The sequence below is a fragment of the Variovorax sp. OK605 genome (assembly GCF_900115445.1).
Classification (GTDB): Bacteria; Pseudomonadota; Gammaproteobacteria; order Burkholderiales; family Burkholderiaceae_C; genus Variovorax.
Map to the genome: position 1 here is coordinate 227522 of NZ_FOWL01000004.1, position 56278 is coordinate 283799.

At 69.0% G+C, this 56278-nt stretch carries 52 protein-coding genes (2 of these 52 cut by a window edge); 14 read left to right on the forward strand and 38 right to left on the reverse strand.

Annotation, left to right across the window (positions count from 1 at the left end; genetic code table 11):
* From glgX to BM013_RS12580, 4 genes are all read left to right on the forward strand, one after another.
* Positions 1 to 1246 carry the 3' portion of a glycogen debranching protein GlgX gene (gene glgX, locus BM013_RS12565; RefSeq protein ID WP_093127308.1) on the forward strand. 917 nt of this gene lie to the left of the window's left edge, so the window shows 1246 of its 2163 coding nt (coding positions 918-2163); its start codon lies beyond the left edge, outside the window; it ends in the stop codon at positions 1244 to 1246.
* A gap of 83 nt (positions 1247 to 1329) precedes the next feature.
* Positions 1330 to 2652 (forward strand): glucose-1-phosphate adenylyltransferase, encoded by a 1323-nt coding sequence (gene glgC, locus BM013_RS12570; protein WP_093127311.1) that lies wholly within the window; start codon positions 1330 to 1332, stop codon positions 2650 to 2652.
* A 2-nt stretch (positions 2653 to 2654) separates the two neighbouring features.
* Positions 2655 to 4151, forward strand: coding sequence for a glycogen synthase GlgA (glgA, locus tag BM013_RS12575; protein WP_093127314.1), 1497 nt, complete (start codon positions 2655 to 2657; stop codon positions 4149 to 4151).
* 90 nt (positions 4152 to 4241) lie between these two features.
* The gene (locus tag BM013_RS12580) at positions 4242 to 6725 is read left to right on the forward strand and encodes a glycogen/starch/alpha-glucan phosphorylase (protein WP_093127316.1); all 2484 of its coding nucleotides are present in this window, start codon (positions 4242 to 4244) and stop codon (positions 6723 to 6725) included.
* Positions 6726 to 6806: 81 nt separating this feature from the next.
* On the opposite strand, the gene BM013_RS12585 is transcribed toward BM013_RS12580, so the two are convergent.
* From BM013_RS12585 to BM013_RS12600, 4 genes are all read right to left on the reverse strand, one after another.
* Positions 6807 to 7274: an ExbD/TolR family protein gene (locus BM013_RS12585; RefSeq protein ID WP_093127319.1), complete on the reverse strand. Its 468-nt coding sequence runs from the start codon at positions 7272 to 7274 to the stop codon at positions 6807 to 6809.
* A 26-nt stretch (positions 7275 to 7300) separates the two neighbouring features.
* Positions 7301 to 7996 carry a MotA/TolQ/ExbB proton channel family protein gene (locus BM013_RS12590; RefSeq protein WP_093127321.1) on the reverse strand — a complete coding sequence of 232 codons (696 nt, stop codon included), beginning with the start codon at positions 7994 to 7996 and terminating at the stop codon, positions 7301 to 7303.
* Between the two features lie 15 nt (positions 7997 to 8011).
* Positions 8012 to 8854 carry a 4-hydroxy-tetrahydrodipicolinate reductase gene (dapB, locus tag BM013_RS12595; protein ID WP_093127324.1) on the reverse strand — a complete coding sequence of 281 codons (843 nt, stop codon included), beginning with the start codon at positions 8852 to 8854 and terminating at the stop codon, positions 8012 to 8014.
* A 100-nt stretch (positions 8855 to 8954) separates the two neighbouring features.
* Entirely contained in the window at positions 8955 to 9527 is a 573-nt protein-coding gene (locus BM013_RS12600) for an outer membrane protein assembly factor BamE (protein WP_093127326.1), read from the reverse strand.
* 89 nt (positions 9528 to 9616) lie between these two features.
* On the opposite strand from BM013_RS12600, the gene fur reads away from it, so the two are divergent.
* Positions 9617 to 10036, forward strand: a complete 420-nt coding sequence (fur, locus tag BM013_RS12605) for a ferric iron uptake transcriptional regulator (RefSeq protein WP_093127329.1) — start codon at positions 9617 to 9619, stop codon at positions 10034 to 10036.
* Between the two features lie 43 nt (positions 10037 to 10079).
* Here the strand turns inward: fur and hprK are convergent, their stop codons facing one another.
* The 4 genes from hprK to BM013_RS12625 form a co-directional block, all read right to left on the reverse strand.
* Positions 10080 to 11033, reverse strand: coding sequence for an HPr(Ser) kinase/phosphatase (gene hprK, locus BM013_RS12610; protein ID WP_093127331.1), 954 nt, complete (start codon positions 11031 to 11033; stop codon positions 10080 to 10082).
* 95 nt (positions 11034 to 11128) lie between these two features.
* Positions 11129 to 11596 carry a PTS sugar transporter subunit IIA gene (locus tag BM013_RS12615; RefSeq protein ID WP_093127334.1) on the reverse strand — a complete coding sequence of 156 codons (468 nt, stop codon included), beginning with the start codon at positions 11594 to 11596 and terminating at the stop codon, positions 11129 to 11131.
* Positions 11597 to 11782: 186 nt separating this feature from the next.
* Entirely contained in the window at positions 11783 to 12112 is a 330-nt protein-coding gene (gene hpf / locus BM013_RS12620) for a ribosome hibernation-promoting factor, HPF/YfiA family (protein WP_081270768.1), read from the reverse strand.
* Between the two features lie 345 nt (positions 12113 to 12457).
* Positions 12458 to 14602: an ATP-dependent helicase gene (locus BM013_RS12625; RefSeq protein ID WP_093127336.1), complete on the reverse strand. Its 2145-nt coding sequence runs from the start codon at positions 14600 to 14602 to the stop codon at positions 12458 to 12460.
* A gap of 239 nt (positions 14603 to 14841) precedes the next feature.
* On the opposite strand from BM013_RS12625, the gene corA reads away from it, so the two are divergent.
* Together corA and BM013_RS12635 are read left to right on the forward strand one after the other, a co-directional pair.
* Positions 14842 to 15828: a magnesium/cobalt transporter CorA gene (gene corA, locus BM013_RS12630; RefSeq protein ID WP_093127339.1), complete on the forward strand. Its 987-nt coding sequence runs from the start codon at positions 14842 to 14844 to the stop codon at positions 15826 to 15828.
* A 94-nt stretch (positions 15829 to 15922) separates the two neighbouring features.
* Positions 15923 to 16678: a YoaK family protein gene (locus BM013_RS12635; protein WP_093127343.1), complete on the forward strand. Its 756-nt coding sequence runs from the start codon at positions 15923 to 15925 to the stop codon at positions 16676 to 16678.
* Position 16679: 1 nt separating this feature from the next.
* On the opposite strand, the gene BM013_RS12640 is transcribed toward BM013_RS12635, so the two are convergent.
* From BM013_RS12640 to BM013_RS12685, 10 genes are all read right to left on the reverse strand, one after another.
* On the reverse strand, positions 16680 to 17453 hold the full coding sequence (locus tag BM013_RS12640) for a 5'-methylthioadenosine/adenosylhomocysteine nucleosidase (RefSeq protein WP_093127346.1): 774 nt from the start codon (positions 17451 to 17453) through the stop codon (positions 16680 to 16682).
* A 6-nt stretch (positions 17454 to 17459) separates the two neighbouring features.
* On the reverse strand, positions 17460 to 19091 hold the full coding sequence (locus BM013_RS12645; protein ID WP_093127349.1) for an ABC transporter substrate-binding protein: 1632 nt from the start codon (positions 19089 to 19091) through the stop codon (positions 17460 to 17462).
* Between the two features lie 46 nt (positions 19092 to 19137).
* Positions 19138 to 20184, reverse strand: a complete 1047-nt coding sequence (locus tag BM013_RS12650) for a dipeptide ABC transporter ATP-binding protein (protein ID WP_093127352.1) — start codon at positions 20182 to 20184, stop codon at positions 19138 to 19140.
* Positions 20181 to 21215 (reverse strand): ABC transporter ATP-binding protein, encoded by a 1035-nt coding sequence (locus BM013_RS12655; RefSeq protein ID WP_093127355.1) that lies wholly within the window; start codon positions 21213 to 21215, stop codon positions 20181 to 20183. Before BM013_RS12655 ends, BM013_RS12650 begins: the two co-directional genes overlap by 4 nt.
* 17 nt (positions 21216 to 21232) lie before the next feature.
* Positions 21233 to 22138 carry an ABC transporter permease subunit gene (locus tag BM013_RS12660; RefSeq protein ID WP_093127357.1) on the reverse strand — a complete coding sequence of 302 codons (906 nt, stop codon included), beginning with the start codon at positions 22136 to 22138 and terminating at the stop codon, positions 21233 to 21235.
* Between the two features lie 3 nt (positions 22139 to 22141).
* Complete coding sequence (locus BM013_RS12665; protein ID WP_093127360.1) at positions 22142 to 23146, reverse strand: ABC transporter permease subunit; 1005 nt, start codon at positions 23144 to 23146, stop codon at positions 22142 to 22144.
* A gap of 51 nt (positions 23147 to 23197) precedes the next feature.
* Positions 23198 to 24877 carry a long-chain-fatty-acid--CoA ligase gene (locus BM013_RS12670; protein WP_093127362.1) on the reverse strand — a complete coding sequence of 560 codons (1680 nt, stop codon included), beginning with the start codon at positions 24875 to 24877 and terminating at the stop codon, positions 23198 to 23200.
* 99 nt (positions 24878 to 24976) lie between these two features.
* Entirely contained in the window at positions 24977 to 26476 is a 1500-nt protein-coding gene (locus BM013_RS12675) for an NAD(P)(+) transhydrogenase (Re/Si-specific) subunit beta (RefSeq protein WP_093127365.1), read from the reverse strand.
* Positions 26473 to 26811: an NAD(P) transhydrogenase subunit alpha part 2 gene (locus tag BM013_RS12680; RefSeq protein WP_093127367.1), complete on the reverse strand. Its 339-nt coding sequence runs from the start codon at positions 26809 to 26811 to the stop codon at positions 26473 to 26475. Before BM013_RS12680 ends, BM013_RS12675 begins: the two co-directional genes overlap by 4 nt.
* Before the next feature lie 27 nt (positions 26812 to 26838).
* Positions 26839 to 27981 (reverse strand): Re/Si-specific NAD(P)(+) transhydrogenase subunit alpha, encoded by a 1143-nt coding sequence (locus BM013_RS12685; RefSeq protein WP_093127371.1) that lies wholly within the window; start codon positions 27979 to 27981, stop codon positions 26839 to 26841.
* Between the two features lie 432 nt (positions 27982 to 28413).
* Here BM013_RS12685 and BM013_RS12690 point away from each other — a divergent pair, with 432 nt between their 5' ends.
* The 3 genes from BM013_RS12690 (at position 28414) to BM013_RS12700 (ending at position 30215) form a co-directional block, all read left to right on the forward strand.
* Positions 28414 to 29139, forward strand: coding sequence for a response regulator transcription factor (locus BM013_RS12690; RefSeq protein ID WP_093127374.1), 726 nt, complete (start codon positions 28414 to 28416; stop codon positions 29137 to 29139).
* A gap of 132 nt (positions 29140 to 29271) precedes the next feature.
* Positions 29272 to 29706, forward strand: a complete 435-nt coding sequence (locus BM013_RS12695; protein WP_093127376.1) for a DUF4019 domain-containing protein — start codon at positions 29272 to 29274, stop codon at positions 29704 to 29706.
* An 11-nt stretch (positions 29707 to 29717) separates the two neighbouring features.
* On the forward strand, positions 29718 to 30215 hold the full coding sequence (locus tag BM013_RS12700; protein WP_093127379.1) for an NUDIX hydrolase: 498 nt from the start codon (positions 29718 to 29720) through the stop codon (positions 30213 to 30215).
* Between the two features lies 1 nt (position 30216).
* Here the strand turns inward: BM013_RS12700 and mnmA are convergent, their stop codons facing one another.
* Positions 30217 to 31320, reverse strand: a complete 1104-nt coding sequence (gene mnmA / locus BM013_RS12705) for a tRNA 2-thiouridine(34) synthase MnmA (protein ID WP_093127382.1) — start codon at positions 31318 to 31320, stop codon at positions 30217 to 30219.
* Between the two features lie 185 nt (positions 31321 to 31505).
* On the opposite strand from mnmA, the gene BM013_RS12710 reads away from it, so the two are divergent.
* The gene (locus tag BM013_RS12710; RefSeq protein ID WP_093127385.1) at positions 31506 to 33242 is read left to right on the forward strand and encodes a long-chain-fatty-acid--CoA ligase; all 1737 of its coding nucleotides are present in this window, start codon (positions 31506 to 31508) and stop codon (positions 33240 to 33242) included.
* Positions 33243 to 33285: 43 nt separating this feature from the next.
* On the opposite strand, the gene BM013_RS12715 is transcribed toward BM013_RS12710, so the two are convergent.
* The 5 genes from BM013_RS12715 to BM013_RS12735 are packed head-to-tail and all read right to left on the reverse strand — an operon-like array spanning position 33286 to position 39086.
* A complete protein-coding gene (locus BM013_RS12715) occupies positions 33286 to 34278 on the reverse strand; it encodes an LLM class flavin-dependent oxidoreductase (RefSeq protein WP_093127388.1) in 993 nt (330 codons plus the stop codon).
* 43 nt (positions 34279 to 34321) lie between these two features.
* Entirely contained in the window at positions 34322 to 36013 is a 1692-nt protein-coding gene (locus BM013_RS12720; RefSeq protein ID WP_093127390.1) for an FxLYD domain-containing protein, read from the reverse strand.
* A 10-nt stretch (positions 36014 to 36023) separates the two neighbouring features.
* Complete coding sequence (locus BM013_RS12725; RefSeq protein WP_093127392.1) at positions 36024 to 36629, reverse strand: hypothetical protein; 606 nt, start codon at positions 36627 to 36629, stop codon at positions 36024 to 36026.
* A gap of 13 nt (positions 36630 to 36642) precedes the next feature.
* Positions 36643 to 38484, reverse strand: a complete 1842-nt coding sequence (locus BM013_RS12730) for a VanW family protein (RefSeq protein WP_256221482.1) — start codon at positions 38482 to 38484, stop codon at positions 36643 to 36645.
* Entirely contained in the window at positions 38481 to 39086 is a 606-nt protein-coding gene (locus BM013_RS12735; protein WP_093127396.1) for a DUF6891 domain-containing protein, read from the reverse strand. The genes BM013_RS12730 and BM013_RS12735 overlap by 4 nt, the downstream gene beginning before the upstream one ends.
* Positions 39087 to 39329: 243 nt before the next feature.
* Here BM013_RS12735 and BM013_RS41770 point away from each other — a divergent pair, with 243 nt between their 5' ends.
* Positions 39330 to 40370: a hypothetical protein gene (locus tag BM013_RS41770; protein ID WP_256221483.1), complete on the forward strand. Its 1041-nt coding sequence runs from the start codon at positions 39330 to 39332 to the stop codon at positions 40368 to 40370.
* 7 nt (positions 40371 to 40377) lie between these two features.
* Here BM013_RS41770 and BM013_RS12745 read toward each other — a convergent pair whose 3' ends face one another.
* Positions 40378 to 41004 (reverse strand): isochorismatase family protein, encoded by a 627-nt coding sequence (locus BM013_RS12745; RefSeq protein ID WP_256221484.1) that lies wholly within the window; start codon positions 41002 to 41004, stop codon positions 40378 to 40380.
* A 144-nt stretch (positions 41005 to 41148) separates the two neighbouring features.
* The gene (locus BM013_RS12750; protein WP_093127401.1) at positions 41149 to 41529 is read right to left on the reverse strand and encodes a helicase SNF2; all 381 of its coding nucleotides are present in this window, start codon (positions 41527 to 41529) and stop codon (positions 41149 to 41151) included.
* Positions 41530 to 41864: 335 nt separating this feature from the next.
* On the opposite strand from BM013_RS12750, the gene BM013_RS12755 reads away from it, so the two are divergent.
* Complete coding sequence (locus tag BM013_RS12755) at positions 41865 to 42284, forward strand: DUF6314 family protein (protein WP_256221485.1); 420 nt, start codon at positions 41865 to 41867, stop codon at positions 42282 to 42284.
* 33 nt (positions 42285 to 42317) lie between these two features.
* On the opposite strand, the gene BM013_RS12760 is transcribed toward BM013_RS12755, so the two are convergent.
* From BM013_RS12760 to BM013_RS12790, 7 genes are all read right to left on the reverse strand, one after another.
* Positions 42318 to 42908, reverse strand: a complete 591-nt coding sequence (locus tag BM013_RS12760; protein WP_093127406.1) for a biotin transporter BioY — start codon at positions 42906 to 42908, stop codon at positions 42318 to 42320.
* A 30-nt stretch (positions 42909 to 42938) separates the two neighbouring features.
* Entirely contained in the window at positions 42939 to 43532 is a 594-nt protein-coding gene (locus BM013_RS12765) for an energy-coupling factor transporter transmembrane component T family protein (RefSeq protein ID WP_093127408.1), read from the reverse strand.
* The gene (locus BM013_RS12770; protein ID WP_093127411.1) at positions 43525 to 44271 is read right to left on the reverse strand and encodes an energy-coupling factor ABC transporter ATP-binding protein; all 747 of its coding nucleotides are present in this window, start codon (positions 44269 to 44271) and stop codon (positions 43525 to 43527) included. The genes BM013_RS12765 and BM013_RS12770 overlap by 8 nt, the downstream gene beginning before the upstream one ends.
* Before the next feature lie 61 nt (positions 44272 to 44332).
* Complete coding sequence (locus BM013_RS12775; protein ID WP_093127414.1) at positions 44333 to 45169, reverse strand: isocitrate lyase/PEP mutase family protein; 837 nt, start codon at positions 45167 to 45169, stop codon at positions 44333 to 44335.
* 103 nt (positions 45170 to 45272) lie between these two features.
* Positions 45273 to 46556 (reverse strand): MFS transporter, encoded by a 1284-nt coding sequence (locus BM013_RS12780; protein ID WP_093128092.1) that lies wholly within the window; start codon positions 46554 to 46556, stop codon positions 45273 to 45275.
* Positions 46557 to 46582: 26 nt separating this feature from the next.
* A complete protein-coding gene (locus BM013_RS12785) occupies positions 46583 to 48910 on the reverse strand; it encodes a LamG domain-containing protein (RefSeq protein ID WP_093127416.1) in 2328 nt (775 codons plus the stop codon).
* A gap of 14 nt (positions 48911 to 48924) precedes the next feature.
* Positions 48925 to 50334 (reverse strand): aminotransferase family protein, encoded by a 1410-nt coding sequence (locus tag BM013_RS12790; protein WP_093127419.1) that lies wholly within the window; start codon positions 50332 to 50334, stop codon positions 48925 to 48927.
* A gap of 100 nt (positions 50335 to 50434) precedes the next feature.
* Between BM013_RS12790 and BM013_RS12795 the strand changes: the two genes are divergently transcribed.
* Positions 50435 to 51352, forward strand: coding sequence for a LysR family transcriptional regulator (locus BM013_RS12795; protein ID WP_093127421.1), 918 nt, complete (start codon positions 50435 to 50437; stop codon positions 51350 to 51352).
* A 10-nt stretch (positions 51353 to 51362) separates the two neighbouring features.
* Here BM013_RS12795 and BM013_RS12800 read toward each other — a convergent pair whose 3' ends face one another.
* The 5 genes in view from BM013_RS12800 to BM013_RS12820 are tightly spaced (at most 13 nt apart) and all read right to left on the reverse strand, a layout consistent with a single transcriptional unit that may run on beyond the window.
* A complete protein-coding gene (locus BM013_RS12800; RefSeq protein WP_093127424.1) occupies positions 51363 to 53066 on the reverse strand; it encodes a M14 family zinc carboxypeptidase in 1704 nt (567 codons plus the stop codon).
* Positions 53067 to 53079: 13 nt separating this feature from the next.
* Positions 53080 to 53898 (reverse strand): ABC transporter ATP-binding protein, encoded by an 819-nt coding sequence (locus tag BM013_RS12805; protein ID WP_093127426.1) that lies wholly within the window; start codon positions 53896 to 53898, stop codon positions 53080 to 53082.
* Positions 53888 to 54736: an ABC transporter ATP-binding protein gene (locus tag BM013_RS12810; RefSeq protein ID WP_093127429.1), complete on the reverse strand. Its 849-nt coding sequence runs from the start codon at positions 54734 to 54736 to the stop codon at positions 53888 to 53890. Before BM013_RS12810 ends, BM013_RS12805 begins: the two co-directional genes overlap by 11 nt.
* Positions 54729 to 55625 carry a nickel transporter permease gene (gene nikC, locus BM013_RS12815; protein WP_218152697.1) on the reverse strand — a complete coding sequence of 299 codons (897 nt, stop codon included), beginning with the start codon at positions 55623 to 55625 and terminating at the stop codon, positions 54729 to 54731. Before nikC ends, BM013_RS12810 begins: the two co-directional genes overlap by 8 nt.
* Positions 55622 to 56278 carry the 3' portion of an ABC transporter permease gene (locus BM013_RS12820; RefSeq protein ID WP_093127431.1) on the reverse strand. 375 nt of this gene lie beyond the right edge of the window, so only the last 657 of its 1032 coding nucleotides appear in the window; the start codon falls outside the window, past its right edge; the stop codon is at positions 55622 to 55624. The genes nikC and BM013_RS12820 overlap by 4 nt, the downstream gene beginning before the upstream one ends.

Below are 56278 nucleotides of genomic sequence, written 5' to 3' on the forward strand. Positions count from 1 at the left end.
CTGGACCGGCACCGGCAACTGCCTGAACCTCGGCGAGCCGCGCGTGCTGCAACTGGTGATGGACAGCCTGCGCTTCTGGGCCTGCGAGATGGGCGTCGACGGCTTCCGCTTCGACCTGGCGCCGGTGCTCGCGCGCGACGCGCAACGCGGCTTCGACCCGCGCGCGCCCTTCTTCGCCGCCATCGCCCAAGACCCCGTGCTCTCGCGCACGCTCCTCATCGCCGAGCCCTGGGACATCGGCCCGGGCGGCTACCGGCTGGGCGACTTCCCGCCGGGCTGGCTCGAGTGGAACGACCGCTACCGCGACACGCAGCGCGGCTTCTGGCTGCGGCAGGCGCACGACGACAAGGCAGACATCGGCGACTTCGCGCACCGCTTCACCGCCTCCAGCACCCAGTTCGCCCACCGCGGCCGCGCGCCGACCGCCAGTGTCAACTTCGTCACCGCGCACGACGGCTTCACGCTGGGCGACCTCGTGAGCTACAACGAGCGCCACAACCTGGCCAACGGCGAGGACAACCGCGACGGCCACGGCCACAACATGAGCAACAACTGCGGCGTGGAAGGCCCGAGCGACGACCCCGCCGTGCGCGCCCTGCGCCACCGCCTGCAGCGTGCGCTGCTCGCCACGCTGCTGCTGTCCCAGGGCACGCCCATGCTGCTGGCCGGCGACGAACTCGGCCACACCCAGCAGGGCAACAACAACGCCTACTGCCAGGACAACGAAACCGCCTGGCTCGCCTGGGTCGGCGCCTCCGAGCCCGACAGCGACGCGGCGCAACTCAGCGCCTTCGTGGCCCGGCTCACCGCGCTGCGCCGCGAGGCGCCCGCCCTGCGCAGCAACCGCTGGTGGCCGGCCGACGCATCGCAGACGCAGGACCGCGCGGCCCCGGGCATCCGCTGGCTGCGCCCCGACGGCGAGCCCATGGCCCCCGCCGACTGGCACGCGGGCACGGCCCTTGCAATCCTGTTCACGGAAGCTGCAGCGACGACAACCGGCCACCACAACGGCAAGAACGATGGCAAGAACGACGGCAAGAACGATGGCAACGACAGCAACAGCGCAGGCGCCTGGCTGGTGATGGTGAACGCGGGCCCGCAGACCGTGTCCTTCAGGCTGCCCGCGGGCGCGTGGCGCAGTTGCCTCGCCAGCGACCCGGCGCTCGACGCGGCCGAGGGGGCGCAACCGCTTGGAAACGACCCGGTACAAGTGCCTTTCTCGAGCCTCAGGATTGCAAGAACGTAGCAGCCAGATGCACCGCGCGGTGCTAGTCTCGATGCAGAAACTCTGACGACGCATTCAAACGAACGAACGAACGGAGACACAGGATGGACACGCTCACACCCCAAGCGAAAGCGCAGCCGCAACCGGCGCACGAACTGCAGGCGCATCAACTGGTCCGCCGCACCATCGCCCTGGTGCTGGCCGGCGGGCGGGGCTCCCGCCTGAAGCAACTGACCGACCGGCGCGCCAAGCCGGCCGTGTACTTCGGCGGCAAGTTCCGCATCATCGATTTCGCGCTGTCGAACTGCCTGAACTCCGGCATCCGCCGCATGGCGGTGGTCACGCAGTACAAGTCGCACTCGCTCATGCGCCACCTGCAGCGCGGCTGGAGCTTCCTGCGCGCCGAGCTCAACGAGATGGTCGACGTGCTGCCCGCGCAGCAGCGCGTGGGCGACGAGCACTGGTACCGCGGCACCGCCGACGCGGTGTTCCAGAACCTGGACATCATCCAGACCCGCTCCACGCCGCACGACTACGTGGTGGTGCTGGCCGGCGACCACATCTACAAGATGGACTACTCGATCATGGTGAAGGACCATGCCGAGCGCGGCATGGGCTGCACCGTCGGCTGCATCGAGGTGCCGCGCATGGAGGCCACCGCCTTCGGCGTGATGCACGTGGCCGAGGACCGCACGGTCACGGCCTTCCTGGAAAAGCCCGCCGACCCGCCCGCGATGCCCGGCAAGCCCGACGTGGCGCTGGCCAGCATGGGCATCTACGTGTTCGACTCCGAATACCTGTACCGCCTGCTCGAGGAAGACAGCCTGGACCCGGACTCCGACCACGACTTCGGCAAGGACATCATCCCGCGCGCCGTGGCCGAGGGCCGCGCGCTGGCGCATCCGTTCGGCATGTCGTGCGTGACCCGCGCCACGCGCGGCGGCGACAGCCCGACCTACTGGCGCGACGTGGGCACGATTGATGCATTCTGGGCAGCCAACCTCGATCTGGCCTCGATCACCCCGGAGCTCGACATCTATGACACCAATTGGCCCATCTGGACCTACCAGCGCCAGCTGCCTCCGGCCAAGTTCGTGTTCGGGCGCGACGGCAAGCCCGGCCTCACGACCAACACCATCGTCTCGGGCGGTTGCATCGTGTCGGGGTCGTCGGTGACCGACTCGGTGCTGTTCTCGGGCGTGCGCATCCACTCGTTCTGCACGATCTCGCAGGCGGTGCTGCTGCCCGACGTCGAGGTGGGCCGCGGCTGCCGGCTGAGCAAGGTGGTCATCGACCGCGCCTGCGTCATTCCCGAGGACATGGTGATCGGCGAGGATGCCGAGGCCGATGCCGCGCGCTTCGAGCGCACCGAGACCGGCGTGGTGCTGGTCACACGCGAGATGCTGAAACGGCTGGCCGCCGCCTGACGATGCGGATCCTCCAGGTCAGCGCCGAACTCTTTCCCCTCCTCAAGACCGGCGGCCTGGCGGACATCGCGGGCGCCCTGCCGATCGCGCTCATGGCCGAAGGGCAGGACGCGCGCGTGCTCTTGCCGGGGTTCCCCGCCATCGTGGCGGGCGTGCGCGACCTGGCGCCGGTGGCCGAATTCGATGCGCCCTGGGGCGAGCGCTTCACGCTGCGCTTCGGCCACATCGCCATCGACGGCGCGCCGGCCATCCCGGCCTACGTGATCGACGCGCCGGCGCTCTACGACCGGCCCGGCAACCCCTACGAAGACACGTCGCGCCAGCCCTACGGCGACAACCACCGGCGCTTTGCCCTGCTCGGCTGGGCCGCGGCGCAGCTGGCGCAAGGGCTCGACCCGCTGTGGCAGCCCGAGGTGGTGCACGCGCACGACTGGCACGCGGCGCTGGCGCCGGCCTACCTGCACTTCGCGCGCGAGGCCGGCCAGCCGGGCGGCTCGCGCGGCGCGCGCGTGGGCAGCGTCTTCACGGTGCACAACCTGGCCTACCAGGGCCTCTTCGCGCCGTGGAACTTCACCGAGCTGGGCCTGCCCGGCCCGGCCTTCCAGATGAACGGGCTCGAGTACCACGGCCAGGTCTCGTTCATGAAGGGCGGCCTCTGCTATGCCGACCGGCTCACCACCGTGAGCCCGACCTACGCGCAGGAAATCCAGACGCCCGAGCAGGGCTGCGGGCTCGACGGCCTGCTGCGCCAGCGCAGCGGCGTGCTCGGCGGCATCCTCAACGCGGTCGACGACAAGGTCTGGAACCCGGCGGACGATGCGGCGCTGGTGCAGGGCTATCACACGCCCGAAGGCCGCCACATGGCCGGCAAGGCGCGCTGCAAGTCGGTGCTGCAGCAACAGCTGGGGCTGGCCGACCGGCCCGACGCGCCGTTGTTCATCCTGGTGAGCCGGCTCACCGAACAGAAAGGCCTGCACCTGGTGCTCGGCGGCCTCGACGCGCTGCTCGCCCAGGGCGGCCAGCTGGCGCTGCTCGGTGCCGGCGAGACCTGGCTCGAGGAAGCCTTTCGCCAGCGCGCGGCGGCCGCGCCGCAATCGGTCAGCGTCACCATCGGCTACAACGAGACACTGGCGCACCAGCTCTTCGGCGCCGGCGACGTCACGCTGGTGCCCTCGCTCTTCGAGCCCTGCGGCCTCACGCAGATGTACGGCCTGAAGTACGGCAGCCTGCCGCTGGTGCGCCGCGTCGGCGGGCTGGCCGACACGGTGGTCGACAGCTCGCTGGAAGACATGGCCAGCGGCGACGCCACCGGCTTCGTGTTCGAGCGCTTCGAGGTGGCCGACTACGAACGCGCGGTGCGCCGCGCCTTCGCCCTCTACCAGCGCGCGCCCGACTGGCGCCGTGTGCGCGGCCATGCCATGCGCCGCCCCGCCGACTGGGCCACCGCGGCGGCCCGGTACATCGCCGTGTACCGGCAGGCCCTTGAAACAAGCCTCTGACACAAGCTCCTGAAACAAGCCCTTGAAACAATCCGTCAGCGCGACGGCCTGAACGCCACGGCGCCCCTCCACCCTTCACGGACCCCACCCATGACGATCAAAGACTTCGCCTACGACCATCCCGACCGCGACGTCGCGGCCTTCAAGCGCGCGGTGGCCAACAAGCTGATCTACGCGGTCGGCAAGGACCCGGTCGCCGCCAGCCAGGACGACTGGCTCAACGCCACCTCGCAGGCGGTGCGCGACCAGCTGGTCGAGCGCTGGATGATGACCACGCGCGCCAACTACGCGCAGGACCTGAAGCGCGTCTACTACCTCTCGATGGAGTTCCTCATCGGGCGCACCTTCACCAACGCGCTGCTGGCGGTGGACCTGTTCGACACGGTGCGCGAGGCGCTCGCCGACTTCGGCGTCGACATGGACGCGCTGGCCGAGCGCGAACCCGACGCGGCGCTGGGCAACGGCGGCCTCGGCCGGCTCGCGGCCTGCTTCCTGGACTCGATGGCCACGCTCGGCGTGCCGGGCATGGGCTATGGCATCCGCTACGAGTACGGCATGTTCCGCCAGCGCATCGTCGACGGCCAGCAGGTCGAGACGCCCGACTACTGGCTCACGCGCGGCAACCCGTGGGAGTTCCAGCGGCCCGAGGTGAACTACCGCGTGCGCTTCGGCGGCCATGTGCAAAAGCGCGAGGGCGCCAACGCCCCCTACGGCGCGGCCGACTGGGTCGACACGCACGACGTGCGCGCCGTGGCCTACGACACCATCATTCCGGGCTACGGCACGCAGGCCACCAACACGCTGCGGCTGTGGTCGGCGCGCGCCACCGAGGAAATCGACCTCTCGGCCTTCAACCGCGGCAACTACATGCAGGCGGTGGAAAGCAAGAACCACTCGGAGAACGTGTCGCGCGTGCTCTACCCCGACGACTCCACGCCGTCGGGGCGCGAGCTGCGCCTGCACCAGGAGTACTTCTTCTGCAGCGCGAGCGTGCAGGACCTGCTGCGCCGCTACCTGCGCAACCACAAAACCTTCGAGCAGCTCTCGGAGAAGGTCAGCATCCACCTGAACGACACGCACCCGGTGCTGGCCGTGCCCGAGCTCATGCGCCTGCTGCTCGACGAGCACAACCTGTCGTGGGACGAGGCCTGGGCGCACACGCAGAAGGTGTTCAGCTACACCAACCACACGCTGATGCACGAGGCGCTGGAGACCTGGCCGGTCGAGATGCTCGGGCGCATCCTGCCGCGGCACCTGCAGATCATCTACGACATGAACGCCCGGTTCCTGGCCACCGTGGCGCAGAAGGCCGGCAACGACGTCGAGCTGATGCGCCGACTCTCGCTGGTCGACGAAGCCGGCGAGCGGCGCGTGCGCATGGCCTACGTGGCGGTGCTGGCGAGCCACTCGATCAACGGCGTGTCGGGGCTGCACTCGGAGCTGATGAAGCAGTCGATCTTCGCGGACTTCGACAAGATCTTTCCCGAGCGCTTCAACAACAAGACCAACGGCGTCACGCCGCGCCGCTGGCTGGCGCAGGCCAACCCGCCGCTGGCGGCGCTGCTCGACCAGCGCATCGGCAAGGGCTGGCGGCGCGACCTGTCGCAGCTCGAGGCGCTCAAGCCCATGGCCGTGCAACCGGCCTTCGTGCGCGCCTTTCGCCATGCCAAGCGCGAGAACAAGCTGCGGCTGGCCAACTGGATCGAGCAGCACCTGAAGACCGACATCGACACCGACGCGATGTTCGACGTGCAGGTCAAGCGCATCCACGAATACAAGCGCCAGTTGCTCAACGTGCTGCACGTGGTGACGCGCTACCACCGCATCCTGGACGCGCACGCCGCGGGCGGCACGGCCGACATCGTGCCGCGCGTGGTGGTGTTCGCGGGCAAGGCGGCCTCGGCGTACGTGATGGCCAAGCTGGTGATCCGGCTCATCAACGACGTGGCGAGCGTCATCAACGCCGACGAGCGCGTGGGCAAGCTGCTGAAGGTGGTGTTCCTGCCGAACTACAGCGTGAGCCTGGCGGAAATGATCATGCCGGCGGCGGACCTGTCGGAGCAGATCTCCACCGCGGGCACCGAGGCCTCGGGCACCGGCAACATGAAGTTCGCGCTCAACGGCGCGCTGACCATCGGCACGCTGGACGGCGCCAACGTGGAGATGCGCGAGAACGTGGGGCCGGAGAACATCTTCATCTTCGGCAACACCACGCCCGAGGTGGCCGACATCCGCGCGCGCGGCTACCAGCCGCGCGACATCTACGAAGGCAACGCCGAGCTCAAGCGCGTGCTCGACGCGATCCGCGAGGGCGCGTTCTCACCGGGCGAGCCGGCGCGCTACCAGGGCATCTACGACGCGCTGGTGAACTGGGGCGACCACTACCTGCTGCTGGCGGACTACGCGAGCTACGTGGCCAAGCAGGCCGAGGTCGATGCGCTGTACCGCGACTCGGACGCGTGGATGCGCATGGCGATCCTCAATGTGGCGGGCATGGGGGCGTTTTCGTCGGACCGCACGATTGCGCAGTACGCGCACGAGATCTGGCACACCAAGCCGGTGGTGCTGGGCTGAATAAAGTGCCGGCCTGACGCGCCGGCCCGAGACATCGGCCCGACGTGCAGAGCCCGAAGCGCCGGCTTCAGCGCGCAGGGTTCAACGCGCAGGCTTGGCCGGCTCGACCTCGGTCACGAAACCGATGCGGCTGAGCCCGGCCTTGTTCGCGATGCCCATCAGCGCCACCACCTTGCCGTAGGGCACGGTCTGGTCGGCGCGCAACTGCACCTCGGTGTCCTTGCTGTCGGCCGCGGCCTTCTCGAGGCGGGCCGCCAGCTCCTCGTCAGTCACGGCCTGGTCGTTGAAGAAAACCTTGCCCGCGGCATCGACCGACAGGCTCACGAACTTGGGCGCGTCGTTGGGCTGGCCCGCGTCGGTCTGCGGCAGGTCGAGCTTGATCGAGCTGGCCATCAGCGGCGCGGTGATGATGAAGATCACCAGCAGCACCAGCATCACGTCGACCAGCGGTGTCACGTTGATGTCGGACAGCGGACGTTGCGCGCCCGCGCCCATGGCGCGCCCGCCGCCTGCGGCGCTGCTGCCCAGTGAAGTGCGTCCGAAGGCCATGGTGAGGTACGCCTTGCCTTGCCTGCTCAGACCGGCATCGGCCGCGCGGGTGGCGGTGCGGCCGGTGCCGGCGGCGCGCCGAAGCTGCCGAGCAGGTCGTGCGCGAAGCCTTCGAGCTCGGCCTCGATGCGGCCGATGACGCGGCCGAACACGTTGTAGGCCAGCACGGCCGGAATGGCGACGGCCAGGCCGAAGGCCGTCATGACCAAGGCCTCGCCCACGGGGCCGGCCACCTTGTCGATGGTGAAGCCGCCGGTCTGGCCCGCGATGCCCGAGAGCGCGCCGTAGATGCCCCACACCGTGCCCAGCAGGCCGACGAAGGGTGCCGTGGCGCCGACCGTCGCCAGCAGGATCTGGCCGGCCTGCAGCCGGCGCAGCGCGCCGTGCAGCGCGTCACGCAGCACACGGGTCAGGCGCTGGTTGCGGTCGACCGAGGCACCCAGCGTGCCGTCGGGAGCGCCCGCGGCCGCATGCCGGATGGCCGACACGGCGGGCGACACGAGCGCCGCCTTGTCGAAGGCCTTGAGCTTCTGCTCGGCATCGGCCAGCGTGGCCGATTGCCAGAACGCCGCAATGCTGCGCAGCACGTCGCGCGTGCCGCCGCGCAGCAGCCAGGCCTTCCACAGGATGATGACCCAGCTCGCGATCGACATCGCCAGCAGCAGCGCCGCCACCGAACGGCTGACGCCGTCGCCATGGGTCAGCAGTTCGAGCACGCTCATCGGCGGTCCTTTGATTTAGCGCAGGCCGAGGACGTCGTTCATGTCGAACAGGCCGGCGCGCTGTCCGGCCAGGAAACGCACCGCGCGCAGGCTGCCCTGGGCGTAGGTGACGCGGCTCGACGACTTGTGGGTGATCTCGATGCGCTCGCCCGTGCCGGCGAACAGCACGGTGTGGTCGCCCACGATGTCGCCGCCGCGGATGGCCGAGAAGCCGATGGTGGACGGGTCGCGTTCGCCCGTGATGCCTTCGCGGGCGTACACGGCGCATTCCTTCAGGTCGCGGCCCAGCGCGTCGGCAATGACTTCGCCCATCTTGAGCGCGGTGCCCGAGGGCGCGTCGACCTTGTGGCGGTGGTGCGCCTCGATGATCTCGATGTCGTAGCCCGTCGACATGGCCTTGGCCGCCATCTCGAGCAGCTTGAGCGTCACGTTGACCCCCACGCTCATGTTGGGCGCCATCATGATCGCGATGTCCTTGGCGATCTCGGCGATCTCGGCCTTCTGCGCGTCGCTGAAGCCGGTGGTGCCGATGACGGCCTGCACGCCGAGTTCGCGGCACACCGCGAGGTGCGCGAGCGTGCCTTCGGGGCGGGTGAAGTCGATGAGCACCTGCGCGTCCTTCAGGCCCGCGCGCAGGTCGGACACGATGGACACGCCGCTGTCGAAACCGAGGAAGGCGCCGGCATCGGTACCGAGCGCCGGGCTGCCCGCGATGTCGAGCGCGCCGGCCAGGCGCAGGTCGGGCGCGTTGCGCACGGCCTCGATCAGCATGTGGCCCATGCGGCCCGAGGCGCCCGCGATGGCGATGCGGCGCGAATCGGAAGCAAAGGGGGAAGGAGCGGAAGTGGAGTCGGTCACGCGGATTCAGTCATGCAAGGAACACGGGGAACACGGGACGGGGCACTGCCTGGCTCGGCGGGCGCCGCCCGCTACGGCTGTCTGTCTGGCCGCTGTGCGATCAGCGCGCGGCTTCGAGCGGGGGGTACGCGGCCGGCAGCGGCGGGAGCGAGGCCTGCGCGTCGGAGGTACCGGCGGCGGTGTCGGCCTTTTTCTCGTCCTTGGAAGGCGCGTACTTCTTGAGATCGTCTTCCGACGCCTCGAGCGCGGGCACCTTGCCGGATTTCTTGCGGGTGTCGAGCGTGGCGACGAATTCTTCTTCGCTCGGCATCTCGTCGCCTTCGAAGCGGTCCATGAGTTCGCCGTTGAAGAACACCGTGAGGTGGCGTTCCTGCGGATCGACGCCCTGGCGGCGGATGGTGAACACGTAGTCCCAGCGGTTGGCGTGGAACACGTCGCTCAGCAGCGAGGTGCCGAGGATTTCACGCACCTGCTGGCGCGACATGCCGGGCTTGAGCGCCGCGACCTGTTCCTTCGACACGAAATTGCCCTGCACCACTTCGACCTTGTAGGGCGTGACCGCGGACAGCGCGCTGCGCGTGCGATCGCTGAAACCGCTGCAGGCACCGAGGCACAACGTGGCGGCCACGGCGGCGACCATCAGCCAGGGACGGCGTTGGAGAATGGCAGGCATGGGGGAAAAGGGGGTAGCGATATGATCGGCCATTGTAGCGGCTGGCCCTTTCCAGGGCCTTTGCCGCAGCCCAGGGCGCAGGAACCAACATGGCCAACATCGACGAACTCAAGAACACAGGCCTCAAGGCCACATTGCCACGCCTGAAGATCCTCGAGATCTTCCAGACCGGCAGCCAGCGGCACATGACGGCGGAAGACGTGTTCCGCGTGCTGCTCAACGAACACTCCGACATCGGCCTGGCCACCGTCTACCGCGTGCTGACCCAGTTCGAGCAGGCCGGCATCCTCGAGCGCAGCCACTTCGAAAGCGGCAAGGCGGTCTACGAGCTGAACGAAGGCACGCACCACGACCACCTGATCTGCACCTCGTGCGGCAAGGTCGAGGAGTTCTACGACGCCGAGATCGAGCGCCGCCAGCAACTGGTGGCCAAGGACAAGGGCTGGATCCTGCAGGACCACGCCATGTCGCTCTACGGTCTTTGCGGGGACTGCGCCAAGAAGCGCTGAGCCACGCCTTCCCGGCCCCTCGCGCAGCGGGCCGGGAAAACCTTCAATCCTGTCCGGTTTCCATCGCCTTGTGATGGCGCGCGACGAAGTCGGCGTACGTGTCGATGCCGCGCAGCTGCAGGATCGAATTGCGCACCGCCGCCTCCACCAGCACGGCGATGTTGCGCCCCGCCACCACCTGGATGATGACCTTGCGCACCGGAATGCCCAGCACGTCCTGCGTGAGCGGCGCCGAGGGCATGCGCTCGTAGTCGCGCTCGAAGCTGTCGCGGCGCACCAGGTGCACGATGAGCTTCAGGCGCATCTTCCGGCGAACCGCCGTCTCGCCGAAGATCGCGCGGATGTCCAGCAGGCCGATGCCGCGCACTTCCAGCAGGTTCAGCAGCAGGTCGGGGCAGCGCCCCTCGATGGTGTTCTGGTTGATGCGGTACAGGTCGACCGCGTCGTCGGCCACCAGGCCGTTGCCGCGCGAGATCAGCTCCAGGCCGAGCTCGCTCTTTCCCAGGCCCGACTCGCCCGTGATCATCACGCCCATACCCAGGATGTCCATGAACACGCCGTGCATCGAGGTGCGCTCGGCGAAGTGCTTGGACAGGTAGGCGCGCAGCAGGTCGATCACGAAGGCCGACGATTCGCGCGTGGCGAAGAGCGGCAGCTGCGCGCGCTCGCAGATCGACAGCAGCTCGTCGGGCGCGGCCTGGCCGTCGGCCAGCACCAGCATCGGCGGCTCCAGCGTGACGATGCGGGCGATGCGCCGGGCGCAGTCTTCCTGGCTGCCGCGCGTGAGGTAGGCCACCTCGCGGGCGCCCAGGATCTGCACGCGGTACGGGTGGATGTAGTTGAGATAGCCGACCAGGTCGGCCGCCGACTGCGCGCGGCTGATGACCTCGGGGTCGAACTGGCGCTCTGACGCGCCGAGCCCCGCGAGCCATTCCCAGCGGAGCGAGCCGCGGAACTCCTCGAACATGGCATCGGCGCTGATGACGGTCGGCTTCATGCGTTCAGGCGCCGGCGCACGGGCGTCGGCATTGCGTTGGAGTGACGGAAAGAGCCGCGCAGCTTATCAGCAGCCGCGCGTGCCGACGCATGCGCTCAGGCGACTTGCGTGGACTGCCAGCCGGCAATGAGGCCGTGCAGGGCGGCCGCGTCGGTGCTGGACTTGATCTGTTCGCGCAGGCTGGCGTCGCTCAGCAGCTCGGCGATTTCGGAGAGGATTTCGAGGTGCTTCTGCGTGGCCGCTTCGGGCACCAGCAGGAAGATCAGCAGCGCGACGGGTTGTTCGTCGGGTGCGTCGAAACCGATGGGGTTCGCCAGCTGGAACACGGCAGCCATCGGGGCCTTGAGGCCCTTGATGCGGCCGTGCGGAATGGCGACGCCATGGCCCAGCCCGGTCGAGCCGAGGCGTTCGCGAGCGAACAGGCTGTCGGTGATGAGGGCGCGGCCGAGGCCGTGAAGGCTTTCGAACAGCAGGCCGGCTTCTTCGAAAGCACGTTTCTTGCTGGTGGCGTCAACGCTCACGAGCACTTGAGCGGGCGGCAGGATGGACGCGAGGCGATTCATGGTGGGTGCAGAGCGGGGGCGATTATGCACCCGGTTGGTAAAAACCCCCAGTCCTCCTATTTACTTTTTGTCTACATGTTGCCCAGAGGCCTCGCGCGCCCCTCTGGAGAGCGGCCAAAGACCAAGCGTGGCAGTCGGAAAAACAAAAGGCCGCCCGAAGGCGGCCTTGGCATGCGCCGGGGCGCTTTACATCAAGCGTTTGGGCGCCGCGTGATGGTGATCCTGCAGGCGATCCTTGTGGCGCACCACCTGGCGGTCGAGCTTGTCGACCAGTTCATCGACCGCAGCGTAGAGATCAGCGTGGCTCGATTCCGCGAACATGTCATTGCCCTTCACGTGGATGTTGCACTCCGCCCTTTGGCGGCGTTCCTTTTCCTTTTGCTTTTCCACCGTGAGGATCACCTTGACATCGACCACCTGGTCGAAATGCCGCGTGATCCGGTCCAGCTTGCTCGTGACGTAGGTGCGCAAGGCAGGTGTGACGTCGAGGTGATGACCGCTGATCGTCAAATTCATGAATGACCTCCTGGAATTGACGGTTGGGGAAATGACCCCGCTCCGGAATGAAGCGTGGCCGGGGGAACTCTGGGGGTGGGCAGGGAGAGAGAGAAGAGAGGGGAGAAGAAAGAAGAATCGGGGGTCGGTCGATTCACTATGCCCAAGCTGTCACGGTATTGCAATACCAGGGATGCCCGCAGAGCGAGCACTTTCTGCGCAGCTTTTCACACGCTCATGAATCCATAGCAGGCCATGCGCGCCCGGCAGGCCGCGCAGCGTGTCGCGCACATGTGTTTCAGCAGGAAAAACCCGGTGACCCTGTCGCCCGAAGGGCCAGAGGAGGCGGAAGCCGCGCCGGAAAATTCAGCGCCAGGCGGCCCGCATGCGGTTGCGCAGGTCGATCACCGCGCTGGGCGGCGGCACCGCCGGCGGGCGCTCCGGCGGGGGCGGCCAGGTCTGCTGCTCGAAACCCGCGAGGTCGGCGTCGGCGATGAAGCGCGTGCGGTTGGCGTACAGGTGCCGGTCGCCGCGCGCCGCCTGCTGCGTGATGTAGAAGCGCTGCGGCACCAGCAGGTGCAGGTGGTCGCGCGCCCGGGTCATCGCCACGTAGAGGAGCCGGCGCTCTTCTTCGAGTTCCTGCGCGCCCTGCGCCACGTCGGCCGGCATGCAGCCGTCGACCACGTTGAGCACGTGCACCGAATTCCATTCCTGCCCCTTGGCCGAGTGGATGGTCGAGAGGATCAGGTAGTCGTCGTCGAGCATCGGCGGGCCCGGGCGGTCGCTGGTGGCCTCGGGCGGGTCGAGCGTCAGTTCGGTCAGGAAGCGCTCGCGCGAGCCGTAGCCGGCGGCCAGCCGCGCGAGCTGCTCCACGTCGGCGCGGCGCACGCCGGAGGTGTCTTCGTACAGCCGCTCCAGGTGCGGCTGGTACCAGTTCACGGCCACCTCCACGTCGGCCGGCCACTTCAGCGAGGGCTCGCGCAGGGCGGCGTAGGCCTGGGCAAAGTCGGCCCACTGCGCGCGCGCCGCGGACGGCGGCACGAAGTCGCGCACCGCCGCGGCCGGGTCGGCCGCCTTGTCCATGGCATCGAGCAGCCGCGCGCCCGTGGCCGGGCCGATGCCCGGAATGAGCTGCGTCACGCGAAAGCCCGCCATGCGCCCGCGCGGGTTCTGCGCGAAGCGCAGCACCGCGAGCAGGTCCTTGACGTGCGAGGCTTCGAGGAACTTGAGCCCGCCGAACTTCACGAACGGAATGTTGCGCCGCGCCAGCTCCAGCTCGAGCCCCGCGCTGTGCGACGAGGTGCGAAACAGCACCGCCTGCGACTTCAGCGCCAGCCCGCCCTCGCGGTGCGCCAGCACCTTGTCGGCCACCCAGCGCGCCTGCCCGGCCTCGTCGGCCACGAGCACCAGTTGCGGCTTGCCGGCCGAGGGCTTGTCGGTCCACAGCGTCTTGGCGTGCCGCTCGGCGGCCTGCGCGATCACGCGGTTCGACACGTCGAGGATCGGCTGCGTCGAGCGGTAGTTGCGCTCCAGCGTGACCACGCGGGCTTGCTGCGTGAACTGCGAGGGAAAGTCGAGGATGTTGCGCACCGTGGCGCCGCGGAACGAATAGATCGACTGCGCGTCGTCCCCCACCACCGTCACGCCGCGCCCGTCGGGCTTGAGCGCCAGCAGGATCGAGGCCTGCAGCCGGTTGGTGTCCTGGTACTCGTCGATCAGCACATGGTCGAAGCGCGCGCCGATGTGCGCGGCCAGCGCGGGCTCGGCGGCCATCTCGGCCCAGTAGAGCAGCAGGTCGTCGTAGTCGAGCACGTTCTGCTGCTGCTTGGCCTCGACGTAGGCGCCGAACAGCTTCTTGAGCTCGGCCTCCCATTCGGCGCACCAGGGAAAGGCCTCTTTCAGCACCTGCGCGAGCGGCGCGCGCGTGTTCACGCAGCGCGAATAGATCGACAGGCAGGTGCCCTTGCGCGGAAAGCGGTTCACCGTGGACGACAGGCCCAGCTCGTGCCGCGCCAGCCCCATCAGGTCTTCGGCATCGCCGCGGTCGTGGATGGTGAAGTTCTCGTCGAGCCCGATCTGCGGCGCGTACTCGCGCAGCAGCCGCGCGCCGATGCCGTGGAAGGTGCCGGCCCACGGCAGCGCCGGCGGCGTCTCGGTCTTCAGCCCGAGCACCTTGGCCAGCACCTGGCCCGCGCGGCGCTCCATTTCCTGCGCGGCCCGGCGCGAGAAGGTCAGCAGCAGCAGGCGCGGCGGATCGACGCCGCCCGCGATGAGGTGCGCCACGCGGTGCGCCAGCGTGCTGGTCTTGCCCGAGCCGGCACCGGCGATGACGAGCAGCGGCCGGTCGTCCCGCTCGGCGGCGGCACCATCTGCGTCCACACCCACTGCCGCGCCCACGCCGTGCTCGACGGCGGCGCGCTGCGCGTCGTTGAGCGTGGCCAGCGCGGCGGCCAGGCGCTCCGACGGGGTCTTCGGTGCGGCGGAAAAAACGGGGAGCGCAGCGGTCTGCATGGCATGCGACTTTACTGTATGTCCGTCCAGTCCGGCCACCCGGGCGACATATGGCCGGTGACATAATCGCGCCTCGCTGCAACAAGAGATTCTTCCCATGGAAACCGCCCCGTCTCGGCAGCTTTCAACTCCCTTTCGCTGACGTGATTTCTTGACGCGACTTTTCGCGCACGTCGGGCCCGGGAATTGAAAGCGCCCCTCCCTCGCCCAACGTTTCAGTCATACCCGGGAGTGAGCCCATGCTCAACATCTTCACGCTTGCCAACGGCCGCCTCGTCCAGGAAGAGATCGAGGCGCTCGAAGAGCTCTCCAAGTTCCAGCCGATCTGGGTCGACCTGGAGTCGCCCACGCTCGAAGAGAAGCGCTGGATCAAGCAGTACTACGGCCTGTCGATTCCCGAAGACGCGATGGACGAGGACATCGAGGAATCGGCGCGCTTCTACGAGGAAGACAACGGCGAGCTGCACATCCGCTCCGACTTCCTGATCGACGACGACGAAGACCCGCGCACCGTGCGCGTGGCCTTCATCCTCAACCAGCACAACACCGACCTGCGCAGCCGCGGCGTGCTGTTCTCGATCCACGACGAGGACGTGCCCGTGTTCCGCCTGCTGCGCATGCGCGCGCGCCGCGCACCGGGGCTGATCGAGGACGCCAAGGAAGTCATGCTCAAGCTCTTCGACGCCGACGCCGAGTACTCGGCCGACACGCTGGAGAACATCTACGACGAGCTCGAGGTGGCGGGCAAGAAGGTGCTGTCGGGCAACGTCACCGACGAACTGGCCGGCGAGGTGCTCGGCCTCATCGCACGGCAGGAAGACTTGAACGGCCGCATCCGCCGCAACGTGATGGACACGCGCCGCGCGGTCAGCTTCATGATGCGCAGCAAGATGCTCAACGCCGAGCAGTTCGAGGAGGCGCGCCAGATCCTGCGCGACATCGAGTCGCTGGACAACCACACGGCCTTCCTGTTCGACAAGATCAACTTCCTGATGGATGCGACCGTCGGTTTCATCAACATCAACCAGAACAAGACCATCAAGATCTTCTCGGTGGCCAGCGTGGCGCTGCTGCCGCCCACGCTGATCGCCAGCATCTACGGCATGAACTTCAAGTTCATGCCCGAGCTCGACTGGTCGCTGGGCTACCCCTACGCGCTCGTGCTGATGGCGGCGAGCGCGCTGGGGCCCATGTGGTACTTCCGCCGGCGCGGCTGGCTCAAGTAGACCGGCGCCACAGCGCCCTGCCCCGGTTGACCCGGGGCACCGGTGCCCCGGATGCTAGAGTGGCCGACAGCCCAGCGCTGAACGGAGAGCCACTGTGCGCAGACTTCGCTTCCTCACCAACCGCCACCGCGCGCCGTCGACCAACACCGCGCTCGGCCTGCTGCTGGCCTTCAATGCCGGCGCCGTCAATGCGGGCGGCTTCCTCGTGCTGCACATGTACACCTCGCACATGACCGGCTTCGCCTCTCAGCTGGCGGACGGCATGGTGCTGGGCAACGTCACGCTGCTGCTGAACGCGCTCGGCGCCATCCTCGCGTTCCTGAGCGGCGCCGCGGTCTGCGCGGTGCTCGTGAACTGGGGCCGGCAGCACCGCATGCACGGCGTCTACGCCCTGCCGCTGGTGCTCGAGGCGGCGCTGATGTTTCCGTTCGGGCTCATGGGCGCCATCACGCTGACCTGGGCCACGCCGTTCGCCGTGCCGCTCACCGTGCTGCTGCTGTCCTTCATCATGGGCCTGCAGAACGCGGTGGCGTCGAAGACCTCGCGCGGCAGCATCCGCACCACCCACATGACCGGCAACATCACCGACATGGGCATCGAGATCGGCAAGATGCTCTACTGGAACGGCCGCGACAGGGCCGCCCCGCTGGCGGTGCGTCACGACCGCACCCGCATGCGCCGCGCGGTCGGGCTGGTCGGCATGTTCGTGCTCGGCGGGGCGATGGGCGCGCTGGGCTTCAAGTACGTCGGGTTCGTGTGCGTGGTGCCGCTGGCGGCGCTGCTGCTCGCGCTGTCGATCCCGCCGCTGCTGCGCGACATTCCGCGCCGCCGCGTGGCCTCGTCCTCTTAGCTCAATCGGCCGCAGGCAGCGTGCCCAGCCATGCGCTGACCAGCGCCAGGCTGTAGCGGCTCGCCACCACGGCGACGAAGCGCGCGAAGTCGCCGTGCGCCGCGTCGTCGGCGCGATCGGAAATCGTGCGCATCGCGGCAAAGGGCACGCCGTAGTCGTGGCACACCTGCGCCACGGCCGCGCCTTCCATCTCGACCGCGAGCGCATCGGGCAGTTCGCGCTGCAGCGCCGCGCTCTCGGCGGTGGTCGACACGAAGCGGTCGCCGCTCACCAGCAGCCCGCGGTGCACCTTGGGCGCCGACAGGCCGAACTCGTCGACGCCGGCCTGGCCGATCAGGGCCACCGGGTCGCGCAACACGTCGCCGGCAACCGCCGACAGCGCATCGCCGAGCGCCGCATCCGCCGCGAAGCGCGACAGACCCATCAACGGCACCTCGTGCTTCGGGAAGAGCGGCGACGCGTCCATGTCGTGCTGCAGCAGCGCGGTGGCCACCACCACGTCGCCCACGTTCACGCCCGGCGCGAGCCCGCCCGCGACGCCCGTGAACACGATGGCCCGCACGCCGAAGCGCTCGAGCAGCACCGTGGCCGTGACCGCCGCCGCCACCTTGCCGATGCGCGAGAGCACCGCGACCACGGGCTGGCCATGCAGGTGGCCCACCCAGAAGTCGCGCCCCGCAACGCGCACGCGCTGCTCGTCGGGCATCTGCGCGAGCAGTGCGCCCAACTCCTCGTGCATGGCCGCGACAACGGCGATGGGCGCAACCGGCTTCATGAAAAATTACTTGATATCGACACCGTAGAAAGTATGACGGCCAAACGGGCTCAGCTTGAAGTCGACCACTTCCTTGCGCACCGGCTTCAGCTGCACCGCGTGCGCGATGGTGAACCACGGCGCCTGCTCCTTGAAGATGACCTGCGCCTTCTTGTAGAGCGCGTCGCGCTCGGCCTGCTTGGTCGTGCTCTTGGCCTTCACCACGAGGTCTTCGTACGGCTGGTAGCAGAACTTCGACACGTTGCTGCCGCTGGCCGACTTGGCCGAGGCACAGCCCAGCAGCGTGTAGAGGAAGTTGTCCGGGTCGCCGTTGTCGCCGGTCCAGCCCATCATGCCCATCTGGTGCTCGCCGGCCTGCAGGCGCTTGCGGTACTCGCCCCATTCGAAGCTCTTGATCTCGGCCTTCACGTTGATCTTGGCCAGGTCGGCCTGCATCAGCTCGGCGATGCGCTTGGCGTTCGGGTTGTACGGGCGCTGCACCGGCATGGCCCACAGGTCGGTCGTGAAGCCGTCGGGGAAGCCGGCCTGCGCCAGCAGCTTCTTGGCCGCCTCGGGGTCGTACGGGTCGTCCTTCACCGCGTCGTTGTAGGACCACATGCTCGGCGGAATCGGGTTCTTCGCGGCCACGCCGGTCGACAGGTACACGCCGTCGATGATGGCCTTCTTGTTGATCGCCATGCTGACGGCCTTGCGCACGCGCACGTCGTCGAAGGGCTTCTTCGTCGTGTTGAACGACAGGTAGCCCACGTTCAGCCCGGGCTGCTCCAGCACCTGCACGTTCGGGTCCTTGCGGATCGCGTCGAGGTCGGCCGGGTTCGGGTACGGCATGACGTGGCATTCGCCCTTCTGCAGCTTGGCCCAGCGCACCGACGCGTCGGGCGTGATGGCGAACACGAGGTCGTCGATCTTCGCCTTGCCGCCCCAGTACTGCGGGAAGGCCTTGAAGCGGATGATCGCGTCCTTCTGGTACTGCACGAGGTAGAACGGCCCGGTGCCGATCGGGTCCTGGTCGACCTTCTCGGGCGTGCCGGCCTTCAGCATAGCGATGGCGTATTCCTTCGACTGGATGCCCGCGTACTGCATCGCCAGGTTCGCCAGGAACGGCGCCTCGGGCTGGTTGAGCACGATCTTCACGGTGTAGTCGTCCACGCGGTCCACCGTCTTCAGGAGCTTGGGCATGCCCATGTCGTTGAAGTACGAGTGGTTCTGGCTCGTGACCTTGAAGAAGGGATCGCTCTCCTTCCACTGGCGCTCGAGCATGAAGATGAAGTCGTCGGCATTGAAGTCGCGCGTGGGCTTGAAGCTCTTGCTGGTGCTGTGCCACTTCACGCCCTTGCGCAGGTGGAAGGTGTACTGCGTGCCGTCGGCCGAGATGTCCCACTTCTCGGCCAGGCCCGGCACGACCTTGGTGCCGCCGCGCTCGAACTCGACGATGGTGTTGTAGACCTGCGTGGTCACGTCGAACGAGGTGCCGGTGGTGTTCATGCCCGGATAGAAATTCTCCGGGCTGCCTTCGGAGCAATACACCAGCGTCTTGGCCGACACCGCGCCGCAGGCCAGGGTAAGGGCCGCAAGCGCTGCAGGTGCCAGGAACGCCAGCTTTCGTGAGCGGCGCGAAACGGTGGACTGGGTCTTCATGTGGACTCCTTGAGACACGGTTGAGAGAACAGGAAACAAGCGGATGCTAGGAATGCGCCGCCGTCGCAACGGCGGCCATCGGGACATCGGCACGCACCACGGGCGCACCGTCGAGAAACTGCTCGGCGAAGTGGCAGGCCACCTGCCGCTCGTCGAGCACGCGCAGCAGCGGCCGCTCTTCGTGGCAGCGCGGCGCCACATGCGGGCAGCGCGTGCTGAACACGCAACCCGGCGGTGGGCTCAGCGGCGACGGCAGCTCGCCCTTGAGCACGATGCGCTGGCTGCTGAGCCCCGGCGTGGACGCCAGCAGCGCCTGCGTGTACGGATGCAGCGGCCGCGCGAAGATGCGCGACTTGGGGCCCTGCTCCACCGCATGGCCCAGGTACATCACCAGCACGTCGTGCGCGATGTGGCGCACCACGCCCAGGTCGTGCGAGATGAAGAGGTACGCCAGGCCCAGCTCGGCCTGCAGGTCGGCCAGCAGGTTGAGCACCTGCGCCTGGATCGACACGTCGAGCGCGGACACCGGCTCGTCGGCCACCAGCAGGCGCGGCTGCAGCATCAGCGCGCGCGCAATGGCGATGCGCTGGCGCTGGCCGCCCGAGAACATGTGCGGGTAGCGGTTGGCGTACTCGGGGCGCAGGCCGACGCGCGCGAGCATGTCGCGGGCCTTGGCCGCGCGCTCCGCCTTGCCCATCGAGGTGTTGATGGCCAGCGGATCCTCGAGCACGGCCGCGATCTTCTTGCGCGGGTTGAGCGAGCCGTACGGGTTCTGGAACACGAGTTGCACGGCCTGGCGCAGTTCGCGCTTGCGCTCGGCGGGCGGATCGACGGCATCGGCGCCGACCAGCCTGAGCTGCCCCGCGGTGGGTTTCTCGATCAGCGCGACCATGCGCGCCAGCGTCGACTTGCCGCAGCCCGACTCGCCGACCACCGCCAGCGTGCGGCCACGCTCGATGCGAAACGAGATGTCGCCCACGGCCCGCAGGTGCGCGGGCGCGCGGAACAGGCCGCGGCGGATGTCGTAGGTGCGCTGCAGGTTCGTCGCCTCGACCACCACCTCGGCCGGTGCGTCGCTTGTTGTTTGGCTCATGGCAGCACCTCCGCGGCCTGCACCGCCGCTTGCCGCGGCGGGTCTTGCGCGATGGCGGCCATGCGGCCCGGCTCGCCGAGCGGGAAGTGGCAGCGCACGTCCGCGCCGTGGAACTCGCGCAATGCGGGCCGCACCTGGCAGGCGCGCTCGGTGACGTAGCCGCAGCGCGGTGCGAACAGGCAACCCGCCGGCCGGTCGTGCACGCCCGGCACCACGCCGCTGATGGTGGCCAGCCGGCCCTCGGGCGCGGCGCGCTCGGGCAACGCCGCGAGCAAGGCCTCGGTGTACGGATGCTGCGGCGACGCGAAGAGCCGGTCGACACGCTGGTGCTCCATCACCTGGCCCGCGTACATCACGGCGATGCGCTGCGCCATCTCGCTCACCACGCCCATGTTGTGCGTGATGAGCACCAGCGCCATGCCGCGCTCCTTCTGCAGGTCGCGCAGCAGGTCGAGGATCTGCGCCTGGATGGTCACGTCGAGCGCGGTGGTCGGCTCGTCGGCGATCAAGAGGCGCGGGTTGCAGGCGATGGCCATGGCGATCATCACGCGCTGGTTCATGCCGCCCGAGAGCTGGTGCGGGTAGCTGCCCAGGCGCGACGACGCGGCCGGAATGCCCACCTGCTCGAGCAGCTCGGTCGCGCGCTTCTTCGCCTCGCGCTTGTCGAGCTTCAGGTGCAGCCGCAGCGTTTCCATGAGCTGGAAGCCGATGGTGAAGCAGGGGTTGAGGCTGGTGGTCGGCTCCTGGAAGATCATCGCGACCTCCTTGCCGACCAGCGCGCGGCGCGCCTTGTCGGAGATGCCGAGCAGCTCCTTGCCGGCAAAGCGCATGTGGTCCGCGCGCACGCGCCCCGGAAAACCGACGAGGCCCATGAGCGCCATCATCGTCACGCTCTTGCCCGAACCCGATTCGCCGACGATGCCGAGCACCTCGCCCTCTTCGAGCGTGAGGCTCACGCCGTCGACCGCATGCAGCACGCCGCCCTGGGTAGGAAACTCGACGTGCAGGTCCTTGATGTCCAGCAAAGGCATCCGTTCTTTCCTTTGCGTCAGCGTTTGAGCTTGGGGTCGAGTGCGTCGCGCAACCCGTCGCCCAGCAGGTTGAAGGCCAGCACGGCCGCGAGGATGGCCAGGCCCGGGAAGGTCACGACCCACCAGGCGCGCAGCACGAACTCGCGCGCATCGGCCAGCATGGTTCCCCATTCGGGCGAAGGCGGTTGCGCGCCGAGGCCGAGAAAGCCGAGCGCCGCGGCATCGAGGATGGCGGTGGAGATGCCGAGCGAGGCCTGCACGATCAGCGGCGCGGCGCAGTTGGGCAGCACCTCGCTGAACATCAGGCGCAGCGTGCCGGCGCCGCTCACGCGCGCGGCGGTGACGTAGTCGCGCGAGACCTCGGCGATGACGGCGGCGCGCGTGATGCGCACGTAGTGCGGCAGCACCACGATGGCCACGGCCAGCATCGCGTTGACCAGCCCCGGCCCGAGGATCGCGACGATCACGATGGCCAGCAGCAGGCTCGGCAGCGTGAGCACGATGTCCATCAACCGCATGATCGCGATCTCGAGCACGCCGCGGAAGAAGCCCGCAACCAGCCCGAGCACCACCCCCACGACCACCGACAGCGCCACCACCGCAACGCCGATCGACAGCGACAGCCGCGCGCCGTACATCAGGCGCGAAAGAATGTCGCGGCCGATGGCGTCGGTGCCCAGCAGGTAGCTCATGGAGCCGCCCTGCTGCCAGGCCGGCGGCTTCAGGAACACGGCGCTGTTGGTTTCGTTGGGCGCGTGCGGTGCGATCCACGGCGCGAACAGCGCAACGAGCAGCAGCGCCACGATGGTGACCAGCCCGATGACCGCGCCGCGGTTGGCCGAGAACGCCGTCCAGAACTCGCGCCAAGGACCGGGCGGCGCGGCAGTCTTCGCGCCGGATGCGAGGGGAGAAGAAGTCGCCATGGATCAGCGCCGGATGCGGGGGTTGATGACGCCGTAGGCCACGTCGACGAGCAGGTTGACCACCATCACGATGCCGCCGAGCAGCAGCATGCCGCCCTGCAGCACCGGGTAGTCGCGCCGGCCGATGGCCTCGATGAGCCACTTGCCCACGCCCGGCCAAGAAAAGATGGTCTCGGTGAGGATGGCGCCCGTGAACAGCACGCCCACCTGCAGCCCGATGACGGTGACGACCGGGATCAGCGCATTGCGCAACGCATGCAGGCCCACCACGCGAAAGCGCGACAGGCCCTTGGCGCGCGCGGTGCGGATGTAGTCCTCGCCCAGCACCTCGAGCATGGCCGAGCGCGTCATGCGCGCGATCACCGCGAGCGGCACGGTGCCGAGCACGATGGCCGGAAGAATCAGGTGGTGCAGCGCCGACCAGAAGGCACCGGTGTCACCGGCGCGCAGCGAGTCGATCAGCAGGAAGCCGGTCTCGGGCTCGATGAAGTACTGCACCGCGATGCGCCCCGACACCGGCGTCCATCCGAGCTGCACCGAGAAGAACAGGATCAGCAGCAGGCCCCACCAGAAGATCGGCATCGAGTAGCCGGTGAGCGACGTCGCCATCACGCCGTGGTCGAAGATGGAGTTGCGCCGCACCGCCGCAAGAATGCCCGCGGGCAGGCCCAGCAGCAGCGCGAAAAGAATGGCGCAGACCGCGAGCTCGACGGTGGCCGGGAACAGCGCGAGAAACTCGCTGATCACGGTGTCCTGCGTGATCAGCGACTTGCCCAGATCGCCGTGCAGCACGCGGCCGATGTAGATGCCGTACTGCACGATCACCGGCTTGTCGAAGCCGTAGGCGGTGCGCAGTTCGGCGTGGCGCGCGGGGTCGATCCCGCGCTCGCCGGCCATCGTCTCGATGGGGTCGCCCGGCACCAGCCGGATGAGAAAGAAGGCGAGCAATGTCATGCCGATGAAGGTCGGCACCAGCAAGCTCAAACGGGTCAGGATGAATCGAAGCATCGACCCGCGAATATGCAAGATCGATGCCGTGGCCCCACCCGGGCCGAACCCTTACTTTTTCGAGTCGCGCAGTTCGCGGCGAAGGATCTTGCCGACGGGTGTCTTCGGCATGTCCGTACGAAACTCTACGATTCGCGGCTGCTTGTAACCCGTAAGGTTTGCTCGGCAGTACTCGCGCACCTGCGCCTCGGTGAGCGAGGGGTCTTTCTTCACGATGACGAGCTTCACGGCCTCGCCGGTCTTGTCGTCTGGCACGCCGACCGCCGCGCATTCGAGCACGCCCGGAATCAGTGCGACCACGTCCTCGATCTCGTTGGGGTACACGTTGAAGCCCGACACCAGGATCATGTCCTTCTTGCGGTCGACCACCTTGAAGTAGCCCTTGTCATCGACCACGCCGATGTCGCCGCTCTTGAAGTAGCCGTCGGGCGTCATGACCTTGGCGGTCTCGTCGGGACGCTGCCAGTAGCCGGCCATCACCTGCGGGCCCTTGATGGCGATCTCGCCGCGCTCGCCCAAGGGCACTTCGTTGCCTTCGTCGTCGAGCAGCTTGAGCCAGGTGCTCGGCAGCGGCAGGCCGATGGTGCCGGTGTAGGCGGTGCTGTCGGTCGGGTTGCAGGTGGTCGAGGGCGAGGTTTCCGACAGGCCGTAGCCTTCGCAGATCGAGCAGCCGGTCTTCTCGAGCCAGAGCTTGGCGACCGCGGCCTGCACGGCCATGCCGCCGCCCACCGAGATCTTGAGGTTCTTCCAGTTGACGGTGTTGAAGTCGGCGTGGTTCGCCAGCCCGTTGAACAGCGTGTTGACGGCCGGGAAGCTGTGGATGGTGTGCTTGGACAATTCCTTCAGCACGCCGGCCAGGTCGCGAGGATTTGGAATCAGGATCAGCTTGCCGCCCGTGCGCATGTTCAGCATCATGCCGACCGTGAACGCGAAGATGTGATACAGCGGCAGCGCGCACACGCTGGTGGGCTGCTCGTTGGCCGGCACCTTCTTCATGGCCGGTTCGTTCCAGGCCTCGGACTGCAGCACGTTGGCGATCACGTTGCGATGCAGCAGCACCGCGCCCTTCGACACGCCCGTGGTGCCGCCGGTGTACTGCAGCACGGCCACGTCGTCGGGGCCGATGGCCACGGGCTTGACGCTGCCGCTGGCGCCCTTGTCGAGCGCGTCGTTGAAGCGCACCGTGCCCGGCAGGCTGAACTGCGGCACCAGCTTCTTGACGTTGCGCACCACGTAGTTGACGAGCGCGCCCTTCAGGAAGCCGAGGCGGTCGCCCATGGAGGCCAGCACGATGTGCTTGATCGGCGTGGCCGCGATGCACTGCTGCAGCGTGGTGCCGAAGTTCTCCATGATCACGATGGCCTTCGCGCCCGAGTCCTTGAGCTGGTGCTCGAGTTCGCGCGGCGTGTACAGCGGGTTCACGTTGACCAGGATCAGGCCGGCGCGCAGGATGCCCGCGACCGCAATGGGGTACTGCGGGCAATTGGGCATCATGGCCGCCACGCGGTCGCCCTTGACCAGGCCCAGGCCCTGCAGGTAGGCCGCGAAGGCCTTGCTCTGCTTGTCGGTCTCGCCGTAGCTGATGTCCTTGCCCATGAAGCTGTAGGCCGTGCGGTCGGCGTACTTCTTGAAGCTCTCTTCCATGAGCGCGACCAGCGATGGATAGTGCGAGGCATCGATGTCGGCGGGCACGCCTTGCGGGTAGCTGCTGAGCCAGGGGCGGTCGGTCATTGGATTTGTCTCCTCCGGGGGTCTGACAGTTGAAAACGAAAACGGCGCACGAAGTGGCGCCGCGAAGATTCGCCCGCGTGGCGGGCGTGGACCTTCGGCCTATTCGATGGCCTTGCCCATATCTTCCACTACTTTTTTGGCATCGCCAAAGACCATCATGGTCTTGTCCATGTAGAACAGTTCGTTGTCCAGGCCGGCATAACCGGCGGCCATGGAGCGCTTGTTCACGATGACGGTCTTGGCCTTGTAGGCCTCGAGAATCGGCATGCCGTAGATCGGGCTGCCCTTGGTGTGCGCGGCGGGGTTCACCACGTCGTTGGCACCCAGGATGATCGCCACGTCGGCCTGGCCGAACTCGCCGTTGATGTCTTCCATCTCGAACACCTGGTCGTACGGCACCTCGGCCTCGGCCAGCAGCACGTTCATGTGGCCGGGCATGCGGCCCGCCACCGGGTGGATCGCGTACTTCACGGTGATGCCCTTCTCGGTGAGCTTGGCCGCGAGCTCCTTCACCGCGTGCTGCGCGCGCGCCACGGCGAGGCCGTAACCCGGCACGATCACCACGGTCTCGGCATTGCCGAGCACGAAGGCCGCGTCGTCGGCGCTGCCGGTCTTCACCGGGCGCTGCTCCTTCGCACCACCGGTGGCCGTGGCGGCCTCGCCGCCGAAGCCGCCCAGGATCACGTTGAAGAACGAGCGGTTCATGGCCTTGCACATGATGTAGCTCAGGATGGCGCCCGACGAGCCCACCAGCGAACCGGCCACGATCAGCATCGCGTTGTTCAGGCTGAAGCCGATGCCCGCCGCCGCCCAGCCCGAGTAGCTGTTGAGCATCGACACCACCACCGGCATGTCGGCGCCGCCGATCGGGATGATGATGAGCACGCCCATCACGAAGGCCAGCGCCAGCATCGCGAAGAACGCCGTCCAGCTTTCGGTGGCGACGAACAGCAGGCCCAGCGCGATGGTCAAGAGGCCCAGCACCAGGTTGAGCATGTGCTGGCCCTTGAACTGCACCGGCGCGCCCTGGAACAGGCGAAACTTGTACTTGCCCGAGAGCTTGCCGAAGGCGATGACCGAGCCGCTGAAGGTGACCGCGCCGATGGCCGCGCCCAGGAACAGCTCGAGCCGGTTGCCGTACGGAATGGCGTAGCGCACGAAGCCGTCGAGCAGCACGGCGCCGTCGGGCGTGGCCGCGCCGATGAGCGCGGCCACGGGCGCGGCGGTGATGCCGAAGGCCCAGGGCTCGGCCACAGCGGCCACGCCGATGAACACCGCCGCCAGGCCGATCATGCTGTGCATGAACGCCACCAGCTCGGGCATCTTGGTCATCTCGACCTTGTTGGCCATGAAGGCGCCCAGCCCGCCGCCGACCACGACGGCGGCCAGCACGTAGCCGATGCCCGCGCCGAAGTCGACGTTGAGCGAACGGGCCTGGCCGTGGATCAGCGCGATGGTGGTCAGCACGGCGATCGCCATGCCGGTCATGCCGAACACGTTGCCGCGGATCGAAGTGGTGGGATGGCTCAGGCCCTTCAGGGCCTGGATGAAGCAGACGCTGGCAACGAGGTACAGCAGCGTGACGAGGTTCATGCTCACTTGGCTGCTCCCTCTTCGGCCTTCGCCAGACCGGGGGCGGCCTTCTTTTCTTTCTTCTTGAACATCTCCAGCATCCGGCGCGTGACCAGGAAGCCGCCGAAGACGTTCACCGCGGCCAGCGCCACGGCCAGCACGCCCATGGTCTTGCCCAGCGGCGTGGTGGTGAGCGCGGCCGCGAGCATCGCGCCCACGATCACGATCGCCGAGATGGCGTTGGTCACGGCCATCAGCGGCGTGTGCAGCGCCGGCGTGACGGTCCACACCACGTGGTAGCCCACGTAGATGGCCAGCACGAAGATGATCAGGTTGATGACTGTGTGGGAAACGGGATCCATGGTTTCTTCTCCTCGGCTGGCGTTTGTTTACTTCTTCGTGACCTGGCCGCCCTGCGTGACGCGGCAGGCGGCGACGATGTCGTCCTCGAGGTCGATGTTCAGCGCGCCCTCCTTGGTGACGATCAGCTTGAGGAAGTCGAGCACATTGCGCGCGTAGAGCGCGGAAGCATCGGCCGCCACCAGCGCCGCGAGGTTGGTCTCGCCCACGATGGTCACGCCGTGCTTGACCACCGTCTTGTCGGCTTCGGAGATCGGGCAGTTGCCGCCCGTCAGGCCGCCATTCGCGTCCGCGCCCTTGCCCGCGGCGATGTCGACGATCACCGAGCCCGGCTTCATCGACTTGACCATGTCCTCGGTGATGAGCGTCGGTGCGGCACGGCCCGGAATGAGGGCGGTGCTGATCACCACGTCGGCCAGCGCCACGCGCTTGGCCACCTCGACCTGCTGGCGCGCCAGCCAGCTCGCGGGCATGGGCTTGGCGTAGCCGCCGACGCCGACAGCGGCTTCCTTTTCCTCGTCGGTGTCGTAGGACACCTCGATGAACTTGCCGCCGAGCGACTCGATCTGTTCCTTCACGCTGGGACGCACGTCGGAAGCCTCGATGACGGCGCCCAGGCGCTTGGCCGTGGCAATCGCCTGCAGGCCCGCCACGCCGACACCCAGGATCACGACGCGCGCGGCCTTCACCGTGCCGGCCGCCGTCATGAGCATCGGGAAGAAGCGCTGGTACCGGTCGGCCGCGATCATCACGGCCTTGTAGCCGGCGATGTTGGCCTGCGAGGAGAGCACGTCCATGCTCTGGGCGCGGGTGGTGCGCGGCGCGGCCTCGAGGGCGAAGCCGGTGACGCCCGCCGCGGCCAGGCGCTGCAGGCCGGCCGCGTCGAAGGGGTTGAGCATGCCGATGACCACGGCGCCCGGCTTCAAGAGCCCGCTCTCGGCGTCGGTGGGCGTGCGCACCTTGAGCACCATGTCGGCGGAGAACGCGCCCGCCTGGTCCGTGATGTCCGCCCCTGCGGCCTGGTAGGCGGCGTCGGTCACGCTGGCGGCAACGCCAGCCCCCGATGCCACTCGTACCGCATGCCCGGAAGCGACCAGTTTCTTCACTGTCTCGGGTGTAACGGCCACTCGGGTTTCGCCAGCCAGTGTCTCGGCAGGCACGCCTATCAGCATAGAGATCTCCTCAGAGCAAGGGGGCACACGGAACGCGCGCAGAGCTTACAGCAAGATTACAGGCGCCCGGTGTCGCTAAGACGCCGGTGCGTCACCCGCCTCCAACGCCGATGAATGCTGCGAAGAATGCTATGCAATAGATAGCAAATTCGAAACTTTGGAAGGACAGCATCGAGTGATTGCCGGGCGGTCCTGGCCGGTCTTCCAGCCGCTCTTTGCACTGGCCGATTGTTGACAGCCTTGCCGCCGCACGGCGACGGGGAGAACCCTATTTGTTTGCAACTGTAGCTAAATGTGGCAAGCGTTCTTTTGAAAAACTCGATTTGCGTGCATTAGTTGCAAACTCCCAAAATTACCTAAGTCGCAGATAGATACACTTCCGATCAATCGCCAGCTCACGGAGGCTGGCGAAGGGAGGAAGAAGGGGATGGAATGCGTATTGCTGTACTCGATGACGGCCCGGATCAGCTGAAGCTGATCCATCAAACCATGGTGGGGCTCTCACACGAGTGCCACCTGTTCAGGCAAGGAAGAACACTGCTGCAGGCTTTGCGCCGACAAACATTCGACTTGCTGATACTTGCCTGGAGCCTTCCCGACATGCAGGGGCCGGAGGTCGTGAAGACCATCCGGCTCGACCTGAAGAGCCGGTTGCCCATTCTTTTCGTGACCCACGATTGCGATGCGAAAGACATGGTTGAAGGCCTCAACACGGGCGCCGACGACTTCATGGCCAGGCCGGTTCGCCACGGCGAGCTCGAAGCCCGCGTCAACGCGCTGCTTCGCCGCTCGTACCCGAAGCGCGAAGATGCCGAAATGGTCTTCGGCCCGTACCACTTCTATCCGCCCTCGCGCGTGCTGAAGGTACGGGGCGTGCCGGTCGACCTGAAGAACCGCGAGTACGAACTTGCGCTGTTCCTGTTCCAGAACCTCGGGCGGCTGCTGTCGCGGGAGCACCTGCACGAGGCCGTGTGGGGCCTGGGCATCGAGGCGCTGTCGCGCTCGCTCGACACCCACATCTCGCGGCTGCGGACCAAGTTGGACCTGCGGCCGGCCAACGGCTTCCTGCTGCTGGCCATCTACGGCCTCGGCTACCGGCTGGAAGCCATCGACGAGATCTCTTTGCCGAAGCTGAAGCGGGCTTTCGCAAGGCGTTAGGTACACGTTGAAGAATGTCGGGCAGGCGTTGAGCACATCTGCCGACACACCCGCATTTCTCCCCGAGATGGCTGGCTTCGGGAATCTCTCCCACGCTACAGTCTCCAACGGGTTTCCCAAGGAACGAGACGAATGAATCCCATGATCCGGCTGCTGCTTGCCGCCACGCTGCTGTGGAGCTGGTTCGGCCCAGCCGCCGCCCAGGACCTCGAAGCCAGCGACATGGTGCGCGGGGGCATGCAGGCCATCCAGATGATCGACCAGGACCGGACCGGCGAGCTCTGGGACGGCGCCACGCCGGCCACCCGCAAGCGCATGCCGCGTGCCGACTTCATCGACAAGGTCGCCAGGAGCCGCGCGCCGCTCGGCTCGCCCCAGATGCGCACCTGGGTTGCGGTCAACCGCCAGGTCGTCGCCGATTCCGACACCGACACCGCCGGCCAGTACGTCAGCATCGAATACGAGACCCGCTTCGCCCACAAGCCCGACAGCACCCTGCGCGAACTCGTGAGTTTTCACCTCGACCGCGACCGCACCTGGCGCTTCAGTGGCTATGTGCTGCGATAAAGATGCCAAATATGAGCAAAGCACGGCCCACACGCTGGAAACCCAACGTCACCGTCGCCGCGGTGATCGAGCGTGACGGGCGCTTCCTGCTGGTCGAGGAGCAGGCGGGCGACGGCCTCAGGCTCAACACACCCGCCGGCCACCTCGACCCCGGCGAATCGCCCGCCGAAGGCTGCGCGCGCGAGACGCTGGAGGAAACAGCCCATCATTTCACTCCAACGGCGCTCATCGGCATCTACATGGCGCGTTCTCGCCCGGTGGCCGAGGGCAGCGAAGACGTCACCTACATGCGCTTCGCCTACTGCGGCACGCTGGGTGCCTTCGAAGAGGGACGCGCGCTCGACGACGGCATCGTTCGCACGCTGTGGATGACGCCGGAAGAAATCCGCGCCAGCGTGGCGCGGCACCGCAGCCCGCTGCTGCTCCAGTGCATCGAGGACTACCTGGCCGGCCAGCGCCACCCGCTGGAACTCGTCCACGTCGACGCGACAGTGCGCGTCGCGCCCTGAATCAGACGATCACGCCGCCGCCCAAGCAGCGTTCGCCGTCGTACAGCACGGCGGACTGGCCGGGCGTCACCGCCCATTGCGGCGCTGCGAAATGCAGGCTGAACGCCGCGCCCGCCTCTCCCGGTCCCATCTCGCACGCCGAATCGGCCTGCCGGTAGCGCGCCTTCGAGCCGTAGCTCCCCGGCACCGGTGCCTCGCCGGCAACCCAGCTGGCGTCGCCGGCCTTGAGCGCCGACGACAGCAGCCATGGGTGGTCGTGCCCCTGCACCACCCACAGCGTGTTCTTCTCGATGTCCTTGCGCGCCACGAACCAGGGCGAATGGTCGCCCGAGCCGCGCTGCGCGCCCTTTTCCTTCACGCCGCCGATGCCCAGCCCCTGCCGCTGCCCCAGCGTGTAGAAGCTCAGCCCCTGGTGCTCGCCCAGCTTGCGGCCGCGGTCGTCCTTGATCGGGCCCGGCTCCTTGGAGATGTAGCGGTTCAGGAAATCGCGAAACGGCCGCTCGCCGATGAAGCAGATGCCGGTCGAATCCTTCTTCTTGGCGTTGGGCAGGCCGATTTCTTCCGCGATGCGGCGCACCTCCGTCTTGTGCAGCTCGCCCACGGGGAACAGCGTCTTCGACAGTTGCGCCTGGTTCAGGCGGTGCAGAAAGTAGCTCTGGTCCTTCGACGGATCGAGCCCCTTCAGCAGCTCGTGCCCGCCGGTGGCCTCGTTCAGCCGCACGCGCGCGTAGTGGCCGGTGGCGATCTTCTCGGCGCCCAGCCGCATGGCGTGGTCGAGGAAGGCCTTGAACTTGATCTCGGCGTTGCACAGCACATCGGGGTTGGGCGTGCGACCGGCCTTGTATTCGCGCAGGAACTCGGCGAACACGCGGTCCTTGTAGTCGGCCGCGAAGTTGACGTGTTCGATCTCGATGCCCAGCACGTCGGCCACGCTGGCGGCGTCCACGAAGTCGATGTTCGACGAGCAGTACTCGCTGTCGTCGTCGTCTTCCCAGTTCTTCATGAAGATGCCGACCACCTCATGCCCCTGCTGCTTGAGCAGGTGCGCCGTCACCGCGGAGTCCACTCCGCCGCTCAGTCCCACCACGATCCGTTGCTTTGCCATAAGCGCGCCATTGTCCCAGCCCCGCGGTAGGGGCCCACGGTGTGTGGGAAATCGGGAAAACCCGTGTCCCCGGCTTGTCAGCGCCCGCCCCACGGGCCCGGGCCCCGGCGCTACAGTGCCGCTGAACGAGGCGGCACCGATCCGCCCAGGCGATTCGCAACCACAGCACAGCGGAGACAAGACGCATGGCCACCCCCTCCCCCGCCACGGCTTCCGGCCACGATGCCGGCAGCACCCCCTGGACACGCGCCTACCCGCCCGGCATGCGCTGGGACGCCGAGCTGCCCGTCAAGCCGGTGCAGCAGATGCTCGACGAGGCCGTCGAACGCTGGCCCGACCACTCCGCCGTCGAGTTCATGGGCCAGTCGCTCAGCTACCGCCAGCTTGGCGAGGCGGTCGACCGCTTCGCCAAGGGCCTGCAGGACCTGGGCGTGAAGCCCGGCGTGCACGTGGGCCTCTACCTGCCCAACACGCCGCACTACCCGATCGCGTTCTTCGCGGTGCTCAAGGCCGGCGGCACGGTGGTGAACTACTCGCCGCTGGACGCCGAGCGCGTGCTGGCCCACAAGATCGAGGACAGCCGCACCGACATCCTCGTCACGCTCGACCTGGTGAACCTCTACCCGCTGATGGCGCGCCTGCTCGACCACTCGCGCCTGAAGACGCTGGTGGTCGGCAGCCTGGGCGACTACGGCGCGATGGGCGACAAGGTGCAGGCGCAGCTGCAGGCCGCCGGGCAGATCGCGCCCGTGCCCACCGACGCGCGCCACGTGCGCTTCACCGACCTGCTGAAAAGCGAAGGCACGCACCAGACCTACCCGCTCGGCGACCTGGCCGAAGAGATCGTGGTGCTGCAGTACACCGGCGGCACCACCGGCCTGCCCAAGGGCGCGATGCTCACGCACGCCAACCTCAGCTCGGCGTCCGCCCAGTACTACGAGTCGACCAAGGGCGACCCGCCGATCCTGGCCGAAGGCAAGGAGCGCTTCCTGGTCGTGCTGCCGCTGTTCCACATCTTCGCGCTGAGCGCCGCGATGCTGCTCGGCGTGCGCCTGGGCGCGGCGCTGGTGCTGCACACGCGCTTCGATGTGGACGCGGTGATGAACGAGCTCGCGGCCAGCAAGATCAGCGTGTTCCCCGGCGTGCCGACGATGTACACCGCCATCCTGTCGCACCCCAAGGCCAGGGAGATGGACCTGCGCTCGCTGAAGTTCTGCGGCTCGGGCGGCGCGCCGCTGCCGGTGGAGGTGGAGCAGCGCTTCTTCGAACTCACGGGCTGCCACCTCAACGAAGGCTGGGGCATGACCGAGACCTCGCCCGTGGGCACCTTCACGCCCGCGCGCGGCGTGCGCAAGGCCGGCTCGTGCGGCATGCCGCTGCCGCAGGTGCGCATCAAGCTCGTGAGCCTGGACGACCCGACGAAGGACGTCACCGCCTTCGGCGAGCCCGGCGAACTCTGCATCCGCGGCCCGAACGTGATGAAGGGCTACTGGAACAACCCGAAGGCCACGGCCGATTCGATGACCGCCGACGGCTACTTCCGCAGCGGCGACGTCGCGAAGATGGATGCCGACGGCTACCTCTACATCGTCGACCGCACGAAAGACATGCTGCTGTGTGGCGGCTACAACGTGTACCCGCGCGTGCTCGAAGAAGCGGTGTACGAACACCCTTCCGTGGCCGAGGTGTGCGTGATCGGCATTCCCGACGACTACCGCGGCCAGTCGCCCAAGGCCTTCGTGAAACTGAAGGAAGGCGCGGGCGACCTCACGCTCGATGCGCTCAAGGGCTTCCTGAAGGACCGCCTGGGCAAGCACGAGATGATCGGCGCGCTGGAGATCCGCGCCGAACTGCCCAAGACGGCGGTGGGCAAGCTCTCGAAGAAGGACCTCGTGGACGAGGAGGCCCGCAAGCGGGCTTGATGCTGAAAAGCCCGCAAGCGGGCTTGATCACGAGGAAACCGGCCTACTTGGCGGTCTGCCCGAACGCCCCGGCCAGCAGCTCGTAAGAGCGCAGCCGCGCGGCGTGGTCGAACACCTGCGAGGTGATCATGAGCTCGTCGGCGCCGGTGCGCGCCACGAACGCTTCCACGCCCTTCTTCACGGTGTCGACCGAGCCCACCGCGGAGCACGACAGCACCGAGTCGAGCAGCGCGTTCTCCGCCGGCCCGACCTTCTGGCGGTAGTTCTCCACCGGCGGCGGCAGGCGCCCCGGGCGGCCGCTGCGCAGGTTCACGAAGGCCTGCTGCCACGAGGTGGCGCGGAACTCGGCCTCGGCGTCAGTGTCGGCCGCGAACACGTTGAAGCCCAGCATCACGTACGGCTTCTTCAACTGCGCCGACGGCTTGAAGGTCTCGCGGTAGATCTGGATGGCCTGCATGATCTGCTGCGGCGCGAAGTGCGAAGCAAAGGCGTACGGCAACCCCAGGTGCGCCGCGAGCTGCGCGCCGAAGGTGCTGGAGCCCAGGATCCACACCGGCACCTCGAGCCCCGCGCCGGGCACGGCCTTCACGGCCTGCTGCGGCGCCTTCGACATGAAGTCCATCAGCTCGACCACGTCCTGCGGGAACTGGTCCGAGTCCGACTCGAGGTTGCGCCGCAAGGCCCGCGCCGTGCGCTGGTCGGAGCCGGGCGCGCGGCCCAGGCCGAGATCGACGCGCCCCGGGTACAGCGACTCCAGCGTGCCGAACTGCTCGGCGATCACCAGCGGCGAATGGTTCGGCAGCATCACGCCGCCGGCGCCGATGCGGATGGTGGACGTGCCCGCCCCCACATACGACAGCAGCACGGCCGTGGCCGCGCTCGCAATGCCCGGCATGCCGTGGTGCTCGGCCAGCCAGTAGCGCGTGTAGCCGAGTTTCTCGCCGTGCTGCGCCAGCGAAAGCGAGTTGCGGAACGACTGCGCGGCGTCGCTGCCCTCGGTGATCGGGGAAAGGTCGAGGATCGATAACGGAATCATGGCGCGATCATGGCGCGATCCGCCAACGCCGTCACGCGAGGGGCTATTCGGTTTGGTATAGCGTCGTCACGGTCGCGAAGTCGCGCGCGTTCTGCTCCACGTTCACCTGGAACGGCACGCTCTCGCCGGGCGCGATGGCCGGCAGGTTGTCCATCAGCTTGAAGCCGGTGAGCTGCCCGTTGCGGTCGCGCAGGCTCACCCACAGCCGCACCTTGCCGACGATGGCCGTGCCCGGGTTCGTCACGCTGCCCGTGACCTCCACGCTCCGGTAGCTGAAACGCTGGCTGAAGTTGAGCAGCACGCTGCCCGTCTCGGCCTTGGTGCCGGTCACCTTCACCTCGAGCGGCTTGCGCGGGCCCGGCAGCGCGGCACGGCGCATGGGCTTCCATTCGATGCGCGTCTGCGTGATCCGCTCGACGTCGCGCGGCTCCAGCAGGATCGGGAAGCGCTCGCCCGGGTACAGGTACGCCAGCCCCGTGATGGCCGTGCTGCCGTCGGCCTTGTTGCCGCCGAAGCGCGCGATCGCACCGCCGGGCGCGAGCACGATCGCGTCGTTGCTGCGGTTCACCAGCTCGGTGAGGAACAGCGGCCGCTGGATGTTGCTGCGCCCCGCCACCAGCGGCAGCAGCTCGAGCTGCTTCTCGTCGAAGCGCTCGCTGTCGTCGGCCAGCAGGTCGTCGGTGCCCAGGCGCAGGTCGGGGTTGAAGTTTTCCGGGGCGCCCACCGTGCGGATCACGCGGTCGGCGCTGAGCACCGGCGTGCGCGAACCCGAGGCCTCGACCGTGCTGTAGCCGATGCGGTAGTCCCACGCCGCAATGGCCGCCGCGCGGCCGAAGCGCGCGATGCTCACGTCCACCGAGGTGCGCGCGCCCGCCGGCACTTCGTTGGCCTGGCCGTAGCCGTGGCCGAAGCCGATCACCTGCCCCGCGTCGTCGTACAGCGTGGCCAGCACCTCGAAGCCGCCGACCACCGCGGCGTCCTTGCGGTCGTTGACGATGCGGCCCACCAGCCGCACGCGTTCGCCCTGCTGGATGAGCCGCACGCGCGAGAAGGCCATGCGCGGGCCCTGCACCGCGTTGTAGGGCTCGGCCAGCTTCTGCACGCGCAGCTCCTGCCGCGTGACGTTCTTGCCGCTGGGCATGTCGATCAGCGCGGGCGCGCTCTCGCCGGGCTCCAGCACGGCCACCGGCAGCATCTCGCTGCGCTCGTCGAGCTTGCTGTCGCCGTCGTAGTACGTGGCGCGAATGCCGGCGCGCGACAGCGGCTTGCCGGTCTCGTTGCGCGCCACCACCAGCAGCTTGGCCTGCGCCGAACTGCCGCTGCCCACCAGCACCTGCCGCGGCTCGCCGAGCTTCAGGCCGTCGATGGGAATGGTGCGGTCGGCCACCGCGGCGACCACCGAGCGCGGCGTGCCCGATGCACTGCGCGTGTCGCCATGGCGGCCGCCGACGAACATGCCCACCACGCCGACGAGCACCGCGACGCCCAGCACCACGGCCACCACGACGCCGACCTTGCGCATCGCAAGCGCCTGCTGCTGCGCCTGCTCGGCCGCGAGCCGGCGGCCCGCCTCGTTCTTCACCTGGTCGAGCACGCGCTCCAGGCGGTCGGACACGTTGTCCTCCACCAGCGTGACAGAGCCGCAGTGCTCGCAGGTGTATTCGTTGAGGCCGGTGCGCTTGAGCACGCTGCTGCCGCATTCGCCGCACTTGAGCGTCTGGAGGTCGATGGTCATGTCGCGTCTTTTACCAGCCGAACACGTCTGCGATGTCCTCGGCCGCATCGGCGTCGCCGAGCAGCGGCGCGAGGCGCTCGATCAGCCGCGCGCGGTGCACCGGGTCGACCTCGCAGTCGTCCTCGTCGGTGAAGATGGCGTCGCCCGCCTCTTCCCACACCTGGCCGACGGTGCCGAGGCACGCGGCCATCTGCAAGATGTCGGCGAACAGCGGCTCGTCCTCCTGCCAAGCGCCCGCGCCGTGCATCGCGAACTGGATCGCGCCGGTGCGCAGGTCGAAGATGAACGGGTCGGCGCCCTGGTCGGCCACCACGAGCCAGTGCTCGGGCCAATCGGCAATGCGCTCGCCGGTGATGCCGTGCCAGCGGTAGCCGGCCTGCAGCTGCCACAGCCGCGAGAGCGCGGGAATGCTGAACGAGTTGCCGGTGGTCGGCACCGTGAGGCCCGCGTAGCCCACGCGCTCGTTCACCCAGTTGCCGAGCGGGCCGACCTGCTCGTAGAAGCTTGCGATGGCGGCGGGCAGCGCCATGTCGCCGCGCCAGTGTTCGGCGGCGGATTGCGGCGCCAGTTCGCCATGAGGGGCCAGGGCCGCGCGGGCCTGTTCGATCGATGCCAAGTGTGTTCTCCGTTCAGGAAGGGGAGGCGGACTGCAATGCGGTGCGCAGTGCGGTGCGCAATGCGTCGATGTCGCCGGGTGCGATCTCGGCCACGTTGTGCAGGCCCTGCAAACCGGCGAGGCCGCACGCCGTCGATGCGACCACGGGCACGCCGGCCGCCACGGCGCGCAGCAGCGCGCGCGGTGCGTGCTCGACATGCGCGGGCAGCACGGCGACCGCTGCACCGGCCAGCCAGTCGCCTTGCCAGTTCATGTATTCGATGGGTTCGATGCCCTGCCAGAGCCGAGCGTCGTCCGGCGCCGAACCCAGCACGCGCAGCCGGCACGGCCAGCCTTGCAATGCGGCAGCGAGTTCGCGCGCGCCCTTGCGCGCCAGCGCGCTCGCGGCGAACACGACCAGCGGCAGTTCATGGCGTTCCATGCGCGCGGGCTTCACCGCGGGCAGCGTCCAGTCGAGCCGCTGCAACGCAGCCTGAGGCGCGTGCCTCGCGAGCGCATCCGCCACGTCGGCATGCGGCGTGACGACGACCGCCGCGCGCGCGAGCGCCAGTGCCTCGGCGCGCACCAGCGACGCCTCGGCACGAAAGTCGCGCAAGGTGGCGTCGCCGGGCCAGCGGCGCGACGCGGCGTCGAGCCGCTGCTCGATGTCGGCCATCGGCAAGGCGCTGGCCAGCACCGTGACGCGGCGCCCGTCGAGCGCACCGATGCGCTGCAGGTGCGGCAGCAGCGCGTGCTCGACCACCAGTTGCGTGTGCGCGGGTTCCAGCCGCGCGGCAAAGGCCTGCGCGAGCCAGCGCTGGCCGTCGATCAGGCTGGCCTGCCGCCGGCCCGCGTGCCGCGCCCAGAGCCGCTGCCACAAGGCACGGCGCAGGCTCGCGGCCCATGGCGTTGTCACCGGTCCCTGGCCGTTCGCCGCCGGCTCGCGATGCCACCCCGCGGAAGGCACGCGCCAGAACGCGAGCCGCAGCGGCACCGGCTGCATGCGCTGCGCCTGCGGGTGCGCCTCGCGCAGGTAGCGCGCGAACTCCGGCGTCCAGCCGTCGACCAGCACCGCCGTACGGCCTTCGGTACCCACGCCTGTCTGCGGGCGATGGCGAAAGCATGTCGTCTGCTCGCAGCTCAGGCAGCCGCGCGCCAACGGCAACGCAGCGGCCGTGCCGCCGTTCGCGCGCCGCAGCGTGACGGGGGCGGCCGGCAGCACCGACACCGACACCGACATCACCGGCGGCGCATGCGCACGGATGCGCACCACCAGCTCGGTGTCGGTCAACGCCACTTCGAGCCGCCAGGCCTGCTTCGCGCGCAGCTTGAGGTCGACGTAGTTCCAGAACACCGTCGCATCGACGGCGTCGCCTTCCGGCGTGCTCGCCTGCTCGACGCGCGCCGTGTGCCCATGGCGTTCGACCAGCTCGAACCCCGCGCGCACGGCCACGGTGGCCAGCGCGTTCGACAGCTGGCACAGGCCGCCGGCGAGCGTCGGCACCACGCAGCCGCCGCGCACCTCGCGCCCCAATACAAAGCCGCGCCATGCACCCGGCCGCCCGAGCTGGCGCCAGAAGCTCAGCACCTCGCCAGCCGGTATCTCGATGGCGTCGAAGGCACGGCGCGCCACGCGCAGGTTCTGCACCTTGCCGGCGACAAGCGGAAATTCATCGGCGCGGCCGTCGGTCCACAAGGGGGTTCGGTATTGCGCGAGCACGGGCGCGTCGGCCAGTGCATGGGTGCCGCCCTGCCAGCGCCGGGCCGAGGGCCGCAAAGTTTCGCGCAGTGCGTGGGCCGTGGCGAGCAGCCGCGAGCGCAGCCAGAAGTCGATCGCGTCGATGCGGCGCGGCGGCTGCCAGGCCTGCACGCTCACGCGGAGGGGCCTCGCTTGCGCCATTGGCCGAGGTCGGCTTCGATGCGCTCGTTGATGTTGCCGCTCCATTGCGCGCCGAAACCGGCCGCGCGCAGCAGCTCGACGATGCGATGGCCCACCACCACGGTGTTGGCTTCGCGCTGTTCGATCTCGGGAATCATGCCGCCGCTGAAGGCCAGGTGCAGCCGGCCGGTGCGCACCGCCGTGTCGAGGTCCTGCGAGTGATAGAAGCAGCAGCCGCGAACGCCCGAGGCCAGCCGCCCCGCGGCACGCCACTGCTCGCGCACGTCGTCATGGCCGTCGGCCAGCGTGTTGCCCGCGCGGTGCAGCGCAATGATCTTCTCGCCGCGCAGCTGCGTGAAGACCCCTTCGAGGCGGTCGTATTCGGTGTGCGCCGGCCAGGCGGCTTCGGCGGCGCGCTTGGCGGCGCAGGCGCGCGCGGCCTCGGCCTTGACCCAGGCACGGTCCTCGGGGGTCAGCTCGTCCGGATCGAGGTACTCGTCGGTGATCATCCATTCGACGTCGGCGTCGGGATAGAAGCCGCTCCACACCAGATCGTGGATGCGTCCGCGCGTGTCTTCAGGGTCGAGGGTGAGGGCCATGCGTGTTGGGTTGCCGCATTGGCGGCGACGAATCATGCTTTCTTGTTGGCTGGCGGGAGCGCCTTCATTCTCGCCCACCGCACCAGGATGGCGCATTAATGCGAAAGCATGCGGTCTTGCGGGAACCCTCGCAGCCGGCCCCGCAGTCACCCCACAACCATCACTTGCGGGCCGCGCCATCATGAAGGACGCGCCGAGGCAAGGCAATGCGCCTTTTGGCGAAGCTATGCTCGGCGGCTCTTCATGCCGCAGCGCCACCCTTCCCTCGATCTGATCGCCCACGTGCTCGGGCACCCGCCGGGCCCGGCGCACGCATCTTCCGACGGCCGCTACCAGGCGGCGATGGTGGGCACCGACACGGTGATCGTCGATCTCGTCTCACGGCGCATGCATCGCGCGCCCGGCGTGCATGTGCGCGCGTTCGACGACGCACCGCCCGACGGCATGGCCGCCCCCGCGCTGCGCGTGGAGGGCGAGGAGACCGCCACCGCTTACGCGCCGACATGGACCGACCTGCAATGGATTGCGCTCGGGGATGCCACGCCCGCCGCGCCCGCCGCGCCCGCCACGCCCGCCACGCCCACCGATTCCTGGTCACCCTGGCCGGACCCGCGCGCGGCCGGGCTGCCGCCCTTCGAAGAGCGGCTGCCCGCCGAATGGACCTCCGGCGCGCCGCAGGCCACCGAGCGTGTGAAGAAGTCGGTCTCCGGCTGGATCGGGTGGCTGCTCGCAGGCGCGGTGCTGGCCTTCATGGCGGTGTTCGGCTTCCAGGCCATCACGTGGTCGCTGCGCGGCGGCTGGCAATGGCTGTGGCTGCTGGTGGGTTTGCCGTTCTTCGGCGTGTTCTCGGTGTCGATGGTGGTGTTCGTCGTCACGACGCTGCGCGAGCGCCGCCGCGTGCGGGTGGCGCTTGCGAACATGTCACTGGAGCGCGGCGAAGGCTTTCGCCCGGACGCCCCGCTGGACCAGCGCCTGCGCGCGACGGTGCCGCCCGCGCAGGACGGCGAACGCAGCGTGGCGCCGGAACGCATCGTCGCGCGGCTGATGCAGCGCGCGATCCGCCAGGAGGCCGACGGGCGCGCGGTGCTGGTGGACGAGTGCCGCGACGAAACCGCCGCGCTGTGCGAGAACGCCCGCGAAGACAGGCGCGTCTATGCGTGGACGCTGCGCGCGGGCCCGGCGCTCGAAGGCCCGTCGCAATGGTTCGTCGCGCTGCACGACGCGGCGGCACCGGACGGCCCGCCGTTCCTCGTGGCCGCGCTGCGGGAATTGCCCTCGCGCTGATTCAGCGTCAGCGCGCCGCGCCCGGCGCTTCGGCTTCACCGGCTGCACCGGCGGCGATGGTGGCCAGCAGCACCTGCGCCGACCGCACCCGGCCCATGCGCGGGAACACCTGCGTGTTCGCGAACACATGCGGCTCGGCGGCCAGCGAGGTCATCGCGTCTTCCACGAACACCAGCTCGTAGCCCCGGTCGAAGGCCGCGCGCGCGGTCGACTCGACGCCGAAGTTGGTCGCGATGCCGCTCATCGCCAGCGTGCGGATGCCGCGGCGGCGCAGTTGCTGGTCGAGGTCGGTGCCGTAGAAGGCGCCCCACTGGCGCTTGGTGATCCGCACGTCGCCGGCCTGCACCTGCAGCTCGGGCACCAGTTCCGAGAACTCGGGCGGCGGCACGGGCGATCCGGGCGGCCGGCTGATGGAGGCGTCGGCCGGCAGGCTCAGCAGCGCGGTCACGTCCACGCGCACCCACACGACCGTGCCGCCCGCCGCGCGCAAGGCGTCGGCGATGCGCTGGCTCCGCTGCACCACGTCGGCGGCGGTGTGCGGCGCGAGCGCCCGGCCCACATTGCTGTGCTGGAGGTCGATGGAAATGAGGGCGGTGTGGCGGGGGTTCAGGTCGAGCGATTGCATCCGGGCCATGGTAGTGAGGGCGTATGAGGCGGCCATGAGCGCACGCGGTGGCGGGTGCCTCGCGGCCCAGAAAAAAGCCGGGCCATGCAATTGCATGGCCCGGCTTCTGTCTTTTCCCTTGCCGGGACGCTGTCGCAGATGACAGCGGCAGGTTTACAGCGGCAGGTTGTCGCCGTGGGCTGCAGCACGGGCTGCGGCGCGCACCGCGGCGCGGTCCACCGAGCTGGCCACGACCGGTGCGACACCGGCAGAAGCGCCGTCGGCGTACGGGTCGGCGGAATGGGCAGCGGCAACGGCTTCGGCGCGGATCGCGGCGCGGTTGGCCGTCGACACGAACACGGGCGCCGGGCCGGCGTTGGCACCGGTGGCATAGGGGTTCGCGCTGTGGGCGGCCACGACGGCCTGGCTGGCGACGTCGGCGCGGCTGGCGGCCGAAGTCAGTTGATGCACGCCGTCATACGTTTCGGCATGGGCAGCGCCGGCAGCGGCGAGCAGAGCGATGGAGATGGCGGAGAGGAGCTTCGAGGCGGTCATTTGGTTGTCCTTTGTTCGTTCGGTCAGTTCTTTTTGCACTTGGATGATTTCGAACGGGTCTTGGGTGGGTCACCGTCCCTCCGGGGGGCGGCCACCTCGCTCGGGCCCTGTTCTCTCGGATCGACTGGGTGGTTGGTCCGTGAGATGAATTGTGCGCCGACCTCTAAGTAAAAACCCTTATGCAAACGAACCACGCTGTTCACACAATGGAAACAATCACCTGGTCCAGGAGGCGTTTGGCGCCTTGCCGTAGAGTCGCCGGCATGCACGCGCCGGCTTCCTCCCCCTCTGCTTCTGCCCCCACTTCCCGAGCCCCGTGGGGCGCCCCGGACACCGTGTTCGACCGGCTGGAAGGCGCATGGACGCTGGAGCGCACCATCGAAGGCCAGGCCGCCATGACCGGCACCGCCGTGTTCACGCCGCTGGCGCCGGGCTGGCTGAAGTACCGCGAGGAAGGCCGCATCCGGCTGGCCGACGGCAAGGAGTTCGACGGGCACCGGGAGTACCTGTTCGAGCGCGCGCCGGGCGGCTTCAGCGTGCACTTCGCCGAAACGCCGCCGCGCCTGTTCCACGCCATTGCTGTGGTGCGCGACGGTGATGCGCTCGCCGGGTCGGCCACGCACCTGTGCACGCCCGACACCTACGACAGCAGCTACCGCTTCCTGGCGGACGGCGGCTTCGTCATCCGCCACACGGTGCACGGCCCGCGCAAGGACTACCTGTCGGCCACCGTCTTCAGGCGGCGCGAGGGGTAGCGGGTAGCCGGGAATCCGGTCGCGGCGGCCGCGTCAGTCGCGGTCCAGCCGCCAGGCCGGCATGCCGCGCATCACCGTCTGCACGAGCATCGAGCAGATGCCGCACTTGATCAGGTCGCCCGGAATGAACACCAGCATGGCCAGCGCGGCCTGCGACAGCGACATGTGGGCGATCCACGAGAGCCCGGCGATGCCGAAGGCGTAGACCACGAGGATGCCGCCGACCGCCGAAGCCGCGAAGGCCGCCGCCAGCAGCGGCAGGCCCGTGGCGCCGGCCATGCGGCGCATTGCAAGGCGCATCAGCAGGCCGCAGGCGAAGGCACCGAACATCCAGCCGAACAGGAAGCCCGAGGTCGGCCCCACGAACACGCTGAGCCCGCCGCGGCCGCCCGGCAGCAACGGCAGGCCCAGCGCCACGGCCAGCAGGAACAGCGCGATGGCCAGGAACCCGCGGCGCGGCCCGAGCAGGCAGCCCGCCAGCATCACGCCCAGCGACTGCAGCGTGATCGGCACGCCGAACGGCAGGTCGATCTTGGGGATCAGGCCGAACACCGCCATCAGCGCCGCGAACAGCGCGATGTACGACAGGGAACGGGACGAGGTGAGGGAGCCGGTGGTGGTCATGGCGTTCGCAATCGAGAAGAAGTCGGAAAGTCAGCGGCCCAGCCGCGCGGCCAGCGCATCGGCCACGCGCTCGGCCGTCTGCAGCGTGCGGATGGTCAGCGGCGCCAGCAGCCGCAGCCCGCCGCCGTGGCCCGTGCGCGCGCGGTAGGCGTCGTCCAGGCGCTGCCACTGCACATAGAAATTCTCGGCGAAGCGCAGCATCAGGCCAAGGCCGAGCGCGATCCGCTCGGTCGGCACGCCGAAGCGCTGCAGCGGGTGCAGCACGGCCTCGAGCACCGCCAGCAGGTCTTCGAAGCGCGTGGTCAGCGTGAGCATCAGCGCGAGCGTGGCCGCGCTGCCCAGGCGCAGCGCGCTCGCCACGCCCAGCGGCGTGGTGCCCATCGCCCAATGAAAGCCGACGATCAGCCCGCCGGCGACGGCCACGCCCAGCAGCATGCGCACGCGCCGCCACGCGGGCGGCCCGAGCGACGCGAACAGCAGCAGCACCGCCGCGCAGGCCGCGCCCAGGTACGCGGGCCGCTCGACCAGCACCAGCAGCGTGCCGCACACCGACAGCACCGCGAGCTTCAGCCACGCGGCCATCGCGTGCATCCACGTCGGCTGCTCCGAATAGAGGCTACGCATGCGCGCCCCGCTCCGCGGCCGCGCGCTCGCGCACGTTTTCCGAATAGGCCTCGCACACCTCGCGGCCCGGCCCGTCGGCGCGCACGCGGCCCTGTTCGAGCCACAGCACGCGCTCGAAGTCGTACACGTGCTCGAGCAGGTGGGTGGACACGACGATCTGCTGGTCGGTCGCGTCGAGCTGCGCGGCCAGCCGCGCCTGGCTCAGCAGGTCGAGGCTGGCAAAGGGCTCGTCGAGCAGCAGCGTGGCGGGCCGGCTGATCTGCAGCGCCAGCAGGCACACCTGCTGCCTCTGGCCCTGGCTCAGTTCGCCCACCGCGCGCCCGGCCCAGGTCTCGAGCCCGCGCTGCGCGAGGAAGTCGCGCGCCTGCTGCCGCGCGGCCTGCCGCGTCTCGCCGCGCGCCGTGAGGCTGAAAGCCAGTTCCTCGGCCACGGTGGGAAAGATGATCTGGTCGTCGGGGTTCTGGAACATCAGCCCGACGTGCTGCGACAGCTGCCTGCGGTCGGTCTGCGTGTCGCAGCCGTGCACCGTGACGCGCCCCTGCGCCGGCTGGTCGAGCCCGCTGATCAGCCGGAACAGGCTGCTCTTGCCGGCGCCGTTGTCGCCGACCAGCCCGATGCGCGATTCCCGCAGCTCGAGCGTCAGGCCCTCGAACACCGGCCGGCTGCCGCGCACGAGCGTCACCGCCTCGAGGCGAATGCTGCGGGGGGCGCTGGGGGCTGGCGGGGTCGGCTGCGGCAAGGGGTCGCCACTGTACCCGAAGCCACCCGGGGCCCACGGGGCCCCACGGGGTTCATGGGGTTCACGGGGCGGCGGCAAACAGCCCGTTGAGCTCGCCGACCGACAGCATGCCCTCGCCCATGGTGCCGAAGCGCCCGTGCGCGAAGGCCTCGGCGGCGATGCGCCCGGCCAGCCCCAGCGCCGACTGCAGCGGCCCGCAGCCCAGGCTGATGCGCCGCGCACCGGCGCGCGCGAGCGCCTCGGCCGGCGGCGCGCCGGCATGGCCCGCGTACACGTTCAGCGGCAGCTTCACCGCGCCCGCCAGCTTCGCGATTTCATCGGGGCTGGACATGCCGGGCACGAAGATGCCGTCCGCGCCCGCCGCCGCGTAGAGCCGCGCGCGGCGCCGTGCCTCCTCGAAACGCGCCGCCGGGTCGTCCCAGGGCACGAAGTAGGCGTCGGTGCGCGCGTTGATGAAGAAGCGCGCGTCCAGCTTTCGGATGGCGGCGATGCGCTCGCACAGCACCTCCGGCGGCGCCAGTTCCGCCGTGCCTGGCAACGTGCCGTCCTCGATGTTGATGCCCGCCACGCCCATGCCGATCAGCGCGCCCGCCACCTCGGCCACGGCCTGCGTGCTGTCGCCGAAACCGCGCTCCATGTCCACGCTCACCGGCACGCGCGCCACGCGGCAGATGCGCGCGCAGGCCGCCAGCAGTTCACTGGCGGGCATGCGTTCGCCGTCCGCGTAGCCGAGCGACCAGGCCATGCCCGCGCTGGTGGTGCCGATGGCCGTGGCCCCGGCACGCTCGACGACGCGGGCGCTCACGGCGTCCCATGCGTTCACGAGCACCAGCGGCCCGGGGCCCGCGTGCAGGCGGTGGAAGGTTTCGGTGTGGCGTTGCGCGTCGCTGGCTCGCATGGTCGTTCGTTCCGGAGAAGTTGGGCAATGACCCGCAGGGTACCCAGGGCGCGCCGCTCGGACTTGGAAAAAATTGCGGTCCGCGCCGTCGGGCGCCGCGCGCTCACTTCACGCCGTAGCGCCGGGCCGCCCGCAGCGCCACCAGGCTCACCAGCACGCCGAAAGCCACGTAGAACGATGGTGCGATCTTGCTGCCCGTGGCCGTGATGAGCCAGGCACTGATGAAGGGCGCGAAGCCGCCGAAGATCGCCACGCCGAAGCTGTAGCTCACCGACAGCCCGGTGCCGCGCGTGGCCGCAGGGAACAGCTCCGACATCGCCGCCGAGATCGGACCCCAATACGCCGACGCAACCACGCCCATGGCGGTGAGCGCCAGCATCAGCGCCGGCACCGACGGATGGTTCACCAGCAGGTAGAACAGCGGCACGATCATCACCCCCATGGCCAGCGCGGCATTGCGCATGACGACCACGCGTCCCACCCGGTCCGACAGGCTGCCGAACATCGGCACCAGCGCGAACTGCAGCACGCCGAACCAGAAGGTGCCCGCGAAGGCCATCGACGCCGGCAGGCCCAGCTGCCGCACCGCGAAGGTCGGCATGAAGAGCCCCGTGTAGGCCACCACGGTCGCCAGAATGATGAGCCCCATGGCCGCCAGCGTGCGCCCGCGCTGGTCGACCAGCGTGGTGCGCACCGGCGAGGCCTCCTGCGCCGCGCGCTTGAACTCCAGGCCCTCGTCCAGGTGGCGGCGGATGTACAGGCCCGCGGGCCCGATCAGCAGGCCGAAGAAGAACGGAATGCGCCAGCCCCACGCCAGCAGTTGCTCGGGCGTGAGCAGCGCGTTCAGTCCCATGCCGAAGCCCGCCGCCAGGAAGGTGGTGATGCCCTGGCTCGCAAACTGCCAGCTCGCGAAGAAGCCGCGCCGGCGCGGGTCCTGCTCGGCCAGCAGCGCGGTGGCGCTGCCGAACTCGCCGCCGGCCGCGAAGCCCTGCAGCAGCCGCGCGAGAATGACCAGCCCCGGCGCCCACAGACCGATCTGCGAGAAGGTCGGCGACACCGCGATGAGCAGCGTGCCGCACAGCATGATCGCCATCGACAGCGTCAGCGCGTTCTTGCGCCCCTTGGCGTCGGCGTACGCGCCGAGCACCAGCGAGCCGACCGGACGCATCACGAAGGTCACGCCGAAGGTGCCCAGCGTGATGAGCAGCGACACGCTCTCGTTCTCGGCGGGAAAGAACAGCTTGGCGATGGTCACGGCCAGAAAGCCGTAGATGACGATCTCGAACCACTCCAGCGCATTGCCGATGGAGATGGCGGTGATGACGCGCAGCGTGCTCTGCCTGGCCGCGGGTTCGGCGGGCTCGGCAAGCTCGGCGGGGTTTGACATGGCGCGGGTGCGCGGGGCGAGTGTGCTCATGGTGCTGCGTGCTCCAGGGATGGTTGAACCGGATGGCCCGCGCCCGTCGCGGGGCGGACGCCGAAGTGATGCAGCACGTTGCGCAGCACCCCTTCGAAACAGGGATCGACACCGAGCACCCAGCTCGCACCGACGGCACCGGCGTTGAACACGCGGCCGCCCCGCGGGCGCTCCCAATAGATCATCTCGGCCGAGAGCCCGTCGAGCGACTCGGTCACGTTGGAGAAGTAGTCCAGGTACGCATCGAGGCGGCCCGGCTGCGGCCGCCGCCCCTGCGCGATCACCTGGATGCCCTGCTGCGGCGCGGGCAGCTGTTCGCCGGCCGGCAACGCATGCGTCATGCGGCGCAGCGTGGCCACGCTCAGGTCCCACTCGTGGCCGATGGCCCGCGGCAGGCCGCCGCCCGGCGCGTGGCCGAAGGTGTCGCCCTCGGCCAGCCCCAGCGCGTGCGGCTGCGTGAACAGGAAGTGTTGCGGCTGCGTGGCGTGGTACACGCCGAAGTCGCTGCCGTCGGCAAAGGCCCAGCCCGCCGACTCCAGCCCGATGAGCTCCGCGCAGGAGCGCCCGGCCTGCCGGAACTGGCCGCCGCGCGCCCAGTCCTGCGCGTGGTATTGCTCGCCGTAGGGCCCGGCAGGCGGGCGGACCTGGGCGGCCTCCTCGCTGTCCACGTCGTTCGGGCCGAGCACCTTGCGCTGCTCCATCACCGTGCACGCCTCGTCGTAGCTCACGCGCAGGTACATGGTGTTGCCCGACAGAACGATGGCCGTGCCGCCGTCGCACAGGTAGTCGTCCAGGCCGTCGCAGGCGGGCAACGACCAGTACTCGCTGTGGCCGTTGACCATCACCGTCTTGTAGGCCTTCAGCAGGCCCGGGTCGCGGTGCAGGTCGAGGTCGCTCACCACGTCGTAGTCGTAGCCGGCCTGTTCGAGCCACACGTGCAGGCGGCGCTCCAGCCGGGTCCACTGGCAAAAGCCCGCATCGGCCGGGTCGTACAGCGCGTCCGGACTGGCGTTGGGCCAGGGCATGCGCAGGCCGACCTGGTAGCTCGGCTGGCCGCCGCGGTGATAGGTGTAGCTGCTGTACGCCGGCGCCTCGGGGTGGCTGTTTTCCAGGCCGGCCGAGCGCCGCGGCCAGACCGGATCGCTCGCGGTGTTCTTCGCGAAGGGCGTGCTCGCATAGGCCAGCCAGCTGTTGGTGGCGCACAGCACCAGCACCGGCGCGGGCGCCTGGTGCGCGGCGCGGCGCACGATGAAGGTGATGTCGTACACGGCGGGCCGCCCGTCGAGCAGGAAGTGCACGCGGCCCACGTACACGCCGGACTTCGCGTTCGCGGGCATGCGAAAGGCGTGACTCTCGGGCCAGCGGCAGTCGTAGAGGTCGTCGCTCGCCAGCCGCAGGCCGTGGCCGCGCGTGGGGTCGGCCAGCGGGTCGTAGCCGTTGTCGGAGAACTCGTTCACCCGCCGCGGCTCGAAGGCCGGGCCGACGATCATCCAGGTGCCGTGGTTGACGATGCAACCGGTGCGCTGGTGGCCGCTGGCGTCGGCCACCGTGTCGCCGCGCTCCTCGCGCAGCGGCCAGCAGGCCAGCACCGTGCGCCCGCGCGGCGTGTGCAGGCCGCGGTCGGCGAAGCGCGAGCGCACCGCGGCGGGCTGCAGCGCCTGCGAATAGATCGCGGGCATGACGATGTCGCCCTCGAGAAACGCATCGGCCAGGCCGTCGATGCCGCTGCTGCCCAGGCGCAACGGTGCCCGGCCGGGGTGCAGCGGGCCGCGCCACCGGCCGCGCGCGACCGCCTCGCCGTCGATCCACAACGCGGTGTCCTCGCCGTCCCACGTGGCAACGACGTGGTGCCACCGCTTGGGCCGCAGCGCGCCGCCCATGAGCTGGCCGCGCACATCGAACGCGCCGCCGTCGCCCAGATAGAACACCGTGCGCCCGGCCTCGTCGATGAAGAGTCCGTAGCCGCACGCACCGGGCAGGTCGTACTGCCCGATCACGCTTTGCTGCGTGCCCACGCTCCAGACCTGCACCCAGCACTCCAGCGTGAGCGCGCGCAGCGGCTGGTCGAGGCCGCGCGCCACGCGCACGTAGGAACCGGGGTGGATCGGCTGCACGCGCGCCGGCGACGGCTCGAAGGCATGCAGCACCGTGTCGGCGGTGCGGCCTTCGACGTCGGGGCCCAGCCGGCACACCGAGAGCGTGCAGGGCACGTCGTGGCTCAGGTGAAAGCGCACCACCTCGCCGGCAGCGACGCTTTTGCGGTCGGTGTAGCCGTGCACGCCGGGCACGTGCAGGCTGCGGTGGGGCGCGAGTGTCCGAGGCATCGGCACGGCCCTCGTCACGCCGAGACGGCCAGTCCGCTGGCCGCGATCTCGTCGGCCAGGTCGCGCAGCGAGCGCTCGAGCAGGTCCACCAGCTCGTCGATTTCATCGGGCGTGATGGTCAGCGGCGGCGTGATCATCTGGAAGTCGCCGAAAGCACCCAGATTGGCGCGCCGGTTGTACAGCGCAATGCCGTGCTTCAGCCCGTGCGCGGTGAGCCGCGCCGGCGCATTGAAGCTGGCCGGCAGCTGCCGCCTGGTGGCCTTGTCGGCCACGATCTCGATGGCGGTGAAGAGCCCCTTGCCGCGCACGTCGCCCACGATGGGCGAACGCTCGGCCACCTCTCGCAGGCGCGCCATCAGCAGCTCGCCCATGTCGCGCGCGCGGTTCACCAGGTCCAGCCGGATCACCTCGCCGACCACCGCGTTGGCCACCGCGCACGACAGCGGGTTGGTGAAGTAGGTGTGGCCGTGCACGAAGCCGCCGCTGCTGGCAATGGCGTCCACGATGCGATCGGGCACCAGCAGCGCACCCAGCGGCGTGTAGCCCGCCGCCAGGCCCTTGGCCAGCGTGACGAAGTCGGGCCGCGCGCCGGCCCAGTGGTGCGCGGCCAGAAAGGCGCCGGTACGGCCCGCGCCGCTCATGATCTCGTCGTAGATCACCAGCACGCCGTAGCGGTCGCAGATCTGGCGCACGCGCTCGAAGTACGCCGCGCCCGTCACCACCGCGCCGGTCGACAAACCGCCGATGGGCTCCAGGATGAAGGCCAGCACGGTGTCGGGCCCTTCGCGCACGATGGTGGCCTCCAGCGCGTCGGCGCAGGCCATGGCGTGCGACTCCACCGTGTGGCCGTCGGGCACGCGGTACGACAGCGGCGCGGGCACCTTCGGCATCTCGCGCACCATGGCGCCGTAGATGGCTTGCGTGTGCGCGTCGCCCGTCACGGCCAGCGCGCCGAGCGTGGAGCCGTGGTAGCTGGGGTTGCGCGAGATGACCTTGGCACGCCGCGGCTGGCCCATGACCACCGCGTACTGCCGCGCCAGCTTCAGCGCCGACTCGTTGGCCTCCGAGCCGCCCGAGACGAAGAAGGCGCGCTCGAAGCCTTCGCCCGCCAGCTTGCACACGCGGTCGGCCAGCGCGATGCTGTGCTCGCTCTCGAAGAAGCGCGGGTAGGCGAAGGTCACCTGCGCGGCCTGTGCCTGCATGGCCGCCAGCACCCGCGGGTTGCCATGGCCGATGTTGGCCACCACCGCGCCGGCCGTGGCGTCGAGGTAGCGGCGCCCGCTGGCGTCCCACAGGTAGAGGCCTTCGCCGCGCGCGATCCGCGGCGGCCGGGGCGTGCCCTTGGCGGCATAGAAGCCGAGCACGGAGCCGCCCTGGGGCGTGTCGCCCACGGTGCGGGGGGTGTCTTCGATCGTGGTGCTCATCGGGGAATTTCCAGTCGCATGTCTTGAACGGCCCGACGATAGGCACACGCCGCCGACATGGGTAGACGTATGGAGCGATGAAGTGCTATACGTCTGGCGCATGAAGAACACCCACGACCGGCTCGACCTGCTCGACACCTTCATCAAGATCGGCGAGAGCGGCTCGCTCAGCAGGGCCGCGCGCCTGCTCGGCACCACGCAGCCCACGGTGAGCCGCCGCCTGCTCGAGCTGGAGCGCCTGCTGGGCTGCAAGCTGGCCATTCGCAACACCGCCAACTTCTCGCTCACCGACGAGGGCCGCTCGCTGCTGGCCGAGGCACACGACCTGACCGACCGCTGGTCGGGCCTGTCGCAGCGGCTGCGCGGCGGCCAGAGCCAGCCCGACGGCACGCTGCGCGTGATCGGCCCGTCGGGCTATGGCACCGGCTTCCTGACCGATGCGGTGACCGACCTGCGCGCCTCGCATCCGCAGGTGCGCGTGGAGCTCACGCTGACCGATCGCGTGGTCGACCTCGCGGCCTCCGGCGCGGAATGCTGGGTGTGCGTGGGCGAGGTGCGCGACCCCGGCCTGGTGAGCCGGCCGCTGGGCCACATGGAGCGGGTGCTGATCGCCACGCCCGCGCTGCTCAAGCGCACCGGCCCCGTCACGCTGGCCCGGCTGCCGCAATTGCCGTGCGTGGGCCTGGTGCCGTACGTGACGGGCAACGTGCGCCTGATCGACCGCGGCGGTCGCTCGCGCATCGTGGCGCTGGACACGCCCATCCGCACCGACAGCCTGTTGGCCAGCTACCGCGCGGTGCTCAACGGCGCGGGCATCGGCGCCGCCGCGCCGTGGATGTGCCACGACGACATGCGGGCCGGCCGCTTGAAGCGCGTGCTGCCGAACTGGTGGCTGGAGCCGATCGGCGTGCACGTCGCGCTGCCGCCGGGCTTGTACCGGCCGGCGCGGGTCACGGCGTTCGTGGAAGCGCTGCGCGCGCGCATGCATGCACTGCCGGGGTTCAAACCCGCGTCGTGAAGCGCGCGAGCTACATCAGCGCCACCACCGGATAGCGCCGCCACCCCGGCTCCGCATGCCGCCGGCCCTGCGCGAAGAGAAAGCCCAGCACCGCCTGGGGGTCGGACAGCTTCTCGGGGTTCTGTGTCTTCCACTGCGCGAACTGCTCTTTCAACGCGGGTTCGTCTTCCAGCATCTGCAGCGCGGTGTCTTCGAAGACGTAGTCGGAGAAGTTCTCCTTCTTCTCCAGCACGCTGTTGAAGAAGCCCCAACGAAAGAAGCTGTCGTGGGCCTCAGGCTCCAGCGTCTCGACGGCGTAGCGCGCACCGGGCTGGTCGAGCGAGATCCACATGTCGCCCGCGCGCGCCTGGAAGGGCTCTGTGTGCGTCGCGAGCACCACCTGGTCATGGAACATGTGGCCTTCGTAGGCATTCGCGCGGGAAGTCACGTTTTCGATGCGATAGACCCGGGCGGCATCGAACTGCTGGTCCGCCTCCAGGCGCCGCATGGCCACACCGTTCCACTGCAGGCGCTCGATCACCTCGCGCCAGGCCTGCGGTACCAGGTAGGCCTTGGGCGCTGCCACTGCCAGGTCTTCCACGCAGCGGTCGAAATGCACGATGTCTTTTTCCCACGGCTGGTTGCGGTCGTAGGCCAGGCGCTGGTAGTTGCCGAGCTGGCTGGGCGTGCGCACCGCCTGGTAGCCCTTGAAACGCAGGCTGGCCGGCCGGGTGTGGTCGTTGCGCCATGTCAGCGGCCAGCGCGCCTGCTGCGCCGCGGCGGCGCGGGCCTCTCGTCGCAGCTGCTGGATGCGCGGCGCATGGGCCACGGTGAAGTCCAGCACCACCTCGACCAGCGTGCGCATGGCGGCCACGCGGTCGGCGTAGGGCTTGAGCATGTGGGTTTCGGGCATGAAGCCGATGGTGTGGTGCAGCGCGGCGTAGCCGGTGGAAAAGCGCGGCAGGTCGAGAAAGTCCTCGATGCCGTCGTCCGGCGTCTCGGCCAGCAGGTTCACGTACGGGCAGGTGGGCCAGCCGCGCCGGTCCATGTCGCCATAGATGGCCGGCAACATGCGCTCGCGCAGGAAGCCGCCCAGCGCGCCGCCCAGCTTGTCGGGCTGGGTCGGGATCAGCGTCATGGTGCAGGCGTAGTCGGCGCCGTTCGAGGTGTGGGTGTCGACCATCACGTCGGGGCGCCACGCGGTGAAGAAGCGGTTGAACACCTGCGCGGCGAGGCTGTCGCACTTGATGAAGTCGCGGTTCAGGTCCAGGTGCCGGCCGTTGCCGCGAAAGCCGAACGACTCGGGCCCGAGCTGGTTCACGCGCGAGGTGGCCTGGCGGTTGATGCAGCCGTCCACGTTGTAGACGGGAATGAACAGGAACACGGTGTCGCCCAGCGCCGCGAGCCGCTCGGGCTGCGTGCAGAAGTCGCGCACCAGCGCCATGCAGCTGTCGATGCCCTCGGGCTCGCCGGGGTGGATGCCGTTGTTGTTGAAGAACACCGGGCGGCCCTGCTGCTGGAGCGCCTCGTGCGCGAACACGCCGTCGGCCGTGACCACGCCTGCATGCATCGGCACGCCGGTGTCCGACACGCCGATCTGGTGCCACCGCAGCACGCCGGGGAAACGCTCGGCCAGCCGCTCGTAGAAGGCGACGCACTCGGCCCAGGTGGTGGTCCGGTTGCCGTTGCCGCTTTCGAAAGGCGTGGGGTACAGGGGGCCAGGTTCAGTGGTCATGAAGAAGCTCCGTTCACGCAACGACAGGGTCCGGCGGCTGCGCGGCGTAGCAGTTCGCCAGCAGCTCGCGGGTGTAGGGGTGTGCCACCTGGCCGGCCGTGATCTGCGCCGCGGCGAGCGTCTCGACGACGACGCCATGGCGCATCACGGCCACGCGGTCGCACATGTGGGCGATCACGCCGAGGTCGTGGCTCACGAACAGGAAGGTGGTGCCCAGGTCGCGGCGCACTTCCATCAGCAGGTTCAGCACCTCGGCCTGGATGGAGGCGTCCAGCGCCGAGGTGGGCTCGTCGAGCAGCAGCACCTCGGGCTCCAGCACCAGCGCGCGCGCAATCGCCACGCGCTGGCGCTGGCCGCCGCTCAGCTGGTGGGGAAACCGGAAGCGAAAGCTCTTGCCCAGCCCGACGCGCTCGAGCGCGGACACCACGCGCTGCTCGATGCGATCGAAACCGTGGAAGCGCATGGCCTCGCTCAGGCAGCGGTCGATGGTGTGGCGCGGGTGCAGGGAGCCGAACGGGTCCTGGAAGATCATCTGCACCTTCAGCCGGTACTCGCGCTGCGGCGCCACGCCGGCCGCGCGCCGGTGGCCCAGCACCTCGACGTCGCCCTGCCAGTCGCCGTCGAGCCCCGCCAGCACGCGCAGGAGCGTCGACTTGCCGCTGCCGGAGCCGCCGACCACGCCGAAGGACTCGCCCTTGCGCACCTCGAACGAGGCCTGCTTGACCGCCTGGTGGCGCTGCGCGCCGTGGCCGTAGAAAACGTCCAGGCCCTGGCAGCGGATGGCTGTTTCCTGCAAGCCGGGCGGGCTCGCCGCGGGGGTTTCACTGCGCATGGCGGGCCACCGTGTCCTGGATGAGTTGCCGGTCGATGGTGGGCAGCGGCTGGCCCGGGTTCTGGCCCGTGGGCATGCAGTTGAGCAGGCCGCGCGTGTAGGGGTGCTGCGACTGGAACAGGTCCTTGGCGGCGCACGACTCCACCACCTGCCCGCGGTACATGACCAGCACGCGGTCGCAGAAGTGCGCCACCATCTTCAGGTCGTGGCTGATCATGAGCAGGCCCATGCCGCGCTTGCGGATCTCGCGGTCCATCATCTCCAGCACCTGCCCGCGCACCATCACGTCGAGCGCCGAGGTGGGCTCGTCGGCGATGAGCAGGCCGGGCTCGGCCATCATCATCGCGGCGATCATCACGCGCTGGCCGATGCCACCCGAGAGCTGGTGCGGGTAGGCGTCGTAGACCCGCTCGGGGTGGTCCACCCCCACGGTCTCCAGCATCTCCAGCACGCGGTCGCGCGCCTGGGCCGGCTTGAACACACCGTGCAGCAGGCCCGCCTCGGCAATCTGCTTGCCGACGCGCAGCACCGGGTTGAGCGAGAACTTCGGGTCCTGCAGCACCATGGCGATGCGGCGACCGCGAATGGCGCGCCAGCCCGAAGGCGTCTGGCGCGTGAGGTCGGCGCCGTCGTAGGTCATGCGGCTGGCCGTGGACCGGCCGGGCGAGCGCACCAGGCCCAGGATCGCGCGCGCCGTCATCGACTTGCCCGAGCCCGACTCGCCCACGATGCCGATGCGCTCGGCGCCCATGCGCAACGACAGCGACTTCACCACGTCGACCGGCCCGCTGGCTGTCGGGTAGGTCACCGTGAGGTCTTCGATGAGCAGCTCAGCCATTTTTCGGGTCCAGTACGTCGCGCAAGCCGTCGCCCACCAGGTTGAAGGCCAGGCTGCCCAGCAGGATGGCCACGCCGGGCACGGCCGCCACCCACCACTGGTCGAAGATGTACTGCCGCCCGGTGGAGATCATGGCGCCCCACTCCGACATCGGCGGCTGCGCGCCCAGCCCCAGGAAGCCCAGGCCGGCGGCCGTGAGGATGATGCCCGCCATGTCCAGCGTGACGCGCACCACCGTCGAGGGCAGGCAGATCGGCAGCAGGTGGCCGAACAGGATGCGCGAGGTGCGCAGGCCCTGCACCCTGGCGGCCTGGATGAAATCGCTGCCGCGCACGGTGCGTGTCTCGGTGCGCGCAATGCGCGCGTAGGCCGGCCATGCGGTGATGGCGATGGCGATCACCGCGTTCACGATGCCCGGCCCCAGCACGGCCACGAGCGCCAGCGCCAGCACCAGCCGCGGAAAGGCCATGAAGATGTCGGTGACGCGCATCAGCACCGTGTCGACCCAGCCACCGAAGTAACCCGCGCACATGCCCAGCAACAGCCCCAGCGGCGCCGACAGCAACGCCACCAGCGACACGATGAGCAGCGTGGGCCGCGTGCCGTAGATGACGCGGCTGAGCAGGTCGCGCCCGAGCTGGTCGGTGCCCAGCCAGTGCGTGGCGCCCGGCGGCAGCAGCCGCTGCTGCACGTTCTGCGCGTTGGGATCGAACGGGGCCAGCCAGGGCGCGAACACGGCCGCCAGCACCATCGCCGCCAGGATGACCAGGCCGAACACCATGGCCGGGCTGCGCACCGCGCGCAAGCCCATGCGGTACCAGCGCCCGCAGCGCGCCTGGAAGGCCGACGCGGGCGCCTCGCTGAGCCACCAATCCTGTCGAAGCATCATGACCTGGCCCTCGGGTCCATCAAATAGCCGAACACATCGGACGCGGTGTTGAGCACCACGAAGCACAGGCCCACCAGCAAGGTGCCGCCGAGCACGGCAGACACGTCGGCGCTGAACAGCGCATTGGTCACGTACAGGCCGATGCCGGGCCAGGAGAACACCGTCTCGGTCAGCACCGCGCCTTCGAGCAGCACCGCATACGACAGCGCGATGACGGTGACCAGCGGCGCGGCCACGTTGGGCAGCACATGGCCCACCAGCACCCGCAGCTCCGACGCGCCCTTCACGCGCGCCGTCATCACGTACTCCTTGCCCAGCTCTTCGAGAAAGAACGCCCGCGTCATGCGCGAGATGTAGGCCAGCGAGAAGTACCCCAGCAGCGCGGCCGGCAGCAGCAGGTGCGACAGCCCGTTGCGGAACGCCTCCGCGTTGCCGGCGCGCAGCGTGTCGACCAGCACCAGGTTGCTCCAGCTGTCGACCGTGTACTGGTACACGTCGTCCAGCCGCCCCGGCCCGCCGACCCAGCCCAGCCTGGCGTAGAAGACCAGCAGGCCCACCAGCCCGAGCCAGAACACCGGCACCGAATACCCCAGCAGCCCGACCAGGCGCAGCAGCTGGTCGATCCATCGGTTGTGCTGGTGCGCCGCGAGCAT

Excerpts from the sequence above, each read along its gene's own strand:
- BM013_RS12765 (WP_093127408.1), bottom strand. The coding sequence starts at position 43,532 with ATGCGTAGCCTCTATTCGGAGCAGCCGACGTGGATGCACGCGATGGCC.
- BM013_RS12665 (WP_093127360.1), bottom strand. The coding sequence starts at position 23,146 with ATGCTTCGATTCATCCTGACCCGTTTGAGCTTGCTGGTGCCGACCTTC.
- nikC (WP_218152697.1), bottom strand. The coding sequence starts at position 55,625 with ATGATGCTTCGACAGGATTGGTGGCTCAGCGAGGCGCCCGCGTCGGCC.
- BM013_RS12710 (WP_093127385.1), top strand. The coding sequence starts at position 31,506 with ATGGCCACCCCCTCCCCCGCCACGGCTTCCGGCCACGATGCCGGCAGC.
- hpf (WP_081270768.1), bottom strand. The coding sequence starts at position 12,112 with ATGAATTTGACGATCAGCGGTCATCACCTCGACGTCACACCTGCCTTG.
- fur (WP_093127329.1), top strand. The coding sequence starts at position 9,617 with ATGGCCAACATCGACGAACTCAAGAACACAGGCCTCAAGGCCACATTG.
- BM013_RS12760 (WP_093127406.1), bottom strand. The coding sequence starts at position 42,908 with ATGACCACCACCGGCTCCCTCACCTCGTCCCGTTCCCTGTCGTACATC.
- BM013_RS12645 (WP_093127349.1), bottom strand. The coding sequence starts at position 19,091 with ATGAAGACCCAGTCCACCGTTTCGCGCCGCTCACGAAAGCTGGCGTTC.
- BM013_RS12810 (WP_093127429.1), bottom strand. The coding sequence starts at position 54,736 with ATGGCTGAGCTGCTCATCGAAGACCTCACGGTGACCTACCCGACAGCC.
- BM013_RS12585 (WP_093127319.1), bottom strand. The coding sequence starts at position 7,274 with ATGGCCTTCGGACGCACTTCACTGGGCAGCAGCGCCGCAGGCGGCGGG.
- BM013_RS12590 (WP_093127321.1), bottom strand. The coding sequence starts at position 7,996 with ATGAGCGTGCTCGAACTGCTGACCCATGGCGACGGCGTCAGCCGTTCG.
- BM013_RS12670 (WP_093127362.1), bottom strand. The coding sequence starts at position 24,877 with ATGACCGACCGCCCCTGGCTCAGCAGCTACCCGCAAGGCGTGCCCGCC.
- BM013_RS12655 (WP_093127355.1), bottom strand. The coding sequence starts at position 21,215 with ATGCCTTTGCTGGACATCAAGGACCTGCACGTCGAGTTTCCTACCCAG.
- BM013_RS12780 (WP_093128092.1), bottom strand. The coding sequence starts at position 46,556 with ATGTCAAACCCCGCCGAGCTTGCCGAGCCCGCCGAACCCGCGGCCAGG.
- BM013_RS12805 (WP_093127426.1), bottom strand. The coding sequence starts at position 53,898 with ATGCGCAGTGAAACCCCCGCGGCGAGCCCGCCCGGCTTGCAGGAAACA.
- BM013_RS12795 (WP_093127421.1), top strand. The coding sequence starts at position 50,435 with ATGAAGAACACCCACGACCGGCTCGACCTGCTCGACACCTTCATCAAG.
- BM013_RS12720 (WP_093127390.1), bottom strand. The coding sequence starts at position 36,013 with ATGACCATCGACCTCCAGACGCTCAAGTGCGGCGAATGCGGCAGCAGC.
- BM013_RS12775 (WP_093127414.1), bottom strand. The coding sequence starts at position 45,169 with ATGCGAGCCAGCGACGCGCAACGCCACACCGAAACCTTCCACCGCCTG.
- BM013_RS12790 (WP_093127419.1), bottom strand. The coding sequence starts at position 50,334 with ATGAGCACCACGATCGAAGACACCCCCCGCACCGTGGGCGACACGCCC.
- BM013_RS12625 (WP_093127336.1), bottom strand. The coding sequence starts at position 14,602 with ATGCAGACCGCTGCGCTCCCCGTTTTTTCCGCCGCACCGAAGACCCCG.
- BM013_RS12750 (WP_093127401.1), bottom strand. The coding sequence starts at position 41,529 with ATGACCGCCTCGAAGCTCCTCTCCGCCATCTCCATCGCTCTGCTCGCC.
- BM013_RS12745 (WP_256221484.1), bottom strand. The coding sequence starts at position 41,004 with ATGGCCCGGATGCAATCGCTCGACCTGAACCCCCGCCACACCGCCCTC.
- BM013_RS12785 (WP_093127416.1), bottom strand. The coding sequence starts at position 48,910 with ATGCCTCGGACACTCGCGCCCCACCGCAGCCTGCACGTGCCCGGCGTG.
- BM013_RS12700 (WP_093127379.1), top strand. The coding sequence starts at position 29,718 with ATGAGCAAAGCACGGCCCACACGCTGGAAACCCAACGTCACCGTCGCC.
- BM013_RS12615 (WP_093127334.1), bottom strand. The coding sequence starts at position 11,596 with ATGAATCGCCTCGCGTCCATCCTGCCGCCCGCTCAAGTGCTCGTGAGC.
- BM013_RS12680 (WP_093127367.1), bottom strand. The coding sequence starts at position 26,811 with ATGGATCCCGTTTCCCACACAGTCATCAACCTGATCATCTTCGTGCTG.
- BM013_RS41770 (WP_256221483.1), top strand. The coding sequence starts at position 39,330 with ATGCCGCAGCGCCACCCTTCCCTCGATCTGATCGCCCACGTGCTCGGG.
- BM013_RS12735 (WP_093127396.1), bottom strand. The coding sequence starts at position 39,086 with ATGGCCCTCACCCTCGACCCTGAAGACACGCGCGGACGCATCCACGAT.
- BM013_RS12580 (WP_093127316.1), top strand. The coding sequence starts at position 4,242 with ATGACGATCAAAGACTTCGCCTACGACCATCCCGACCGCGACGTCGCG.
- corA (WP_093127339.1), top strand. The coding sequence starts at position 14,842 with ATGCTCAACATCTTCACGCTTGCCAACGGCCGCCTCGTCCAGGAAGAG.
- BM013_RS12650 (WP_093127352.1), bottom strand. The coding sequence starts at position 20,184 with ATGAGCCAAACAACAAGCGACGCACCGGCCGAGGTGGTGGTCGAGGCG.
- BM013_RS12715 (WP_093127388.1), bottom strand. The coding sequence starts at position 34,278 with ATGATTCCGTTATCGATCCTCGACCTTTCCCCGATCACCGAGGGCAGC.
- glgA (WP_093127314.1), top strand. The coding sequence starts at position 2,655 with ATGCGGATCCTCCAGGTCAGCGCCGAACTCTTTCCCCTCCTCAAGACC.
- BM013_RS12640 (WP_093127346.1), bottom strand. The coding sequence starts at position 17,453 with ATGAAGCCGGTTGCGCCCATCGCCGTTGTCGCGGCCATGCACGAGGAG.
- glgC (WP_093127311.1), top strand. The coding sequence starts at position 1,330 with ATGGACACGCTCACACCCCAAGCGAAAGCGCAGCCGCAACCGGCGCAC.
- hprK (WP_093127331.1), bottom strand. The coding sequence starts at position 11,033 with ATGAAGCCGACCGTCATCAGCGCCGATGCCATGTTCGAGGAGTTCCGC.
- mnmA (WP_093127382.1), bottom strand. The coding sequence starts at position 31,320 with ATGGCAAAGCAACGGATCGTGGTGGGACTGAGCGGCGGAGTGGACTCC.
- BM013_RS12660 (WP_093127357.1), bottom strand. The coding sequence starts at position 22,138 with ATGGCGACTTCTTCTCCCCTCGCATCCGGCGCGAAGACTGCCGCGCCG.
- BM013_RS12600 (WP_093127326.1), bottom strand. The coding sequence starts at position 9,527 with ATGCCTGCCATTCTCCAACGCCGTCCCTGGCTGATGGTCGCCGCCGTG.
- BM013_RS12685 (WP_093127371.1), bottom strand. The coding sequence starts at position 27,981 with ATGCTGATAGGCGTGCCTGCCGAGACACTGGCTGGCGAAACCCGAGTG.
- BM013_RS12690 (WP_093127374.1), top strand. The coding sequence starts at position 28,414 with ATGCGTATTGCTGTACTCGATGACGGCCCGGATCAGCTGAAGCTGATC.
- BM013_RS12800 (WP_093127424.1), bottom strand. The coding sequence starts at position 53,066 with ATGACCACTGAACCTGGCCCCCTGTACCCCACGCCTTTCGAAAGCGGC.
- BM013_RS12695 (WP_093127376.1), top strand. The coding sequence starts at position 29,272 with ATGAATCCCATGATCCGGCTGCTGCTTGCCGCCACGCTGCTGTGGAGC.